At 55.8% G+C, this 57,671-nt stretch carries 47 protein-coding genes (1 of these 47 running past the window's edge); 14 read left to right on the top strand and 33 right to left on the bottom strand.

All coding sequences use genetic code 11. The features are described from left to right. The 5 genes from BM373_RS00525 to dapA all read right to left on the bottom strand — a co-directional run. A protein-coding gene (locus BM373_RS00525) for a tRNA(Met) cytidine acetyltransferase TmcA (RefSeq protein ID WP_090458222.1) crosses the window boundary here: on the bottom strand, positions 1 to 1,275 show its 5' portion. It extends 741 nt beyond the left edge of the window; the window shows 1,275 of its 2,016 coding nt (coding positions 1-1,275); its start codon is at positions 1,273 to 1,275; its stop codon lies beyond the left edge, outside the window. A 12-nt stretch (positions 1,276 to 1,287) separates the two neighbouring features. Beyond that, positions 1,288 to 2,154: a KPN_02809 family neutral zinc metallopeptidase gene (locus BM373_RS00520; RefSeq protein WP_090458220.1), complete on the bottom strand. Its 867-nt coding sequence runs from the start codon at positions 2,152 to 2,154 to the stop codon at positions 1,288 to 1,290. A gap of 125 nt (positions 2,155 to 2,279) precedes the next feature. After that, on the bottom strand, positions 2,280 to 2,993 hold the full coding sequence (gene purC / locus BM373_RS00515; RefSeq protein WP_090458218.1) for a phosphoribosylaminoimidazolesuccinocarboxamide synthase: 714 nt from the start codon (positions 2,991 to 2,993) through the stop codon (positions 2,280 to 2,282). A 117-nt stretch (positions 2,994 to 3,110) separates the two neighbouring features. Then, complete coding sequence (gene bamC / locus BM373_RS00510) at positions 3,111 to 4,145, bottom strand: outer membrane protein assembly factor BamC (protein WP_090458216.1); 1,035 nt, start codon at positions 4,143 to 4,145, stop codon at positions 3,111 to 3,113. 16 nt (positions 4,146 to 4,161) lie between these two features. Beyond that, positions 4,162 to 5,040 carry a 4-hydroxy-tetrahydrodipicolinate synthase gene (gene dapA, locus BM373_RS00505; protein ID WP_090458215.1) on the bottom strand — a complete coding sequence of 293 codons (879 nt, stop codon included), beginning with the start codon at positions 5,038 to 5,040 and terminating at the stop codon, positions 4,162 to 4,164. Between the two features lie 145 nt (positions 5,041 to 5,185). Between dapA and BM373_RS00500 the strand changes: the two genes are divergently transcribed. Further along, positions 5,186 to 5,758 (top strand): glycine cleavage system transcriptional repressor, encoded by a 573-nt coding sequence (locus tag BM373_RS00500; RefSeq protein WP_218159459.1) that lies wholly within the window; start codon positions 5,186 to 5,188, stop codon positions 5,756 to 5,758. Beyond that, the gene (gene bcp / locus BM373_RS00495; protein ID WP_090458211.1) at positions 5,758 to 6,228 is read left to right on the top strand and encodes a thioredoxin-dependent thiol peroxidase; all 471 of its coding nucleotides are present in this window, start codon (positions 5,758 to 5,760) and stop codon (positions 6,226 to 6,228) included. The genes BM373_RS00500 and bcp overlap by 1 nt, the downstream gene beginning before the upstream one ends. 70 nt (positions 6,229 to 6,298) lie before the next feature. Here bcp and BM373_RS00490 read toward each other — a convergent pair whose 3' ends face one another. Further along, entirely contained in the window at positions 6,299 to 7,360 is a 1,062-nt protein-coding gene (locus BM373_RS00490) for an AI-2E family transporter (RefSeq protein WP_090458209.1), read from the bottom strand. 198 nt (positions 7,361 to 7,558) lie between these two features. On the opposite strand from BM373_RS00490, the gene bepA reads away from it, so the two are divergent. Then, entirely contained in the window at positions 7,559 to 9,022 is a 1,464-nt protein-coding gene (bepA, locus tag BM373_RS00485; RefSeq protein WP_090458205.1) for a beta-barrel assembly-enhancing protease, read from the top strand. A 12-nt stretch (positions 9,023 to 9,034) separates the two neighbouring features. After that, positions 9,035 to 9,394, top strand: a complete 360-nt coding sequence (gene arsC / locus BM373_RS00480; protein ID WP_090458203.1) for an arsenate reductase (glutaredoxin) — start codon at positions 9,035 to 9,037, stop codon at positions 9,392 to 9,394. Between the two features lie 113 nt (positions 9,395 to 9,507). Here arsC and BM373_RS00475 read toward each other — a convergent pair whose 3' ends face one another. The 3 genes from BM373_RS00475 to upp form a co-directional block, all read right to left on the bottom strand. Continuing rightward, a complete protein-coding gene (locus BM373_RS00475; protein WP_218159462.1) occupies positions 9,508 to 10,209 on the bottom strand; it encodes a DnaA inactivator Hda in 702 nt (233 codons plus the stop codon). 95 nt (positions 10,210 to 10,304) lie between these two features. Then, positions 10,305 to 11,594, bottom strand: a complete 1,290-nt coding sequence (uraA, locus tag BM373_RS00470) for a uracil permease (protein ID WP_090458198.1) — start codon at positions 11,592 to 11,594, stop codon at positions 10,305 to 10,307. Positions 11,595 to 11,694: 100 nt separating this feature from the next. After that, complete coding sequence (gene upp / locus BM373_RS00465; protein WP_090458196.1) at positions 11,695 to 12,321, bottom strand: uracil phosphoribosyltransferase; 627 nt, start codon at positions 12,319 to 12,321, stop codon at positions 11,695 to 11,697. Between the two features lie 232 nt (positions 12,322 to 12,553). Between upp and purM the strand changes: the two genes are divergently transcribed. From purM to ppx, 4 genes are all read left to right on the top strand, one after another. Further along, positions 12,554 to 13,591 carry a phosphoribosylformylglycinamidine cyclo-ligase gene (gene purM, locus BM373_RS00460; RefSeq protein ID WP_090459933.1) on the top strand — a complete coding sequence of 346 codons (1,038 nt, stop codon included), beginning with the start codon at positions 12,554 to 12,556 and terminating at the stop codon, positions 13,589 to 13,591. Then, complete coding sequence (purN, locus tag BM373_RS00455) at positions 13,588 to 14,229, top strand: phosphoribosylglycinamide formyltransferase (protein ID WP_090458194.1); 642 nt, start codon at positions 13,588 to 13,590, stop codon at positions 14,227 to 14,229. The genes purM and purN overlap by 4 nt, the downstream gene beginning before the upstream one ends. Before the next feature lie 224 nt (positions 14,230 to 14,453). After that, positions 14,454 to 16,514: a polyphosphate kinase 1 gene (gene ppk1, locus BM373_RS00450; protein ID WP_090458192.1), complete on the top strand. Its 2,061-nt coding sequence runs from the start codon at positions 14,454 to 14,456 to the stop codon at positions 16,512 to 16,514. 3 nt (positions 16,515 to 16,517) lie between these two features. Beyond that, positions 16,518 to 18,062 carry an exopolyphosphatase gene (ppx, locus tag BM373_RS00445; RefSeq protein ID WP_090458191.1) on the top strand — a complete coding sequence of 515 codons (1,545 nt, stop codon included), beginning with the start codon at positions 16,518 to 16,520 and terminating at the stop codon, positions 18,060 to 18,062. Between the two features lie 24 nt (positions 18,063 to 18,086). On the opposite strand, the gene BM373_RS00440 is transcribed toward ppx, so the two are convergent. Continuing rightward, positions 18,087 to 20,330, bottom strand: a complete 2,244-nt coding sequence (locus tag BM373_RS00440) for a sensor domain-containing phosphodiesterase (RefSeq protein ID WP_090458189.1) — start codon at positions 20,328 to 20,330, stop codon at positions 18,087 to 18,089. 350 nt (positions 20,331 to 20,680) lie between these two features. Here BM373_RS00440 and BM373_RS00435 point away from each other — a divergent pair, with 350 nt between their 5' ends. Then, positions 20,681 to 20,872 carry a YfgG family protein gene (locus tag BM373_RS00435; RefSeq protein WP_090458186.1) on the top strand — a complete coding sequence of 64 codons (192 nt, stop codon included), beginning with the start codon at positions 20,681 to 20,683 and terminating at the stop codon, positions 20,870 to 20,872. A 181-nt stretch (positions 20,873 to 21,053) separates the two neighbouring features. On the opposite strand, the gene guaA is transcribed toward BM373_RS00435, so the two are convergent. Together guaA and guaB are read right to left on the bottom strand one after the other, a co-directional pair. Beyond that, on the bottom strand, positions 21,054 to 22,631 hold the full coding sequence (gene guaA, locus BM373_RS00430) for a glutamine-hydrolyzing GMP synthase (protein WP_090458184.1): 1,578 nt from the start codon (positions 22,629 to 22,631) through the stop codon (positions 21,054 to 21,056). A gap of 65 nt (positions 22,632 to 22,696) precedes the next feature. Further along, positions 22,697 to 24,163: an IMP dehydrogenase gene (guaB, locus tag BM373_RS00425; RefSeq protein ID WP_090458182.1), complete on the bottom strand. Its 1,467-nt coding sequence runs from the start codon at positions 24,161 to 24,163 to the stop codon at positions 22,697 to 22,699. A 158-nt stretch (positions 24,164 to 24,321) separates the two neighbouring features. Between guaB and xseA the strand changes: the two genes are divergently transcribed. After that, positions 24,322 to 25,695, top strand: coding sequence for an exodeoxyribonuclease VII large subunit (gene xseA, locus BM373_RS00420; RefSeq protein WP_090458180.1), 1,374 nt, complete (start codon positions 24,322 to 24,324; stop codon positions 25,693 to 25,695). Between the two features lie 13 nt (positions 25,696 to 25,708). Here xseA and BM373_RS00415 read toward each other — a convergent pair whose 3' ends face one another. The 15 genes from BM373_RS00415 to BM373_RS00340 all read right to left on the bottom strand — a co-directional run bounded on the left by BM373_RS00415 (position 25,709) and on the right by BM373_RS00340 (position 47,527). Further along, positions 25,709 to 25,927 carry a zinc ribbon domain-containing protein gene (locus tag BM373_RS00415; RefSeq protein ID WP_090458178.1) on the bottom strand — a complete coding sequence of 73 codons (219 nt, stop codon included), beginning with the start codon at positions 25,925 to 25,927 and terminating at the stop codon, positions 25,709 to 25,711. A 166-nt stretch (positions 25,928 to 26,093) separates the two neighbouring features. Then, entirely contained in the window at positions 26,094 to 27,581 is a 1,488-nt protein-coding gene (gene der / locus BM373_RS00410) for a ribosome biogenesis GTPase Der (RefSeq protein ID WP_090458176.1), read from the bottom strand. Between the two features lie 132 nt (positions 27,582 to 27,713). After that, the gene (bamB, locus tag BM373_RS00405; protein ID WP_090458174.1) at positions 27,714 to 28,892 is read right to left on the bottom strand and encodes an outer membrane protein assembly factor BamB; all 1,179 of its coding nucleotides are present in this window, start codon (positions 28,890 to 28,892) and stop codon (positions 27,714 to 27,716) included. Between the two features lie 10 nt (positions 28,893 to 28,902). After that, entirely contained in the window at positions 28,903 to 29,523 is a 621-nt protein-coding gene (locus BM373_RS00400) for a YfgM family protein (protein ID WP_090458171.1), read from the bottom strand. Positions 29,524 to 29,560: 37 nt separating this feature from the next. Further along, entirely contained in the window at positions 29,561 to 30,835 is a 1,275-nt protein-coding gene (gene hisS / locus BM373_RS00395; RefSeq protein ID WP_090458169.1) for a histidine--tRNA ligase, read from the bottom strand. Positions 30,836 to 30,942: 107 nt separating this feature from the next. After that, positions 30,943 to 32,061: a flavodoxin-dependent (E)-4-hydroxy-3-methylbut-2-enyl-diphosphate synthase gene (gene ispG, locus BM373_RS00390; RefSeq protein ID WP_090458167.1), complete on the bottom strand. Its 1,119-nt coding sequence runs from the start codon at positions 32,059 to 32,061 to the stop codon at positions 30,943 to 30,945. Positions 32,062 to 32,087: 26 nt separating this feature from the next. Beyond that, positions 32,088 to 33,092, bottom strand: coding sequence for a cytoskeleton protein RodZ (rodZ, locus tag BM373_RS00385; protein WP_090458165.1), 1,005 nt, complete (start codon positions 33,090 to 33,092; stop codon positions 32,088 to 32,090). 295 nt (positions 33,093 to 33,387) lie between these two features. Continuing rightward, positions 33,388 to 34,554, bottom strand: a complete 1,167-nt coding sequence (locus BM373_RS00380; protein ID WP_090458162.1) for a dual-specificity RNA methyltransferase RlmN — start codon at positions 34,552 to 34,554, stop codon at positions 33,388 to 33,390. A gap of 151 nt (positions 34,555 to 34,705) precedes the next feature. Next, positions 34,706 to 35,137, bottom strand: coding sequence for a nucleoside-diphosphate kinase (ndk, locus tag BM373_RS00375; protein WP_090458160.1), 432 nt, complete (start codon positions 35,135 to 35,137; stop codon positions 34,706 to 34,708). A gap of 259 nt (positions 35,138 to 35,396) precedes the next feature. Then, positions 35,397 to 36,257, bottom strand: a complete 861-nt coding sequence (locus tag BM373_RS00365) for a 4Fe-4S binding protein (protein WP_090458157.1) — start codon at positions 36,255 to 36,257, stop codon at positions 35,397 to 35,399. After that, positions 36,257 to 37,060, bottom strand: a complete 804-nt coding sequence (locus BM373_RS00360; RefSeq protein ID WP_090458155.1) for a dimethyl sulfoxide reductase anchor subunit family protein — start codon at positions 37,058 to 37,060, stop codon at positions 36,257 to 36,259. The genes BM373_RS00365 and BM373_RS00360 overlap by 1 nt, the downstream gene beginning before the upstream one ends. Beyond that, positions 37,053 to 37,682 (bottom strand): DMSO/selenate family reductase complex B subunit, encoded by a 630-nt coding sequence (locus BM373_RS00355; protein WP_090458154.1) that lies wholly within the window; start codon positions 37,680 to 37,682, stop codon positions 37,053 to 37,055. The genes BM373_RS00360 and BM373_RS00355 overlap by 8 nt, the downstream gene beginning before the upstream one ends. Then, positions 37,679 to 40,057: a DMSO/selenate family reductase complex A subunit gene (locus tag BM373_RS00350; protein ID WP_090458152.1), complete on the bottom strand. Its 2,379-nt coding sequence runs from the start codon at positions 40,055 to 40,057 to the stop codon at positions 37,679 to 37,681. Before BM373_RS00350 ends, BM373_RS00355 begins: the two co-directional genes overlap by 4 nt. A gap of 182 nt (positions 40,058 to 40,239) precedes the next feature. Then, positions 40,240 to 42,567, bottom strand: a complete 2,328-nt coding sequence (gene pbpC / locus BM373_RS00345; protein ID WP_090458150.1) for a peptidoglycan glycosyltransferase PbpC — start codon at positions 42,565 to 42,567, stop codon at positions 40,240 to 40,242. A gap of 1 nt (position 42,568) precedes the next feature. After that, on the bottom strand, positions 42,569 to 47,527 hold the full coding sequence (locus BM373_RS00340; RefSeq protein WP_090458148.1) for an alpha-2-macroglobulin family protein: 4,959 nt from the start codon (positions 47,525 to 47,527) through the stop codon (positions 42,569 to 42,571). 286 nt (positions 47,528 to 47,813) lie between these two features. Here BM373_RS00340 and BM373_RS00335 point away from each other — a divergent pair, with 286 nt between their 5' ends. From BM373_RS00335 to BM373_RS00320, 4 genes are all read left to right on the top strand, one after another. Then, complete coding sequence (locus BM373_RS00335) at positions 47,814 to 49,358, top strand: PTS transporter subunit EIIC (protein ID WP_090459931.1); 1,545 nt, start codon at positions 47,814 to 47,816, stop codon at positions 49,356 to 49,358. An 11-nt stretch (positions 49,359 to 49,369) separates the two neighbouring features. Further along, positions 49,370 to 50,716 carry a 6-phospho-alpha-glucosidase gene (locus BM373_RS00330; protein WP_090458146.1) on the top strand — a complete coding sequence of 449 codons (1,347 nt, stop codon included), beginning with the start codon at positions 49,370 to 49,372 and terminating at the stop codon, positions 50,714 to 50,716. Positions 50,717 to 50,827: 111 nt separating this feature from the next. Further along, the gene (gene sseA / locus BM373_RS00325; protein ID WP_090458144.1) at positions 50,828 to 51,667 is read left to right on the top strand and encodes a 3-mercaptopyruvate sulfurtransferase; all 840 of its coding nucleotides are present in this window, start codon (positions 50,828 to 50,830) and stop codon (positions 51,665 to 51,667) included. 2 nt (positions 51,668 to 51,669) lie between these two features. Continuing rightward, on the top strand, positions 51,670 to 52,440 hold the full coding sequence (locus BM373_RS00320; protein ID WP_090458142.1) for a MurR/RpiR family transcriptional regulator: 771 nt from the start codon (positions 51,670 to 51,672) through the stop codon (positions 52,438 to 52,440). 18 nt (positions 52,441 to 52,458) lie between these two features. Here the strand turns inward: BM373_RS00320 and sseB are convergent, their stop codons facing one another. From sseB to hscB, 6 genes are all read right to left on the bottom strand, one after another. Then, the gene (gene sseB / locus BM373_RS00315) at positions 52,459 to 53,235 is read right to left on the bottom strand and encodes an enhanced serine sensitivity protein SseB (protein WP_090458140.1); all 777 of its coding nucleotides are present in this window, start codon (positions 53,233 to 53,235) and stop codon (positions 52,459 to 52,461) included. A 106-nt stretch (positions 53,236 to 53,341) separates the two neighbouring features. Next, a complete protein-coding gene (pepB, locus tag BM373_RS00310; protein ID WP_090458138.1) occupies positions 53,342 to 54,631 on the bottom strand; it encodes an aminopeptidase PepB in 1,290 nt (429 codons plus the stop codon). Between the two features lie 62 nt (positions 54,632 to 54,693). Continuing rightward, entirely contained in the window at positions 54,694 to 54,894 is a 201-nt protein-coding gene (gene iscX / locus BM373_RS00305; protein WP_090458136.1) for a Fe-S cluster assembly protein IscX, read from the bottom strand. 1 nt (position 54,895) lies between these two features. Next, positions 54,896 to 55,231: an ISC system 2Fe-2S type ferredoxin gene (gene fdx / locus BM373_RS00300; protein WP_090458134.1), complete on the bottom strand. Its 336-nt coding sequence runs from the start codon at positions 55,229 to 55,231 to the stop codon at positions 54,896 to 54,898. 1 nt (position 55,232) lies between these two features. Beyond that, positions 55,233 to 57,083, bottom strand: a complete 1,851-nt coding sequence (hscA, locus tag BM373_RS00295; RefSeq protein WP_090458132.1) for a Fe-S protein assembly chaperone HscA — start codon at positions 57,081 to 57,083, stop codon at positions 55,233 to 55,235. A gap of 14 nt (positions 57,084 to 57,097) precedes the next feature. Further along, the gene (hscB, locus tag BM373_RS00290; protein ID WP_090458130.1) at positions 57,098 to 57,613 is read right to left on the bottom strand and encodes a co-chaperone HscB; all 516 of its coding nucleotides are present in this window, start codon (positions 57,611 to 57,613) and stop codon (positions 57,098 to 57,100) included. Positions 57,614 to 57,671: the final 58 nt, after the last annotated feature.

The following is a 57,671-nucleotide window of genomic DNA, read 5'->3' as shown; positions in this document are numbered from 1 at the left end:
CGCACAGCTTAACGCCGGCGATAAACCGCCCTCTTCCACCAGCCAGAGCGCGGCAACGGGTTGCTCACCGACCACCGCCTGCCAGAAACTCTGCCCCGGCGCATCCATCATCCGCCTGAGATCGAGCGGCGAGGTACGGTAATGAGCAGACGCCAGCAGGCGATAGAGCGCGGCGGGCCGTTCAGGTGATGTGAGCCAGCTATCTTGTGCCAGCGGCAGGATCTCCGCCTCGCCTTTGGGAAGAGCATGCAGCGTGTCATCCTCAAACAACAGAACATCGCTGATAAAGTTTTCCAGCGGGCAGCCGGACGCCCAGCGCAGCGGGGTGCTGAGCGTCTGATGACGAAGATGCGGAAAGCCTGCGCAAAATTTCAGTAAAAATCCCTGCCCGGTGCCTTCATAACCCTGCACGGTAGTGGTCAACAGCGTGTGGCTAAAGCCTGCCACCAGCGTTTGCAGTAACGGACCGGGAATGGCGGCCGCTTCGTCAACGATCAGCCAGCGGGCGTCGGGTGTGCGGCCTTCGCTAAGCAGGACTGCCAGCGCATCCGGCGCGATAAAGCAAAACCGCTCACCCGCATAGTGGGCCATGACGTCAGTGGCCGCCCGCGTCGGGGCGGTGACAATGACATTGCCGGGCAGCCGGGCGATGTGCATCCCGGCCAGAGCAGATTTGCCGCGTCCGCGTGGAGCGGTCACCACCATTACCCCAGGCGACATCTCTTCAAGCGTGGCGAGGATTGCCGCCTGTTCCCGCTCGGGCGCACCCGTTGCCGGGTGCCATGGTTCGCGGGAGGCAAAATGAGGGACGGTCAACGGCTGATGCTGCTGCCAGACCAGCACACCGGAGCGGGCCAGCATCCGGCAAAAGTGCGTCACCAATCGGGGAGCAGGAAGAGGAACGGCGGTGTCGCTCCAGCGGCAGGTATCAGCGTCCGGGGTGAGCGCCCACTTATCAAGCGCGGGCGTGAGCAGGATCAGCCAGCTTCCGGCGCTTAGCGTGCCGCTCAGTGCTGCAAAAGCCGCCACATCAAAGCCGCTACGGGCATCAAATACCGCGTGGGTAAATTCCCGCCCTAATAGCGTGGTCAGCGCGCGCGGGCTGCACTGCAAGGGCGCGTCGGTATCGTCACTGACCCACAATACCGGCTCGGGCTGGGCCCGGCTGAAGGCCTGCGCCTGTGCAGCACTCCAGTCAGGATCGCCCGCTAACACCAGCAGACGGCGAATACCTTCCCGCGCCATCTGGCGCGTCAGTTCAGTTAACGCTTCCATGTCATACGTTTATCAAAGACGATTTCCGAAGGTGTTGCACTGCGTCAGATCGCCGCTGTCGAAGCCTTTTTTAAACCAGGTGTAACGCTGGGCCGAGGTGCCGTGGGTAAAGCTGTCGGGCACGACGTGGCCCTGGCTTTTCTGCTGCAACCGGTCATCGCCAATCGCTTCTGCGGCGTTCAGCGCCTCCTGCAAATCCCCCGCTTCCAGCACGCCCTGCTGCTGCATGTTATGTCCCCAGATCCCGGCATAACAGTCGGCCTGAAGCTCCATCATCACAGATAACTGGCGGCCCTCGCTGGGGGTCGCATTTTGCTGAAGCTGACGTACCCGGGGTTCGGTGCCTAACAATTTCTGCACGTGATGGCCCACTTCGTGAGCAATCACGTAGCCCTGTGCGAAATCGCCCGCTGCGCCGAGTTTGTTTTTCATGTCTTCATAGAAGGAGAGGTCGATATAGACTTTGCTGTCAGCCGGGCAATAGAACGGTCCCATCACTGACTCGCCAGTGCCGCAGCCGGTGCGGGTGGCACCGGAATACATCACCAGAACGGGTTGCTGGTAGGTCTTGCCCATTTTTTCGAAGATTTGTCCCCAGGTTTCTTCCGTCGTTGCAAATATCACCGAGGTGAATTTTGCCGCTTCGTTTTCCTGCGCGCTGGAGGTGCGCGGTGTGCTGCTCATTTGCGACGACGGCTGACCCGTGAGCAAACCAGTCAAATCAACGCCATAGTACCCGGCCACCACAACGACCAGCAGTAAAATGATGCCCCCTTTGCCAGCAGGTAAGCGAATCCCCCGCCCGCCCATTGCGGGGCCGCGCGCGTCATTGCGCCTGTCTTCAACGTTGTTACTTTCCCGACGCCCTTGCCAACGCATAACCACCTCAAACATACACAGTTTATAGTGTTAGATCGTAGGCGCTCGCGAGCAGGATTACCATAAGAAATAGGGTGCAGATAGCCAGAGGAAGCGATTTTCCTCTGGCGTGCAGAAGCGGAGGATCAGTCCAGTTTTACGCCGAGACGGTGCGCAACGGCTTCATAGGCTTCAATCAGACCGCCCAGGCTCTGGCGGAAGCGGTCTTTGTCCATTTTATCCAGCGTCTCTTTGTCCCACAGGCGGCTGCCGTCCGGGGAGAATTCATCGCCCAGCACCACTTCGCCTTTGTACAGGCCAAACTCCAGTTTGAAGTCAACGAGGATCAGGCCCGCGTCATCAAACAGTTTGAACAGCACGTCGTTGGCTTTGTAGGTCAGCTCTTTCATCCGTGCCAGGTTCTCTTTGTTCACCCAGCCGAAAGTTTCGCAGTAGGATTCGTTGACCATCGGGTCGTGCATCGCGTCGTTTTTCAGGAACATGTCGAACAGCGGCGGATTCAGCTCGATCCCTTCTTCAATGCCCAGACGCTTGACCAGTGAACCAGCGGCACGGTTACGCACCACGCACTCGACCGGCACCATATCCAGTTTCTTCACCAGACATTCGGTATCGGAAAGCAGCGCTTCCATCTGAGTCGGGATGCCCGCTTCTTCCAGTTTGCTCATAATGAAATGGTTGAACTTGTTGTTCACCATGCCCTTACGATCGAACTGTTCAATGCGCGCGCCATCCCCTGCTGATGTATCATTGCGGAATTCGAGCACCAACAGGTCCGGGTTTTCCGTGCTGTAAACGGTCTTCGCTTTGCCACGATACAACTCAGCTTGCTTTTGCATCTTTGTTACTCCAGGTTCCAGGTGTGATGATTTAAAGGCTAAATTCTGCTTTTGCTGGCTACGCAAACGTGTGCGTAGCTGGCGATAAAAAAGGCCGGAAAGATCCGGCCTCTGCTTTTACTTGCTAAATGCGGCCTGGAATACGGCTACCAGGGCGTCATTTTGTGACTGAGTCAGGGTGTGGCCTTTCGGATCGATAAACTGCAGGCTGCTGCGGTTATCGAGATCGCCGACCTGCAATTTGTAATCGCCGGAGGAAAGGCCCGGATCGCGTGCACCCAGTTCCTGCCAGTCGCTGTCAGACAGCGGCTTGTAGGTAACGGCAATGCTGCCCGTTGAGCGAGTGCTGTCGGTCACTTTCATGCCCACTTTTTCCAGCACGCCCGGCAGACGCTGCCAGACCACGTTAAACGGTCCACGCACCACCAGCATTGGCAGACCGGTATCGTCTGCGGCGCTTTGCACGTCAAGCGTGGCGGCACTGCGGCTTTGCGCAGCGTTCTGCGCATCTGTCGCGGTTTTATCGAGGCCTGCGGAGATGACGTTAAGCATTTCGGTGCTGTAGCGCTGCAAAGATGCGGTATCAGCTACCGGTTTGCCTGCCTGCTCCAGATTCACCAGCTTCACAATCACCGCCTGCTGATAGCCCTGCGGTTTTACCGAGATTTGATAACGGCCACGGTACTGCTGATCTTCGTCGAGACGGTTCCAGTCAACCCAACCGGTGGTCAGCGACTGGCTGGCATCGTCACGTTTTTCAATGGCATAGTTACCGGACTGCAACACGCTAACCACCTGCGGCCAGATGTTGCTGTTACGGCCATTTTCCACCAGCAGCGTCGCGGTATCACCCGTGAACTGGGTGCGTGCGCCGGTTACCAGCGCCAGCGCCTGTGCTGGCGGACGGATATCCAGTTCCTTACCGACAGCGCCGCTGCCGTTGGTGACCGGGACATTGTAGTCGCCATTTTGAATCGGCAGGATCATCCCCGCAGGCGCATGCAATTCAGCAAGCGGTGCAGCATCCAGATAGGATTCATCACCACTGACCTGGCGCTTATAGCGCGAGTCAGAATTACAAGCAGCGAGCAACATCACAAGCGAAACACCCGCTACCTTCACCAGGCGCGACTTCTGTACTGAGTAAGCCATCAAATCTCCCTAAACTTTACAGCAAACCGGCATGCTTAAGCGCAGCAGAAACAGCGTCACGACCCTGATCGGTAATCGGCGTCATCGGCAAGCGCAGCGTGTCGGTCGCCACAAGCCCCAACGCCTTACATGCCCATTTGACCGGGATAGGGTTGGGTTCGACAAATAGTTTGTTATGTAACGGCATCAGACGCTGATTAATCACGCGAGCTTCGCTGTAATGACCGCTGGCTGCCAGTTTGCACATCTCAGCCATGTCGCGCGCCGCCACGTTGGTGGTGACTGAAATCACGCCGTGACCACCGAGCTGCATAAAGTCCAGCGCGGTCGCGTCATCGCCGCTCAGCAGAATAAAGTCGTCTGAAACCAGCTCTTTGATCTGATGAACACGGCTTAAGTTCCCGGTTGCCTCTTTAATCGCAACAATATTTTTTACTTTCGAGAGTCGACCTACGGTTTCCGGCAGCATATCGCAACCGGTACGCGAAGGCACATTATACAGGATTTGCGGCAGGTCAGTATGTTCTGCGATGGCTTTGAAGTGCTGGAACAACCCTTCCTGTGTTGGACGGTTGTAATATGGGGTTACCGTCAGGCAACCCGCGATGCCGCTGTCGTTAAAGCGCTGAGTCAGGCTTATCGCCTCTGCGGTAGCATTGGCACCGGTACCCGCGATGACAGGGATACGACCGTCGGCCAGTTCCAGCGTCATCATCACCACATCGCCATGTTCATCGTGGCTCAGGGTGGCAGACTCACCGGTAGTCCCTACCGAAACAATCGCGGAAGTTCCATTCGCGACGTGATAATCAATCAGTTTCTTCAGGCTCGACCGGCAGACATTACCTTTTTCATCCATCGGTGTAACAAGCGCGACAATACTTCCCGTGAACATGGGCCATCCTCTGTGCAAACAAGATTCTCAATGGTACGTTTGGTGCTGTAATAAAAGCAAGCGACGAGAGACGTTCAGGCGGTTGTATGCTGGTTTTTTTTATGCTTTCCTTAGGATTACTCCGGCTTGCAAAGGAAGAACAGGTTTGACGCCCTCATCACAACATTATTTGGTTATCACAGCGCTTGGTGTCGACAGGCCTGGTATTGTGAATACGATCACTCGTCACGTCAGTAGCTGCGGCTGTAACATTGAAGACAGCCGACTCGCCATGTTGGGGGAAGAGTTTACTTTTATCATGTTGCTTTCAGGTTCGTGGAATGCCATTACGCTTATCGAGTCAACGTTGCCACTAAAAGGCGCAGAACTGGATTTGCTGATCGTGATGAAACGCACCACGGCAAAACCCGGCGTGGCTATGCCCGCGACGGTATGGGTGCAGGTCGATGTACCTGATTCCCCGCATCTGATCGAACGTTTTACCGCGCTGTTTGATGCTCACAATATGAATATTGCTGAGCTTGTTTCCCGCACACAGCCCGCGCGTGGCGATGCAACTGCCCAGCTTTTTATTCAGATTACCGCACACAGTCCTGCGTCGCAGGATGCATCAATAATTGAGCAAGCGTTCAAAGCACTATGTACAGAATTGAATGCGCAAGGCAGTATTAACGTCGTCAACTATTCACAGAATGATGAACATACTGGGGTGAAGTAATGAATCCACTGAAAGCCGGTGATATTGCACCGAAATTTAGCTTGCCGGATCAAGACGGAGAACAAGTAAATTTGGCCGACTTCCAGGGTCAGCGTGTACTGGTTTATTTCTATCCGAAAGCGATGACGCCAGGCTGTACCGTTCAGGCCTGCGGTTTACGCGATAACATGGATGATTTGAAAAATACCGGCGTGGAAGTACTGGGTATCAGCACCGACAAGCCGGAAAAATTATCCCGCTTTGCGGAGAAAGAGCTGCTGAACTTTACGCTGCTGTCTGATGAAGACCATCAGGTCTGCCAGCAGTTTGGCGTATGGGGTGAGAAGTCGTTTATGGGTAAAACTTACGATGGCATTCACCGCATTAGCTTCCTGATCGATGCCAACGGCGTCGTTGAACATGTGTTCGACGATTTCAAAACCAGCAATCATCATGATGTGGTGCTGAACTGGCTTAAAGCCAACGCCTGATTCCAGCCCGGCTTCACTTGCCAGGCTGGGTTTGTCCAGGCCCGGCAAGTGAAGCCGCTATCCGGCAAAACTACTCTTCAATGACAGGAACGTCTGGCCAGGCGTGCACCACGGCTTTGATGAGCGTCGCCAGCGGGATCGCAAAGAACACGCCCCAGAATCCCCACAGCCCACCGAAAATCACCACCGACAAAATAATCACCAGCGGATGCAGGTTCACTGCTTCAGAGAACAGCACCGGCACCAGCAGATTACCGTCCAGCCCCTGAATAATGAGATACACGGCAAAGCAGCTCCAGAACTCGGTGCCGAGTCCAAACTGGAACAACGCCACGCCAATCACCGGAATGGTTACCACAAAGGCACCGATATACGGGATCAACACCGAGAAGCCCACCAGCACCGCCAGCAGCAATGAATAATTCAGCCCGAAAAGGATAAAGCCAATCCAGGTGGCGATGCCGACGACGATCATCTCCAGCACTTTGCCGCGAATATAGTTGGTGATCTGCTGATTCATCTCTTTCCAGACCTGGCCTGCCAGCCCGCGATTACGCGGTAATACCCGGCGCACCGCGTTCAGCATTTGATCTTTGTCTTTGACGAGGAAGAAGACCATCAGCGGCACCAGCACCAGATAAACAGCGAGCGTCAGCAAACCGACCAGCGAGGCGAGCGAATACTTCACCACCGAATCACCCAGCGTCAGCATGCGGGTGCGCATGTTTTCTGCCATCGCGTCAATAATCCCGGCATCCATGAGCGCGGGATAGCGCCGTGGCAGCGTGGCGGCAAAATCAGACAGTTTATTAAGCATGCCCGGCATGTCGCGGATCAGGTTGATCCCCTGCTGCCAGGCCACCGGCATCACCACAAACGCCATTAACAGAAGGATGCCGACGAACAGGATCAGCACAATGCTGGAGGCCCAGCGACGCGAGCAGCCAATGCGCTCCAGGCGCACGGTAGGCCATTCAAGAAGATAGGCGAGAACAATTGCCACCAGAAGGGGCGCTAATAAACCGCTGAAAAAGAAAAGAATAAAGAAGCTGGCAACCAGGATAACCAGCAGCGCAATCGCCTCCGGATCGCTAAAGCGACGGCGATACCACTGCATCAACATTTCGAGCATATTATCCTTCTCAGGAAAGCCTTAAGCAAAAATGACTGGGGCAAGTGTATCGAAATGTCACAAAAAAGACTTCGCTTTTTGTTGCCGTAACGAGAAACTGCGGCACTGATTGCTTAAGATAATCGTCATGGTTATCGCGTGGAACAATACGCGGCGTAACCGGTCAAATTGTCACAACCCAGACACAGGATTGAGGTTATGTTCAGGCAGTTGAAAAAGACCCTGGTTGCCACACTTATCGCTGCGCTAACGATCGGTCAGACCGCACCGGCGTTTGCAGATTCCGCTGACACACTGCCGGATATGGGCACCTCCGCAGGAAGCACGCTGTCCATCGGCCAGGAAATGCAGATGGGCGATTTTTATGTTCGCCAGCTTCGCGGCAGTGCGCCGCTGATCAACGATCCGCTGCTGGTGCAGTACGTCAACTCTCTCGGCATGCGCCTTGTGTCGCACGCTAACTCGGTAAAGACCCCGTTCCATTTTTATCTGATCAACAACGACGAAATTAACGCCTTTGCCTTTTTTGGCGGGAACGTTGTGCTGCACTCGGCGCTGTTCCGCTACGCTGATAACGAAAGCCAGCTGGCTTCAGTGATGGCGCACGAAATTTCCCACGTTACTCAGCGCCATCTGGCCCGCGCAATGGAAGATCAGAAAAACAGCGCCCCACTCACCTGGGCGGGCGCGTTAGGTTCCATTTTACTGGCAATGGCCAGCCCGCAGGCAGGTATGGCTGCACTCACCGGGACACTCGCCGGAACGCGTCAGGGGATGATCAGCTTTACGCAGCAAAACGAACAGGAAGCTGACCGGATTGGCATTCAGGTATTGCAGCGCGCCGGATTCGATCCGCAGGCGATGCCGTCATTCCTTGAAAAATTGCTCGATCAGGCGCGCTACTCTTCCCGCCCGCCAGAGATTTTACTCACTCACCCCCTGCCGGAAAGCCGCCTCTCCGACGCCCGTAACCGCGCTAATCAGATGCGTCCGGTGGTGGTGCAGTCTTCGGAAGATTTTTACCTGGCCAAAGCCCGCACCCTGGGGATGTACAATTCCGGGCGTAATCAACTGACCAGCGATCTGTTAGACGCCTGGACCAAAGGTAACGTCCGCGAACAACATGCCGCGCAGTATGGACGTGCGCTTCAGGCGATGGAGGCGAATAAATACGCCGAGGCAAGCCGGGCGCTCGCGCCGCTGCTCAGCGCCGAGCCGGGTAATGCCTGGTATCTTGACCTTGCGACCGATATCGATCTGGGACAGAAAAAAGCGGGTGAGGCGATCAACCGCCTGAAAAATGCGCGTGAGCTTAAAACCAACCCGGTGCTCCAGCTAAACCTTGCCAATGCCTATTTGCAGGCTGGTCAGCCGAACGAAGCCGCCACGCTGCTGAATCGCTATACCTTTAGCAATAAAGATGACGTCAATGGCTGGGATCTGCTGGCGCAAGCCGAAGCTGCGCTGAACCATCGCGATCAAGAACTGGCCGCTCGCGCTGAAGGTCAGGCGCTGGCGGGACGACTCGATCAGGCGATTTCTCTGCTTGGCAGCGCCAGCTCGCAGGCGAAGCTCGGTAGTCAGCAACAGGCGCGTTACGATGCCCGTATCGATCAGCTACGCCAGATGCAGGAACGCTTCAAACCTTACACTAAGATGTAAAAAGGAATACTCATGTCAGAGGCTGTCAAAATCTATCATAACCCGCGCTGCTCCAAGAGCCGCGACACGCTGAGCCTGTTGAAATCCAACGGCATTGAACCGGAAGTGGTGCTGTATCTTGAGACGCCGCCGGACGCCGCCACGCTGCGTGAGCTGATGAGCCAGTTGGGATTTACCAGTGCGCGCGAGCTGATGCGCGATAAAGAGGATCTGTATAAAACGCTGAATCTGGCAGACAGCCACCTTAGCGAAGCGGAACTGATCAAGGCGATGGTGGAAAACCCGAAACTGATTGAACGTCCGATTGTGGTGTCAGGTGGCAAGGCGCGGATAGGCCGACCGCCGGAGAGCGTGCTGGAGATTGTGGGCTGAAATACGCTTTTCCCTCACCCCGGCCCTCTCCCTGAGGGAGAGGGGAAAAGGCCAGTCCGTGCTCGATCTGTCCCCTCTCCCCTGGGGAGAGGGCCGGGGTGAGGGGGAAAAACCTACAGCTTCAAAATCTCTTTCACAAACGGGATCGTCAATTTGCGCTGTGCGGTGATTGACGCATGATCCAACTGATCAAGCGTCATAAACAGCGTGCGCATTTCCCGATCCAGCCGCTTTAACAGAAAACGCCCCACGTCTTCCGGCAACTCAAATCCGCGCAGTCTGGCACGAAGTTGTAGCGCCTGAAGTTTATCTTCATCAGACAGCGGCTGAAGTTTATAAATCTGCCCCCAGTCCAGGCGCGATGCCAGATCCGGCAGGCCGAGATTAAGCTGGCGCGGCGGTCTGTCGCCCGTGATCAACAGGCGTGTTTTACCGGATTCCAGAATGCGGTTGTAGAGATCGAACATCGCCATCTCCCACAGCTCATCCCCGGCAATACACTCAATATTATCGATACACACCAGCGAAAGGTGTTCCATGCCGTCGAGCACTTCCGGGACAAACCAGGTGCGTTTGTCGAGCGGAACGTAACCGACTGCATCCCCGCGCGCGGAAAGCTCCGCACAGGCGGCATGCAGCAAATGACTGCGCCCCGCGCCTTCGCGTGACCAGAAATAGATATATCCGCTGTGATCCTGGCGCAGCACATTTTGCATGGCGGCCAGTAAAGAAGGGTTATCACCCGGCCAGAAACTCGCAAAGGTTTCGTCGTCAGGTAAATACAATGGCAGGGAAAGCTGCGCCGGTGTGTTCAGAGGTACCTCAACAGGGCTTACAGAAAACGCAGCGAGTTTACCATAAAATGTCGCTACGTTTGAACCGGGCATCACGCCCGGTTCAATTCGCGTGATTAATGCCCTTTCACGTCGCTTTCGTCAGCGTCCAGCACCACTTCTTCCGGGCGCAGTACGCTGATTAATTTGAAGATCAGCGCAAGGCCGATGCCCACGATGGTCGCCAGCGCCATGCCTTTCAGCTCCGCTGCGCCAATGTGCACTTTCGCGCCGCTCACGCCGATGATCAGGATCACCGAGGTCAGGATCAGGTTCTGCGCTTTGCTGTAATCCACTTTCGATTCGATCAGCACGCGGATACCGGATGCGCCGATAACTCCGTACAGCAGCAGCGAAACGCCGCCCATCACCGGGACCGGGATGATCTGGATCGCCGCCGCCAGCTTGCCGACGCAGGAGAGCAGAATGGCGATGATTGCCGCCCCGCCAATCACCCAGGTGCTGTACACGCGGGTGATCGCCATAACGCCGATGTTTTCACCGTAGGTGGTGTTCGGCGTGGAACCGAATAAACCGGAGATAATGGTCGAGAAACCGTTGGCGAACATGGAACGGTGCAGGCCAGGGTCGCGGATCAGATCGCGTTTCACGATATTCGCGGTGACGACCAGGTGGCCGACGTGTTCAGCAATGACCACCAGCGCCGCAGGCAGAATGGTGAAGATCGCAAACCACTCAAAGCGCGGCGTGTAGAAGGTCGGCAGCGCGAACCAGTGCGCCTGGGCAATCGGCGTGGTATCAACAACGCCCATCGCAAAGGAGAGCGCGTAACCCGCCAGCACGCCGATCAGGATTGGAATGATCGCCATAAAGCCGCGGAACAGCACCGAGCCAAACACCGTCACGGCGAGCGTGACCAGCGAGATGATGACCGTTTTGGAATCCGCCGATTGCCCTTCAGCAGGTAACAATCCGGCCATATTCGCCGCCACGCCCGCCAGTTCAAGACCGATAACGGCAACGATTGCGCCCATGGCCGCAGGCGGGAACATCACATCCAGCCAGCCGGTACCGGCTTTTTTAACGATAAAGGCCACGATGCAGAACAGCACACCGCACATGATGAAACCGCCGAGCGCAACCTCATACCCCAGAGGCAACAGTAGAAGAACCGGTGAAATAAAGGCAAAACTTGAACCCAGATACGCCGGGATTTTACCTTTACAAATAAAGAGATAGAGCAGCGTCCCGATACCATTGAACAACAGCACGGTGGCCGGGTTAATGTGAAACAGGATTGGCACCAGCACGGTTGCGCCAAACATAGCGAACAGGTGCTGCAAACTAAGCGGGATTGTCTGTAAAAGCGGCGGTCTTTCACTCACCCCGATAGCACGGCGCGTCATAGTGTTTTCCTCTGAGTTGGTGTTGTGTTTTGTCTTCGAACAGCGTCTTTTATTCAAAAAAAAGCCGACTATCAAAGTCGGCTCTTTTTCATTTATTCACTTACTTAGTACCAAAAATCTTATCGCCGGCATCGCCGAGCCCCGGAATAATGTATCCGTGCTCGTTAAGGCCCTGGTCTACGGAAGCGGTGTAGAGCTCCACATCCGGGTGCGCTTTCTCCAGTGCAGCCAGCCCTTCCGGGGCGGCGACCAGTACCAGCACTTTGATGCTTGAACAGCCCGCTTTTTTCAGCAGGTCGATGGTGGCGATCATAGAGCCGCCGGTTGCCAGCATCGGGTCAACCACCAGCGCCATGCGCTCGTCGATGTTAGAAACCAGTTTCTGGAAGTAAGGGACCGGCTCCAGCGTTTCTTCATCGCGGTAGATACCCACGACGCTGATACGTGCGCTCGGTACGTGCTCCAGTACCCCTTCCATCATGCCCAGGCCTGCACGCAGGATAGGCACCACGGTAATTTTCTTACCTTTGATTTGCTCAACCTGAACCGGGCCGTTCCAGCCTTCGATGGTCACCGTTTCAGTTTGCAGATCGGAGGTCGCTTCATAGGTCAGCAGGCTGCCTACTTCCGAGGCGAGTTCACGAAAGCGTTTGGTGCTGATGTCGTTCTCTCGCATCAGACCCAGCTTGTGTTTGACGAGTGGGTGTTTTACTTCCACGATCTTCATACTCTTCTCCTTCCCCAGACAGTTGGCAGCCACAAAAAAATCGCCGGATTATACCGCTTTTTTTCCGTTGCGCTACAGGTACGGCGTTGATCCGGATCAATCAGACTGGAAAAGAGTATATCGCAAGAATCCTGGCGGGCCGCGAATAATGGACTCGCAAACGTTTGCCTGGGCTGTTAGAATTGCGCCGAATTTTATTTCTACCGCAAGCAAACGCGTGGGGACTCAAGCAGTGACCGATAAAACCTCTCTCAGCTACAAAGATGCCGGTGTTGATATTGACGCGGGTAATGCTCTGGTTGACCGAATCAAAGGCGTGGTGAAGAAAACCCGCCGCCCTGAAGTGATGGGTGGCCTGGGTGGCTTCGGCGCGCTGTGCGCATTGCCGCAAAAATATCGTGAGCCAGTGTTGGTTTCCGGCACTGATGGCGTGGGCACCAAACTGCGTCTGGCGATGGATCTGAAGCGTCACGACGCCATCGGCATCGATCTGGTCGCGATGTGTGTGAACGATCTGGTGGTTCAGGGCGCTGAACCGCTGTTTTTCCTCGACTATTATGCGACCGGCAAACTGGACGTGGACACTGCCGCCAGTGTGATCACCGGTATCGCTGAAGGCTGCCTGCAATCCGGCTGCGCTCTGGTCGGTGGCGAAACGGCAGAAATGCCCGGCATGTACCACGGCGAAGATTACGACGTGGCCGGTTTCTGCGTGGGCGTGGTAGAAAAGTCAGAAATCATCGATGGCTCAAAAGTCGCTGATGGCGATGTGCTGATTGCGCTGGGTTCCAGCGGCCCGCACTCTAACGGTTATTCGCTGGTACGTAAAATTGTGGAAGTGAGCGGTTGCAACCCGGAAACCACCGATCTGGACGGCAAACCGCTGGCCGATCACCTGCTTGCCCCTACCCGCATTTATGTGAAAAACATTCTGGAACTGATTGCGAATGTGGACGTGCACGCTATCGCTCACCTGACCGGCGGCGGCTTCTGGGAAAACATCCCGCGCGTACTACCGGATAACACCCAGGCGGTGATCGACGAGTCCTCCTGGCAGTGGCCGTCCGTGTTTAGCTGGCTGCAAAACGCCGGTAACGTCAGCCGCCATGAAATGTACCGCACCTTTAACTGCGGCGTGGGGATGGTCATTGCCCTGCCTGCGGCTGAAGCCGATAAAGCGGTTGAATTCATGACCGCCCGCGGAGAAAAAGCGTGGAAAATCGGTGTCATCAAAGCCTCTGATTCCGATGAGCGTGTGGTCATTCAATGAAAAATATCGTGGTGCTGATTTCCGGTAACGGAAGCAATTTGCAGGCAATTATCGACGCCTGCAAACAAAAAAAAATTAACGCCACGATCCGTGCGGTATTCAGCAATAAGGCCGACGTGTTCGGCCTTGAACGCGCCCGCGACGCCGGTATTCCCGCCCACACGCTTCTGGCTTCGCAGTTTGCCAGCCGTGAAGCGTTTGACCGCGAACTGATGCAGGAAATCGACGCCTATGCACCGGATGTGGTGGTGCTGGCGGGTTACATGCGCATTCTCAGCCCTGAATTTGTTGCGCACTATGACGGGCGACTGCTGAACATCCACCCTTCCCTGCTGCCGAAATATCCGGGTCTGAATACCCACCGTCAGGCGCTGGAAAACGGCGATACCGAACACGGTACTTCGGTGCATTTTGTCACCGATGAACTCGATGGCGGCCCGGTGATTTTACAGGCCACGGTGCCGGTATTCGAAGGTGACAGTGAAGAGGACATTACCGCCCGCGTGCAGTCGCAGGAACATGCGATTTACCCGCTGGTGGTGAGCTGGTTTGTTGAAGGGCGGCTGGCGATGCGCGATAACAGCGCGTGGCTGGACGGTGTCAAACTTCCGCCTCAGGGTCATGCCTGCGACGAATAATCGCACCTCTGTCAGGTCATTCCGGTGCTGCCGGGGTGACCTTTCTTCTTTTCACGCCCTGTAATTGTCAACAAAATCACACACCTTTGTCATTTGCGCGCCGTATGGATCGGATAACTGTCATACTTTTCTGGCACAGTTGGACAAGCTGTGGCAAAGCTCGCCATAATAAAGGCTGAGACGGATTTGCCACGTACCGTGATTGAACCGGAGTGTGAGTTGTAATGGGTCAGGAAAAGCTATACATCGAGAAAGAACTGAGCTGGTTAGCATTTAACGAACGCGTTCTTCAGGAAGCGGCGGATAAAGCCAACCCGCTGATTGAACGTATGCGTTTTTTAGGCATTTATTCGAATAACCTGGATGAGTTCTACAAGGTGCGCTTTGCGGAACTCAAACGCCGGATCATCATCAGTGAAGAACAGGGGTCGAACGCCCATTCACGTCATTTACTCGGTAAGATCCAGGCCCGCGTGCTGAAAGCCGATCAGGAATTTGACGGCCTTTATAATGAGCTGCTGCTCGAAATGGCGCGTAATCAGATCTTCCTGATCAACGAACGCCAGCTTTCCGTTAACCAGCAGGGCTGGCTGCGGAACTACTTCAAACATTACCTGCGCCAGCACATCACGCCGATCCTGATTAACCGCGAAACCGACCTGGTGCAGTTCCTGAAAGATGATTACACCTACCTGGCGGTTGAAATTATTCGTGGCGATACCATCCGCTATGCGCTGCTGGAAATCCCATCCGATAAAGTGCCGCGATTCGTCAATCTGCCGCCGGAAGCGCCGCGCCGCCGTAAGCCAATGATTCTGCTCGATAACATTCTGCGCTACTGCCTGGATGATATCTTTAAAGGCTTCTTCGACTACGACGCGCTCAACGCCTACTCGATGAAAATGACCCGTGACGCCGAGTACGATCTGGTGCATGAGATGGAATCGAGCCTGATGGAGCTGATGTCATCGAGCCTGAAACAGCGCCTGACCGCCGAGCCGGTGCGCTTTGTTTATCAGCGCGATATGCCCGATGCCATGGTCGAAATGCTGCGCGAGAAACTGACCATTTCGCGCTATGACTCCATCGTTCCCGGCGGGCGCTATCACAACTTTAAAGACTTTATTGGCTTCCCGAATGTCGGCAAAGCCAATCTGGTGAACAAGCCGCTGCCGCGTCTGCGTCATCTCTGGTTCGATAAATTCCGTAACGGCTTTGACGCCATTCGTGAACGCGACGTGCTGCTGTACTATCCGTACCATACCTTTGAGCACGTGCTGGAACTGCTGCGCCAGGCGTCGTTCGATCCGAGCGTGCTGGCCATTAAAATCAATATTTACCGCGTGGCGAAAGACTCGCGTATTATTGACGCGATGATCCACGCCGCGCACAACGCCAAAAAAGTGACCGTGGTAGTAGAGCTTCAGGCGCGCTTTGACGAAGAAGCTAACATCCACTGGGCACGGCGACTGACTGAAGCCGGCGTGCATGTGATCTTCTCCGCGCCCGGCCTTAAAATTCACGCCAAACTGTTCCTTATCTCACGCAAAGAAGGCGATGAGGTGGTGCGTTATGCCCATATCGGCACCGGTAACTTCAACGAGAAAACGGCACGGTTATATACCGACTACTCGCTGCTGACCGCTGACGCGCGCATTACCAATGAAGTGCGTCGGGTGTTTAACTTTATCGAGAACCCGTATCGTCCGGTCAGCTTCGACTATCTGCTGGTGTCGCCGCAAAACTCGCGTCGCCTGCTGTATGATATGATCGACCGCGAGATTGCCAACGCACAGAAAAAACAGCCGTCCGGGATCACGCTGAAGCTCAATAACCTGGTCGATAAAGGGCTGGTTGACCGGCTGTATGCCGCCTCAGGCTCTGGCGTACCGGTGAATTTACTGGTGCGTGGGATGTGTTCTTTAATCCCGCAACTGGAAGGGTTGAGCGACAATATCCGGGTGATCAGCATCGTAGACCGCTATCTGGAACACGATCGGGTCTATATTTTTGAGAACGGCGGTGACAAGCAGGTCTACCTTTCTTCCGCAGACTGGATGACACGTAACATCGATTATCGTATTGAAGTGGCGACTCCGCTGTTGGATCCCCGCCTGAAGCAACAAATTCTGACTATCGTTGATCTACAGCTTAACGATACGGTGAAAGCCCGGTATATCGACAAAGAACTGAGTAATCGCTATGTACCGCGAGGAAACCGCCGTAAGGTGCGCTCGCAACTGGCGATTTACGATTACATTAAATCACTCGAACAACCAGACTAATCTATGCCTATAAATGAAACCATCCCACGGCCACAGGAATTTGCGGCGGTCGACCTGGGTTCGAACAGTTTCCATATGGTCATTGCCCGTGTAGTAGATGGCGCAATGCAAATCATCGGCCGCCTGAAGCAGCGCGTTCATCTGGCCGATGGGCTGGATGAGAATAACAGACTCAGTGAAGAGGCGATGGAGCGCGGACTTAGCTGCCTCGCGCTGTTTGCTGAGCGTTTGCAGGGCTTCGCGCCGTCCAGCGTTTGCATTGTGGGGACGCACACGTTACGTCAGGCGCTTAACGCATCTGAGTTCTTAAAACGTGCCGAGCAGGTTATCCCCTACCCGATTGAAATCATCTCCGGTAATGAAGAAGCGCGTCTGATTTTTATGGGCGTTGAGCACACGCAACCGGAAAAAGGCCGCAAGCTGGTGATTGATATCGGCGGTGGCTCGACGGAACTGGTGATCGGTGAAGATTTTGAACCGAAGCTGGTGGAAAGCCGCCGTATGGGCTGCGTGAGTTTTGCCCAGCTTTATTTCCCCGGCCGCACCATCAACCGGGAAAATTTCCAGCGCGCGCGCATTGCAGCGGTGCAAAAACTGGAAAGCCTCGCCTGGCAGTACCGCATTCAGGGCTGGAACGTGGCGCTGGGCGCGTCGGGCACCATCAAAGCGGCGCATGAGGTGCTGCTGGCGATGGGCGAGAAAGACGGTTTCATCACGCCTGAACGTCTGGACCTGCTGGTGGAAGAGGTGCTGAAGTGTAAAAGCTTTGATTCGCTCAGCCTGCCGGGGCTGTCAGAGGAGCGCAAAGCGGTCTTTGTTCCAGGCCTCGCCATTCTCTGCGGCGTGTTTGATGCGCTGGCGATCCGCGAACTGCGACTTTCCGACGGGGCGCTGCGCGAAGGCGTGCTGTATGAAATGGAAGGCCGTTTCCGCCATCAGGACATTCGCAGCCGCACGGCGCAAAGTCTGGCAAATCAGTACAACATCGACCGGGAACAGGCAAAGCGCGTTCTGGAAACCACCACGCTGATGTACGAACAGTGGCTGGCGCAAAACCCGAAACTCGATAACCCGCAACTTGCCGCGTTACTGAAATGGTCAGCGATGCTGCATGAAGTCGGTCTGAACATTAATCACAGCGGGATGCATCGCCACTCGGCCTATATCCTGCAACACAGCGATCTGCCTGGTTTTAATCAGGAACAGCAGATGATGATGGCGACGCTGGTTCGCTACCACCGTAAGGGCATTAAGATTGACGATTTGCCCCGCTTCACGCTGTTCAAGAAAAAGCATTTCCTGCCGTTAATTCAGCTTTTGCGCCTCGGCGTACTGCTCAATAACCAGCGTCAGGCGACCACGACCCCACCGCTTCTGCGTCTGACAACGGACGATAATCACTGGACGCTGTGCTTCCCGCACGACTGGTTTAGCCAGAATGCGCTGGTGCTGTTCGATCTGGAAAAAGAGCAGGAATACTGGCAGGCAGTGACCGGCTGGGCGCTCAAAATCGAAGAAGATCAATCGCCGAACACGGTGGCGGCTTAAGTCACCACCCTGTTCGCTTCCTGTTCAGGCGGTTTGCGGCAGCGCCTGAACAGGGGTTACCAGATTAGCCAGCGGTTCGGGCTTACCAATTAAATAGCCCTGTAAGTAATCAATACCCAGCGCGCACGCCGCGCTGCGTATCTCTTCACTCTCCACATATTCCGCCACCACCTGCATTTTTTTCATCCGCGCCAGATGGCAAATAGAGGCCACAATCTGATAGTCCAGGCTGTTGGAGGTGATATTGCGGACGAAGCTGCCATCGATTTTTAAAATATCGGCGTTGACGTTTTTCAGCCGTGCGTAGCTGGCATAACCCGTACCAAAATCATCGATTGCCACCCGGCAGCCCATATTCTGTAACTGGCCGAGCGTCTGATTCGCCTGCTCAATGTTGGTTAACGAGTTGCTCTCGGTCACCTCAAAAATTAATTGCCAGGCTTCAATATTATAGATTTTCAGCAGGCGGCTGATTTCCATCGAAAACTGCGCGCGGCAGACCGAGGACGGAGACAGGTTGACGGAAAATCGCTGGCCTGGCAGCGCTTCCCGGTGGGCATCCATAAATTGCAGCGTGTTTTCAATGACCCAGCTGTCGATGCGTGACGATAGCCCTAAATCGTGCGCCACCGGCAGGAAGCTGTCCGGGCCAATCAGTTCGCCATTATCACCCATCATCCGCAGCAATATTTCATGGTAATGATCGCCGCGAACGCCAGCGATAGGCTGGGCCATCAGAGTGAAACGATTTTCTTCCAGCGCCTGTTGCAGCCTGTTCATCATTTCAACTTTATCTTTCAGCCCGCGCTGCAAATTAGCCGCCCCACGATGTTGCAGGATTTCCGGATGATTGGTTGCCAGCGACAGATCGGCGACGGTACTGAGCTCGCCCAGCAGCAGATAGAGATGCGCCACCGGCGATCGCACGTAGCAGTAACTGATCCCCACCTGTGGCTGCAGCGGCATCCCGTCCCAGACAAAGCGGAATTTTTTCACGTGTTTGTCCAGCTCCTGAATGCGGCTTTCGTGCGACTCCGTATTCATGCGGATCACCAGATCGTGGCCGGAAAGGTGGTAGGCGCATTCGTCTTCCTGCAGGCAACGACCCAGCCACTCGGAGAGTTTTTGTTTGTACTGGATCCGCAGCATAACGCCATAGTTGCGCCCTAACAGTTCTAACTCCGGGACACGCAAAAAGCAGATCACCGACCAGGGCGTACGGGTTAACGCCCGGCTCAGCGCCCGCAGATTGGGCATATGTAACACGGGGTCGAGACAGGCAAGCTGGCGCGCGCGCACATGGATCCGGCGCTGGCAGGTCGCCAGCATCGACATATAGGCAATAATAAAGGAGAAGACCAGATAGCTTGACGAGGTTATCGCCAGTTGAATGTCGTAACCCTGGTTAACCGGCAAATAGCAGTAATGAAAGTGAATTGCGACAATCAGCAGCGGCGTCCAGATCAGCGAAATAAAGCGATAGCCGTAACGCATCGATCCCCAGAGCATCACTGGCATTAATAACGACAACGTATAATTGGTGCTAAAAATCGTGCCGCTTTCACTGCCTGGCATCAACAGCAAACCCAGGCACAACGCAAGAATACTCAGCCAGGCAATCACTTCAGGCCGTGTGACTTTGGGATCAAATTCTGCCCGCATCTGCGAAATAAAACTCATCAAATAGCGGGGATGGCGAATCAGGCGGATGAGCAGGTAGCACAGCGGCGTACCGGTCAGGCAACCCACCAGCAGCGCCTGAAAGTTAATGAGCGTGCGAATACTTAGTGGACCCACGCCCGCCAGCGTGTAGTAATTATCGTAAAGTCCCAGGTAGGTGGCGACCTGAAAGATCATCAGAAATACGGTAGCCGGGCAAATGACCTGCCAGAAAATACGTTGCCCCATCAGACGCTCGCTGCCATAAGCGACCATATGCCGCCGCAATACAAAGACGCGATAGCCTCCCCAGCTCAGGATAGTCGGCACCAAATAGTGCGCGGTCTTTTCCAGGGTTTCAATTGCCCCTGAGGCTGCGTAGTAATGATGGAAGAGAGCGAGAACAATACCAGGCAGTGCGGCCCAGCCGAAGAAAAGCATAAGGCTGATAAAAAACGCCAGCGACAGATAATATAAAATAACCCCACCACCCGCCGCGGTCGTTGCTGTATTAGCAAGGCTAATAATTGGCAATAGCAGAACAGGCAGTATGAGGGGAAGCGCCCACCATTTATCTTTATGTTGCTGATATATATTTAGAAAATTCATAGATGCTCAACGGAAAACCCGACGTCCTGAAGGGGTGTTTCAGGCAGGTATCCAACCCGACTGTCTAAGTCACGGAAGCAGAGCACCGTGAAGTGTGGGAGGATTTTATTTATGTATAACGAGCGACGATTGATCCGAATCAAAAAGCACCAACAGTTTACGCAATAATTATCTCTTTTTTTACTTATTTCTGAATTAAATCAGCGGGGTGAATATTAAATAATATTTATATTAGCTTTATAAATGTTTACTTTGACGCAGTTTTACATTATGCAGAATTGACCCGTATTAAAGTCTGTGTCTTAATATTGTACCGCCCGTTAAACCGGGTATACCGTTAAGGACCCTTTGTGCGTCAGGCAACCACTATGCGAAAACGACATCGATTTGACAGTCGCATGACCCGTATCGTACTTCTCATCAGCTTTTTCTTTTTCTTCGGCCGCTTCGTCTATTCCTCTATTGGTGCCTGGTATCATCACCAGGATAAAGTCCAGTCTCAACAGATCAGCCAGACTATCGACCCCACCGCACAACGCTAAGACTTTACCCCGTATTAATGACGCGCATTTTTTGCGTGGGCTTTGACTCGCCTTACAGTCGCATGATGCCTGTGACCAGGATCCACACGTCAGGGCCTGGCCTAAAAAGCCAAAAGCCCGCAGTTACGCGGGCTTAGAGGTACTTACTGATTTTACATTCAGGCTGTTGCCAGACGCTAAATCATTCCCACTCGATCGTCGCAGGCGGTTTGCCGCTGATGTCATACACTACGCGGGAGATACCATTCACTTCGTTGATGATTCGGTTGGATACGCGGCCCAGGAAGTCATACGGCAGGTGCGCCCAGTGTGCGGTCATAAAGTCGATAGTTTCGACCGCACGCAGTGAGACAACCCAGTCGTATTTACGGCCATCGCCCATCACGCCAACGGAACGCACCGGTAGGAACACAGTGAAAGCCTGGCTAACTTTGTTGTAGAGATCGGCTTTATGCAGTTCTTCAATAAAGATAGCGTCAGCACGACGCAACAGGTCGCAGTACTCTTTCTTCACTTCGCCCAGTACGCGCACGCCCAGACCCGGACCCGGGAACGGATGACGGTACAGCATGTCGTACGGCAGGCCCAGTTCCAGACCAATCTTGCGCACTTCGTCTTTGAACAGCTCACGCAGCGGCTCGACCAGACCCATCTTCATCTCTTTCGGCAGGCCGCCCACGTTGTGGTGAGACTTGATGACGTGTGCTTTACCGGTAGCAGATGCCGCAGATTCGATCACATCCGGGTAAATCGTCCCCTGCGCCAGCCATTTCACATCTTCCAGTTTCAGCGCTTCTTCATCGAACACTTCAACAAAGACGCGACCGATGATTTTACGCTTCGCTTCCGGATCGTTCTCACCAGCTAATGCATCCAGGAAACGTTTTTCCCCTTCAACGTGAATGATGTTCAGACCGAAATGGTCACCGAACATATCCATTACCTGCGCCGCTTCATTCAGGCGTAGCAAGCCGTTGTCGACGAATACGCAGGTGAGGTTTTTGCCGATGGCGCGGTGCAGCAGCATCGCGGTCACGGATGAGTCAACGCCACCGGACAGGCCGAGGATCACCTTGTCATTACCCACCTGCTCACGCAGGCGCACAATCGCGTCTTCAATGATTTTTGCCGGCGTCCACAGCGCTTCACATTCGCAGATATCGCGAACAAAGCGTTCCAGCATACGCTGGCCCTGACGGGTGTGGGTCACTTCCGGGTGGAACTGCACGCCGTAGAAGCGTTTTTCTTCGTTGGCCATAATAGCAAACGGGCAGGTTTCGGTGCTGGCGACGGTGACAAAGTCAGACGGGATGGCAGTGACTTTATCGCCATGGCTCATCCAGACATCCAGCAGCGGGTTGCCTTCGGCACTCAGCGAATCTTCAATACCGCGAACCAGCGCGCTGCTGGTTTTGACTTCAACCTGAGCGTAACCGAATTCACGCTCGTTCGAGCCTTCTACGTGACCGCCAAGCTGCATTGCCATGGTCTGCATGCCGTAGCAAACGCCCAGTACCGGCACACCGGCATCAAAGACATACTGCGGCGCGCGCGGGCTGTTGTGCTCAGTGGTGCTTTCCGGGCCGCCGGACAGGATGATCCCGCTCGGGTTGAACTCACGGATTTGTGCTTCAGTCACATCCCAGGCCCACAGCTCACAGTAAACACCCAGCTCACGTACGCGGCGGGCGACAAGCTGAGTATATTGCGAACCGAAGTCCAGGATCAGGATGCGATGTTTATGAATATTGTCGGTCATTGACGGTCATTCCGAGGCAAATAGCAATTAAACTAAAACGCCCGGCCGGAGCCGGGCGATGAAAATCAGGAGCCCATACGGTAGTTCGGCGACTCTTTAGTAATGGTCACATCGTGAACGTGACTTTCCTGAATGCCAGCACCGCTGATGCGGACGAATTCTGCTTTAGTTCGCAGCGCGTCGATAGTAGCACAGCCGGTCAGACCCATACAGGAGCGCAGGCCGCCCATTTGCTGGTGGATAATCTCTTTCAGATAGCCTTTATACGCCACGCGGCCTTCGATGCCTTCTGGCACCAGTTTGTCGGCAGCGTTATCGGTCTGGAAGTAGCGATCGGAGGAGCCTTTGGACATCGCGCCCAGAGAACCCATGCCGCGATAAGATTTGTAAGAACGGCCCTGGAAGAGTTCGATTTCGCCCGGGGATTCTTCCGTCCCTGCCAGCATAGAGCCGACCATCACCACGCTTGCGCCTGCGGCGATGGCTTTGGCAATATCGCCCGAGAAGCGGATACCACCGTCTGCGATAACCGGAATACCTGTGCCTTCCAGCGCTTCAACCGCGTCAGAAACGGCGGTGATCTGCGGAACGCCCACGCCAGTCACGATACGGGTAGTACAGATTGAGCCAGGGCCGATACCGACTTTCACTGCGCTCACACCCGCTTCCATCAGGGCACGTGCACCCGCACCGGTGGCCACGTTGCCGCCGATGATTTGCAGATCCGGGTATTTAGCGCGAGTTTCACGAATGCGTTGCAGCACGCCTTCGGAGTGACCGTGGGAGGAGTCGATCAGCAGCACGTCAACGCCGGCGGCAACCAGCGCATCCACGCGCTCTTCGTTACCCGCGCCCGCGCCAACTGCGGCACCGACACGCAGACGGCCATGCTCGTCTTTACATGCCTGCGGCTTACGTTCAGCTTTCTGAAAATCTTTTACGGTGATCATGCCGAGCAGATGGAAGTTCGCGTCCACGACCAGCGCTTTTTCAACGCGTTTTTCGTGCATTTTGGCAAACACGGCGTCGCGGGCTTCGCCTTCACGCACGGTGACCAGACGCTCTTTCGGCGTCATATAGACGCTGACTGGCTGGCTCAGATCGGTCACAAAACGCACGTCACGACCGGTGATGATGCCAACCAGTTCGTTATCAGAAGTGACTACCGGGTAACCGGCAAAACCGTTGCGTTCCGTCAGTTCTTTGACTTCGCGCAGCGTCGTCGTTGGCAGCACGGTCTGCGGGTCAGTGACCACACCGGATTCGTGTTTTTTAACGCGGCGGACTTCTTCAGCCTGGCGTTCAATAGACATGTTTTTGTGAATAAAACCAATGCCACCCTCCTGTGCCAGAGCAATCGCCAGGCGCGCTTCCGTCACAGTGTCCATCGCTGCGGAGAGCATAGGAATATTCAGGCGAATGGTTTTCGTCAGTTGGGTGCTGAGATCGGCGGTATTCGGCAGAACGGTGGAGTGTGCGGGAACAAGGAGAACGTCGTCAAACGTCAGGGCTTCTTTAGCGATACGTAGCATGGGCAATATCTCTGACCGGGTGGTTAAATATTGCCGTGGCATTATACAGAGCGTAATCGGTTGCATCTACACTTTTTTCAGAAAAATAGTTGCGTTCACCTCACTTCGGGTTACTATCGATTGAATAACCCGCTGATTTAAAATTTGATCCAGCTCACATGTCACCAACACAATCCCCCGCAATTTTTACCGTTAGCCGCCTGAATCAGACGGTCAGACAACTGTTAGAACACGAGATGGGCCAGGTCTGGATCAGCGGTGAGATCTCGAACTTTACGCAGCCCGCATCCGGGCACTGGTACTTCACGCTCAAAGATGACACCGCCCAGATACGCGGTGCAATGTTCCGCAACAGTAACCGCCGCGTCACTTTCCGCCCGCAACACGGCCAGCAGGTACTGGTGCGCGCCAGCATTACGCTTTATGAACCGCGCGGTGATTACCAGATTATCGTCGAGAGCATGCAGCCTGCGGGTGAAGGGTTGCTGCAACAGAAATACGAACAGCTAAAAGCGCGGCTTCAGGCCGAGGGCCTGTTCGACAGCGAGTTTAAAAAACAACTCCCCTCCCCCGCACATACCGTGGGCGTCATTACTTCAAAAACCGGTGCGGCGCTGCACGATATTTTGCATATCCTCAATCGCCGCGATCCGTCATTGCCGGTGGTGGTTTACCCGACCGCCGTGCAGGGTGACGACGCGCCGGGGCAGATCGTGCGCGCCATTGAGCTGGCGAACCGTCGTCAGGAATGCGACGTGTTGATTGTCGGGCGCGGCGGCGGCTCGCTGGAAGATCTGTGGAGTTTTAACGACGAGCGCGTGGCGCGGGCGATCTTTGCCAGCGTGATCCCTGTTGTCAGCGCAGTCGGGCACGAAACCGATGTGACCATTGCTGATTTTGTCGCTGATTTGCGCGCGCCGACCCCTTCTGCTGCCGCAGAGATGGTTAGCCGCAATCAGCTTGAGTTACTGCGCCAGTTACAAAACGGGCAGCAGCGCCTCGAAATGGCGATGGATTATTATCTGGCGAACCGCAACCGTCGCTTCACGCAGCTTTTTCATCGTCTGCAACAGCAGCATCCGCAACTGCGGCTGGCACGCCAGCAAACTGTACTTGAGCGTCTGCGTCAGCGAATGAACCAGGCGGTTGAGTCTCATCTTAAACGCGCCGGTCAGCGCCAGATCCGCATCACGCAACGCCTGAACCAGCAAACCCCGCAGTCGCGAATCCATCGCGCGCAGTCTCATATGCAGCAACTGGAATACCGGCTGACGCAAAACATGCACGAGCGTCTTGGCAGCACGCGGGAACGCTTTGGCAACGCCATCACTCATCTGGAAGCAGTAAGTCCGCTTGCAACACTCGCGCGCGGTTACAGCGTGACGACCGCCAGCGACGGCAAAGTGCTTAAGCAGGCAAAACAGGTGAGTCCGGGGGATGTGTTAACAACGAGAGTGTCTGACGGCTGGGTGGAAAGCGAAGTTAAAGAGATTAAAGCTATCCGCAAGACGCGGGCGCGAAAGGCAAAATAACGCACCCTGATGTTTAACGGGCAATGCGGAAATCGACGCGCTTTTTGGAAATCAACCCGTGTCCGTGCTGGCAAAAATAATCCACCGCACCACAGGCTTTAAGCACGTCTAACGGTTGCTGACAGTCGGGACAGAGAGCCTCAAGCGCGTAGTCGTGCTGGCAGGTTGCGCAGTGAGCATGGGTTCCGATGAGCTCCATCGGGCTTTGGCAGGTCGGACATTGCAGATTCATAGAGACTCCTGTTTTCCCCTCACCCTGACCCTCTCCCAATGGGAGAGGGAAGAGACCGAGTGCGGATTGGTTTTTCCCCTCACCCTAACCCTCTCCCACGGGGAGAGGGAATGGATCGGTTTTCCCCCTCTCCCCGTGGGAGAAGGCCGGGGTGAGGGGTAAGGAATTACTTCCCTTTCTTAATATGGCTAATCAAACGCTTACGCTTACGCATCTGGTTTGGCGTCAGAGTGTTGCGCTTGTTGGCGAACGGGTTATCCCCTTCCTTAAACTGAATGCGGATTGGCGTACCCATCACGTCCAGCGATTTACGGAAGTAGTTCATCAGATAACGCTTGTAGGAATCCGGCAGGTCTTTCACCTGGTTGCCGTGGATGACCACAATCGGCGGGTTATAACCACCGGCATGCGCATATTTCAGCTTCACGCGACGGCCACGCACCAGCGGCGGCTGATGATCTTCTGCTGCCATTGTCATGATACGCGTCAGCATCGCCGTGCTCTGGCGACGGGTTGAACTGTCGTAGGCTTCACGCACAGACTCAAACAGGTTGCCAACGCCGCTGCCGTGTAAAGCAGAAATGAAATGCACGCGGGCAAAATCAATAAAGCCCAGGCGGAAGTCCAGCGTCTCTTTAACCTGCTCACGCACTTCGTTGCTAAGGCCGTCCCACTTGTTGACGACGATAACAAGTGAGCGCCCACTATTAAGGATAAAGCCCAGCAGCGAGAGATCCTGATCGGAAATCCCCTCGCGGGCATCAATCACCAGCAGGACGACGTTAGCATCTTCAATAGCCTGCAACGTTTTGATTACCGAGAACTTTTCAACGGTATCGGTGATTTTGCCGCGCTTACGCACGCCCGCGGTATCAATCAGAATGAACTCGCGCTCATCGCGTTGCATCGGAATGTAAATGCTGTCGCGGGTGGTCCCCGGCATGTCATACACCACCACACGGTCTTCACCGAGGATACGGTTAGTAAGTGTGGACTTACCTACGTTAGGACGACCCACAATGGCCAGCTTGATCGGCAGATCCAGCGGGTTGAAATCATCTTCCGGTTCTTCTTCAGGCTCAGTCCCGTTTTGTTCCGCTTCGAATTGCGCCCAGTAGGCCGCTTCTTCGTCCACTTCTTCAACTTCACGCGGATCGATTTCCTGCATCCACGGCACCAGCACGTGCTCCAGCAGGCTGGTGACACCGCGCCCGTGTGAAGCGGCAATCGGATGGATTTCACCCAGGCCCAGCGAATAGAAATCGGCAACAGCCTGATCCGGATCCAGACCATCCGTTTTGTTCGCCACCAGGAACGTCGGCTTCTGGCGTGAGCGCAGGTGCTGAGCAATGGCTTCATCCGCTGGCATCAGGCCTGCGCGGGCGTCCACCATAAACAGCACCACGTCTGCCTCTTCAATAGCGAGTAAAGACTGCTCCGCCATGCGGGTTTCCACGCCGTCTTCTGTTCCGTCGATACCGCCGGTATCAACACAGATAAACTCACGACCTTCCACTTCAGCACGACCGTACTTACGGTCACGCGTCAGCCCCGGGAAATCCGCCACCAGCGCATCTCGGGTGCGAGTTAAACGGTTAAAAAGTGTGGATTTTCCTACGTTAGGGCGTCCGACGAGCGCGACCACAGGTACCATGTTTAAAGCCTCTTTCAATAAATCATTTACAACGCCGCCGGAGGGCAACGTTGCTTAAAACAGTAAATGTTAAAAACAGTAAAACGGCCCCTGCAACAGGAGCCGTTTTTTCATCCTGACGACCGCCCGTTTTTAACGCGTAATCGCGTACAGCGTGCCGTCTTTGGCCTGAATCAGCAGTTTGCCATCGGCAACAACCGGTTCAGTCAGGAAGCCTGAGCTATCCACTTGTTGTTGAGCAACGAAACGACCATCGTCAACGTTAATCCAGTGCATATAGCCTTCGCTGTCACCGACCACTAATGAACCATTATACAACGCTGGCGTCGTAAGGTTGCGGTGCAGCAGATCGCTTTGCGTCCAGAGTGTGACACCACCATCGGTTGTCAGCGCCAGGACACGATCGTTCTGGTCGACCAGGTAAATGCGATCGCCTTCAATAATGAAATCGTTGACTGAGCCCAGTTCACGTTTCCACATGACCTGACCGCTACGCAGATCCAGCGCGGTTAAATTGCCATTATAGGCCAGCGCGTACACAACACCGTTGACCACCACCGGCGTGGTATCCACGTCGCTCAGGCGATCGATTTCAGTTGTACCGGTCGCCTGGGAGATACGCTGCTGCCAGATCATCTGACCCTGCTGCATCAGAATCGCGCTCACACGCCCGTTATCGCCGCCGACAATGGCTGCGCCAAAGGCAGAAGCCGGGGCTGATTCGCCGCGCAATGACAGCGAAGGCATATCCAGGTTAACGGTCCATTTAACGGCACCGTCAGCTTCGTTCAATGCCTGCAACTGCCCGTTGCTGGTGTGGATCAAAACCATGCCATCGCTGACAACCGGGCGTGACAGGGCTTCACCCGCCACTTTGGTTTGCCAGGCGGTGGTGCCGTCAGCGGCATTAAGTGCAAACACCTGCGCTTTTTCGCTGCCGACATAAACGTGACCACCAGAAACTGTCACTCCACCTGAAAGCAGCGCTGCACTGCTGGAGAAGTAACCGCTTTTTTCAGCCAGTGACACAGACCAAATTTCTTTGCCATCATCGGCATTCACTGCTTTCACCGTGCCATGACGATCGGCGGCATAGACCACGTTGTCAGCATAGGCCGGGTGCAGGTTGGAATAGAAGTCGCCAATGCCGTTACCGACAGAGGTGCTCCACGCCGTAGACGGCGTAAACTGGTTTTCAACAACCGGAAGCGGAGACATTTTGACAACGTCTTCTTCGCCGCTAAACAGAGAACAGCCACTTAACAAGGTGACAGAAAGCAGCCCTGGCAGAAGTAATTTACGCAATTGCATCGGGTCCCTCTTAGATGGACAAATTATTGATTTTCATCTGCATCATTTCGCTCAGCGCCGGTGAAGCATCGCTTTTCGCGCCACTTTCCCATGCGGTGCGAGCACCTTGTTTATCGCCTTTGCTCAGCAATGCTTCGCCACGCAGATCGGCAACAATCGCTGTCCAGCCTTCACCTTTGATGGACTCAAGGGTTTTCAGCGCGGCATCAGCCTGCTTTAGCTGTACCTGAACACGCGCCAGACGCAGATTGATCACCGCTTTCAAGTTTTCGTCATCGGCGGCGCTCAGGCCTTGCTGTAATTGCGCAGCGGCTTTATCCAGCTCATTTTTATCAACATATTGTTGAGCCAGTTCAAGAGACGCAAACACACCGTAAGTATTTTTGTTGTCAGCGGCAAATTTCTCTGCGGCCACCAACGACTCCGGTTTGTCAGCGCGCAGTATGGACACTGAGTTTTCATAAGACAGCGACGCCGCTTTAGCGTTATCAGCCTGATGTCCCGTCCAGTAACGCCAGCCAACCAGCGCGCCAACACCCAAAATAACCCCAACGGCCAGCGCTTTGCCATTTTCAGCAAAGAAGCGTTTTAACGCATCAACCTGCTCGTTTTCGTTCTCGTAGATTTCCACGCAGTCCTACTCCTTAACGATAATTCACCGGGGAAGATTAGCCCAGTAAGGTGCGCAAATGCGCCGCAACGCCATCCTGCGTCACCGTAACTTGCTCACCGGAGCGCAAATCCTTCACCACAACATTGCCGTCAGCGACTTCGGATTCACCCAGTACCAGTGCGACGCGAGCGCCCCACTTATCTGCACGGGCGAACTGCTTCTTGAAGTTACCGCCGCCATGGTTAGTCATCAACTTAACGCCAGGTAACGCATCGCGTACCTGTTCAGCCAGTTGTAATGCCGCTGACTGTGTATCGGTGCCCGACGCGACCAGGTATATATCGACAACGGATTCCGCTTTAAATTCCGGATTAACTGCCTGAACCAGCAAAACTAATCGCTCGAGGCCCATCGCAAAACCGACAGCCGGGGTAGCACGACCGCCCAGTTGCTCAACGAGGCCATCATAACGACCGCCCGCACAGACGGTTCCCTGCGATCCCAGACTGCTGGTGACCCATTCAAAGACCGTACGGTTATAGTAATCCAGACCGCGCACCAGGCGCTGATTCACAGTGTAAGCAATGCCTGCCGCTTCAAGTAATGAACACAGACCGGCAAAATGCTCGCGCGAGTCATCATCAAGATAATCACCCAGCGCAGGCGCATCGTTTAACAGGGCCTGTACATCCGGGTTTTTAGAATCAAGCACGCGCAGCGGGTTGGTATACATACGGCGTTTGCAGTCTTCGTCCAGCTTATCCTGATGCTGTTCGAGGAAAGCCACCAGCGCATCGCGGTAATTAGCGCGGGCTTCCAGTGAACCAATAGAATTGAGCTCAAGCGTAACGTGCTCAGAAATGCCCAGTGCACGCCACCAGCGCGCCGAAAGCAGGATCAGCTCGGCGTCGATATCCGGCCCTTGCAGACCAAAGACTTCACAACCCAACTGATGAAACTGACGATAACGTCCTTTTTGCGGACGTTCGTAGCGGAACATCGGCCCGACGTACCACAGGCGCTGCTCCTGATTGTAGAGGAGACCATGTTCGATGCCCGCACGCACGCAGCCCGCGGTGCCTTCAGGACGCAGCGTCAGGCTGTCGCCATTGCGGTCATCAAAGGTGTACATCTCTTTTTCAACGACGTCGGTGACTTCACCGATCGCGCGTTTGAATAACGGGGTCTGCTCTACAATCGGCAAACGGATTTCACTGTAACCGTAGCTGCCGAGCACATTCTTAAGGGTGCCTTCAATGCGCTGCCACAGGGCTGTTTCGCCAGGCAGATAGTCGTTCATGCCGCGAATGGCTTGAATATTCTTTGCCACGTTTATTCTCTTTATAAATATAAAATGAACCCTCAACGCCCTCCCGAATGTGACGGGCGCGTTGCGGGTTCAATCATACACGGGAAGACAACCGCTTCCCAGTCGCGTTATTTTTCAAGCTCCCGGACATCAATGCGGCGAGCTTCGTCCAGCATGGATGCTTTGGCGCGGATGCGGGCTTCAAGCTGCGTGATCATGTCGTCGTTATCGAGTCGGCCATGACGCACGCCATCTTCATACAGGCCGCTTTTCTTGTTACCGCCCGTCACGCCCAGCGTGGAAACCAGTGCTTCGCCAGGACCGTTCACCACGCAACCGATGATAGAGACATCCATTGGCGTGATGATATCTTCCAGGCGCTGTTCCAGCGCATTAACCGTACCAATCACGTCAAACTCCTGACGCGAGCAGGTCGGACAGGCGATGAAGTTGATCCCACGCGAGCGGATACGCAGCGATTTCAGAATATCAAAGCCCACTTTGATCTCTTCCAGCGGATCGGCAGCCAGAGAAATACGCAGCGTGTCGCCGATGCCTTCTGAAAGCAGCAGTCCTAAGCCAATAGCGGATTTTACTGCGCCTGCGCGCGCGCCACCGGCTTCGGTGATCCCCAGATGCAGAGGCTGATCGATCTGCTTTGCCAGCAGGCGATACGATTCTACGGCCAGGAAAACATCCGACGCTTTTACGCTGACTTTGAACTGATCGAAGTTAAGGCGATCGAGATGATCAACATGGCGCATTGCGGATTCCAGCAGCGCCTGTGGCGTGGGCTCGCCGTACTTTTCCTGCAGATCTTTTTCCAGCGACCCGGCATTAACACCGATACGGATAGGAATATTTTTATCGCGGGCGCAATCCACTACCGTGCGGATACGCTCTTCATTACCAATGTTGCCAGGGTTGATGCGCAGGCAATCGACGCCGTATTCCGCCACTTTCAGCGCAATGCGATAGTCGAAATGAATGTCAGCGACCAGCGGTACATTGACCTGCTGTTTGATCAGTTTGAAGGCTTCTGCCGCATCCATGGTCGGCACGGAGACGCGCACGATGTCGGCCCCCACGCGCTCCAGCGCCTTAATTTGATTCACGGTCGCTTCCACATCCGTCGTGCGGGTGTTGGTCATCGACTGTACGGCGATAGGCGCACCATCGCCAATCGGCACATTACCAACATAGATACGTGTTGATTTTCTACGTTGAATAGGGGCCTGATTATGCATGAAAAATCTCCCGCGTTGCCCGTCTGTTACTGTGCTGCTGATTGTTCGGCATTGAGGGTCAGTCGCGCAACCTGGTTAGTTCTGATAAAACGGCTCAGATCGACAGGTTTACCCTGGAACTGGATCTGAACGGCAGCCGGCGCACCAATCTTCAGTTTGTACGGTGCCTGCCCTGCCAGATTAAGGCTTGCGTCTTTACGCTGAATACCACTGAACAGCTTTTTACCGGTTGCGTCGCTCACTTCCAGCCAGCAGTCGGCGGTGAAGGTCATCGCCAGTGCGTTCGGATCGGCAGCAGGCGTAGCATTCACACCCGCCTGATCGGTTGGCAATGCGTTGGCATTGGTCGTATCGACATTAGCCTGAGAAGGAGAAACCACGGCATTTTGTGCGCTGGTATCCGCAGGCGTTGCCGGGGTAGTCGCTGCCGACGCGGGCTGCTGCGCCGGAGCGCTTTGTGCCGGTGCAGTTTGCGCTGTCACATCGGCAGGTTCAGTACCGGTGAGCGTTTGCGCATCCGTCGGTTCGTTATTTAACGGCACGCTTTGTGCGTCGGTATTGTTCGCGTTTAACTCAGCCGAGGATTGATCGGCCATCGTGGTGATTTCTTCCTGCTGGGCCTTGTGGTTCTGCCACCACCATGCCCCGGTAAGGCCAAGCACCACGAAGAAGATAAGCCAGGTAATCGTGCTCAGCCAGCCATCGCGTTTTTTACGCCGTTTTCCCAGAGAAAAAGTCTGCATCGGGGCAACTTTTGCCGCACGGATCGGGGCCTGCTTTTCCATCATTGGCAGCAGTTCTTCTTCCGGGATATGCACTAAACGAGCATAAGAACGGATGTAGCCTCGCAGGAAGGTAGAAGCTAATTCGGCAGGTGCCTTATCTTCTTCAATATCGCGAACGGTGGAAACCTTAAGACACAGGCGTTCCGCTACCGCCTGTTGACTGAGTCCGAGTTGTTCACGGGCGCTACGCAGACGAACGCCAGTGGATAGAGTTGCATTTTGGTCGTGAGTGGCTTCAGTATTCATTCGCTACAACTGCTGGTACGTGAAATGTAAAAATGAGGTGCCGGTGACTCACAATGCTCACCCGCACCGCGAAACTTCAGGGTCAGTTAACCATAGTCGGACAGTATAAAACTGTCAGCCTGACGATAACAGAACAGCTTTCACCCTTTTGGCTAAACTGTTGTTCCATCGTTACATACTGCCTCAATCACGACAGAAACGCACCGTAATTATTGACTACACAGTTAGTTTCAAGCGATGCATTCAACATAATTATGCTGCGCGGTACAGAGAACATACCGCGCAGACACGGGTGTCAGACCGCTTTAACCGCAATCGGTTCACCCTGCATGCGTTTACGCATTGTACGCTTGGTGCGGTCGATGACGTCGCCTGCCAGTTGCCCGCACGCTGCATCTATATCGTCACCGCGCGTTTTACGCACGATCGTGGTGAAGCCGTATTCCATCAGCACTTTCGAGAAACGATCAATCCGGCTGTTTGAGCTGCGACCATACGGCGCGCCCGGGAACGGGTTCCATGGGATCAGGTTGATCTTGCAAGGCGTATCTTTCAGCAATTCAGCCAGTTGATGCGCGTGTTCCGTCCCGTCATTAACGTGATCGAGCATCACGTACTCAATGGTCACGCGTCCCTGATTAGCGTTGGACTTCTCAAGGTAACGGCGTACGGCGGCAAGGAACGTCTCAATATTGTACTTTTTATTGATCGGCACGATTTCATCGCGGATCTCGTCGGTCGGCGCATGCAGAGAAATCGCCAGCGCCACGTCGATCATATCGCCGAGTTTATCCAGAGCCGGCACCACGCCAGAGGTGGAAAGCGTCACGCGACGTTTGGACAGGCCAAAGCCGAAATCATCAAGCATGATTTCCATCGCCGGTACAACGTTGTTCAGGTTGAGCAGCGGTTCCCCCATCCCCATCATCACCACGTTGGTGATAGGACGTGTGCCTGTTACTTTGGCCGCGCCGACAATTTTCGCCGCGCGCCATACCTGGCCGATGATTTCAGAGACGCGCAGGTTACGGTTAAAGCCCTGCTGGGCGGTCGAGCAGAATTTGCATTCCAGCGCGCAGCCGACCTGAGAAGAAACGCACAGCGTGGCGCGATCGTCTTCCGGGATATAAACCGTTTCAACGCGCTGATCGCCCACGGCGATAGCCCATTTGATCGTGCCGTCAGAAGAACGCTGCTCTTCAACGACTTCAGGCGCACGGATTTCCGCGACTTCTTTCAGACGATTACGCAACACCTTATTGATGTCGGTCATCTCGTCAAAATCATCGCTGCAATAGTGGTACATCCACTTCATCACCTGGTCGGCGCGGAAGGGTTTTTCACCCATATTCTTGAAAAATTCGCGCATCTGCTGACGGTTCAGATCCAGCAGGTTTACTTTGGCGTCTTTATTAGGGACCGTCGGGACGACGATTTCAGGCGTAACAGTTTGTTCAGACATAATGTATTCCGGCCTCGTTATTACACGTTATGGCCCGTGGAGGGTTAAAAAGAAACGCCCCGGAGAGCAGGTGCTCATCCTGGGGCGTTGCATTGTACAAATTCTACTGCATGGATGCCATGCCTGCGCGTGACATTTATGAAATAAATGATTAGCGCGTACGCGGGCAAACTTCGCCTTCTGCGAAGAAGTAAGCAATTTCGCGCTCGGCAGATTCAACAGAATCGGAGCCGTGGGTGCCGTTCTCGGTGAAGCTGTCAGCGTAGTCAGCGCGCAGGGTGCCTGCCAGCGCATTAGCCGGGTTCGTTGCACCCAGCAGATCGCGATGACGCTGCACAGCGTTTTCGCTTTCCAGCACGGATACCACGATAGGACCGGAAGTCATGAATTCAACCAGACCGTCGAAGAACGGTTTTCCGTCGTGCTCAGCGTAAAAACCGCGAGCCTGTTCAACGGACAGATGCAGCATTTTGGTGCCTACGATTTTGAAACCTGCCGCTTCAAAGCGCGCAAAGATGCTTCCAATAACGTTTTTTGCCACCGCGTTTGGTTTGATGATGGAAAAAGTACGTTCAATAGCCATGATTACCTCTGGATGATGTTCTGTTGTTTTTACCCGTCATACTTCACGTTGCATGTACGTTGGCTGCTTTCGTTCACCCCAGTCACTTACTTATGTAAGCTCCTGAGGATTCGCTCAATTGCCGCCTTCCTGCAACTCGAATTATTTAGGGTAGGCATACTTGTGTATGAGTTGGCGCGAATTATAGAGAGCAAGTGCGATCTTGACCATGGACGAAGGTAACATTTTTTTAAAATAAGACGAGTTTTAGCAACAGCATTCACAGACGCATGCCAAACTGATGCTTCTCACACAGTCCGCAGCGCTCTTTATGCGGATCGAGTGACCAGAACGAACGCTGGCAGTCGGTGCAGGTGCGTGCATGTGCACCAAATTTCTCAACGCGCGCCGGGGCAATACACTCCTCAAGCCGCAGCGCCTGATGCCCGCATACTGCAGTACATATGCCACAGCCAGTACAGCGGGCCGTTTCAATCACCATGTCGCTGCCCTGAAACCGGATGGCCTGTTCCGGGCAGGCGCGCCAGCAGGCCCCGCACATCTCGCAGCGTGAATCATCAAGCGTGAGTTCAACATCGCTCATCAGCGGAAAGGCCTCGCGTAAGCGTCGTTTTCCCGGCGCAACGCGGCAGGCGGCGGCATCTTCACGCGGCGCATGAAACAGCGTTCGGCGCGACGCATTGATACCGGTCTGCAACGGCGGCACGAAAGCCCATTCCGGCTCACCGTACTGCCGAAGCCGCAGGTTAAGACGGGCAATAGCGATCATCCATGTCGCCGACTGTTGCGGATCCATGGCGACAAAGCGCACCCCGAACTGGCGATGCCAGAGAAGCAGTTCTTCAGTAACGGGCGCAAGCGTGGAAAACGGGCCAGCCAGCGTATCGCCACGTCGATAACGTTTGACCGGCGCAATACCCTCGATCGCCTCAACCGGGCAGGCAAAAAGACAGTTGCCGCACTCAATGCAGCGCTGCGGATCAACCGCGATCAGCCCTGAGAAAGAAAATGCCTGCGCAGGACACGCATCCGCGCAGGCACGACAGGAAGCATAACGATAGCGGCGGCGAACGCATGACTGCTTTACGTTCACCGCCGGATCAAAGGTCAGTCTGACCATCAGCCGATACAGAAAAAGACGAAGCGCAGCATAATTTCACCTGCGATCAGCAACGCACAGCCCGTCACCATCAGCCCGTTCGCCCGCTTCAGGCCGCCTGCGGCGAAGCAAAGCATGCCGGCAACGGAGATACACTGGCTGAACAGATGCACGCCGCGCAATTGCGCCAGCATTGCCAGTGGCTGATGAGCATAGGTGACCACCGTATTGCCCACCGCCGTCACATCCGCCAGCCAGAGCGGTTGGATCAGCAGGCGAAGCAGGACGAACAGTGCGATCAGCGCTACGGCGTAGATAACCGCGCGCCGGGCCTGAAACACCAGCGAAACCACGACAGAACCCAGGATCACCACCGTACTGATAAACAGCACCAGCGTATTCACATGCTGCCAGGTGACAACCGAGGTGTGCATATAAATCTGCGCCATGCAGAACACATCCACCAGCCCCAGTACCGCCGCCAGGATCAACAGCGTTTTCCAGCCGGGTTTACCGGTGAAAAGCAGCAGCGTGGCTAATCCAAGGGCGGCCAGATAGAGGCTGGCGAAGATGATTTCGCGGCTTAACCACGAGCTTCCCACATGACGCAGCGCGTTAAACGCATTCAGCGGGTAGCCCATATGCAGCGCCGAGGCCATCAGCCCTAAACCAGCCATCACAAACGCCCCGGCCGCTACCGGCAACAGACTACGGCGAAGATCGTTGCCTGGCGTCAGCGTGGTATGTCTGAAAGCCAGCCACAGCGTGATACCGACCGAGCCTTGCAGAAACAGGGTAAAAATCAGCAACGGTAACTCATGCATGACGGCTGCCCTCCTTTTCCGCACCCTGATGCGCTTTGATCACCAGATTGGGCCTTGTCACGGACGCATCCGGCAGCCCTTTCACTTCACACACGCTGCCATATTTGGCACGCAGTTCATCAACCGGACCAAATTTGATTGCCTCAAGCGGGCAGGTTGCCACGCAAACCGGCTGCTCGCCTTTCGCCTGTAAATCGATGCAAAAATCGCATTTCGACATCTGCCCGGTCTGCTCGTTAAGCTGCGGCGCGCCGTAAGGACAGGACCAGGCGCAGTAACCGCAGCCCACGCATTTGTCGGTATCCACGCGCACAATGCCGTCGCCCGGACGTTTATGCATGGCGGTGGTCGGGCAGTTTTTGGTGCAAATCGGATCGTCGCAGTGGTTACAGGAAATCGAGAGCGTATAGGCGAACACGTTCTGGCTTACGCCGCCCTGCCCGGTGGGGATAAAACTCCCGCCGTTGACTTCATACACGCGGCGAAAACGGCGGCCAACGTCCAGATTGTTTTTATCTTTACAGGCGACCTGACAGGCTTTGCACCCTGAGCAACGCGAGGAATCGATAAAAAATCCAAGCTGTTTTTCGCTCACCGGGGCGTATTGTTTGAACTGACTCATGCTTTTTCAACCTCCACCAGCATCGTCTGATGTGAATTCCCTTTTGCCAGCGCCGTGATGCGCGCCGAGCTGAGTACGTTAGCGCAACCACCTTTATCCACGCCTTTTTCATCCGGCTGCCACCAGGCTCCGGCCTGCATTGCCACCACGCCTGGAATAATGCGCGGCGTCACTTCTGCCGGGATCTGGCAAATGCCGCGAGCGTTATGGATCTTCACGCTATCGCCCTGATTAATGCCTCTTTTTTGTGCATCCTGTGGGTTGATCCACAGCTTCTGCTGCTGCGCCTCAATCAGCCACGGGTTAGCGTACTGCGTGGAGTTGGCGCGGTTTTTCCCTTTCCAGGTAATCAATTGCAGCGGGAAGTCTTTTGCCAGCGTATCTTCCGGCCCTTCGTGGGCAGGCACGTAGTGCGACAACGCCGGGATTTCCGGGTGATGCATGTCGTACAGGCGCTTTGAGAAAATCTCGATTTTCCCGGAAGGCGTGGCGAACGGATGATTCTCCGGGTCGCGGATATTGTCTTCGAAGGCCACCCAGGGCGCGCTTTTAAACAGATGCTGACGGGTGACTTGCAGGGTGGCGAAATCCGGCAGTTTCTCATCGGGCATCGCCAGGCGGGTTTGCTCCCAGATATGCTCAATCCAGGCTTTTTCGTCGCGCCCCTGGCTGAACTCGGCTTCGACATTGAGCTTTGCCGCCACTTCCCGCAGCCACTCGTAGTCAGACCGCCGTTCAAATTCCGGCTCAATCAGTTTTTCAGAGAGGATAAGATAACTTGCCGTACCCCAGGTTTCGCCGATGTTCCAGCGCTCCATAAAGCTGGTTTCTGGCAGCAGCAGATCGGCATATTTCGCGCTGGGGGTCATAAACAGATCGCTTGCCACGATGAACTCAATTTTTGATTCATCTTCCAGCACGCGCACCGCCTGGTGCAGATCGGGGTTCTGGTTGGCGAGGTAGTTTCCGGCAAGGGAAAAGAGAATGCGGATGTTGCTGTCGAGCTGTTTCGCTTCTTTCAGACCATCATCGACGGTGACTTTGCTGGCATCATCGGCAGCCTGCACCCAGTTCATCACGGAGATTTGTGCTTTTACCAGGTTCTCAGGCATTTCCGGGCCAACGGTAAATTTACGGTTAGCGCAGCCGCCGTAGCCTGCCGCCCAGCCGCCTTTAACGCCGACATTACCGGTGATGGTCGCCAGAAGCGTTGAACCGCGCGCGGTACGCTCGCCGCAGTTATGCCGCTGCGGGCCCCAGCCCTGAATCAACGCCGCCGGTTTGGTGGTGGCGTAATCACGCGCAAGCTGGCGAATGGTTTGCGCCGGAACATGGGTGATCTTTTCCGCCCACTCCGGCGTTTTCACGATGCCGTCTTTCGCGCCTGTCAGATACGCCAGCAGCGATTCATTCGCCGGGACGCCTTCCGGCATTGAGGCTTCATCAAACCCAATAGCGTGCCGCGCAATAAACGCTTTATCGTGCAGGTTTTCAGTGACGATGACGTACATCATCGCGTCCATCAGCGCGTTATCGGTGGTAGGCAGTAACGGTATCCACTGATCCGCCAGCGAAGAAACGGTATCGGAATAGCGCGGATCGACGACGATAAAGCGCGTGCCGTTTTGCTTCATCCGCTGAAAATAATGGTTGGTATGCCCAAAAATGGTTTCCGTCGGGTTATGGCCCCACAAAATCACCAGTTTGGTATCAAGCAGCGTATCCAGTGAACTGCCGCTGGCGGCGGTACCGTAAGTATAAGGAGTGGCGGCGGCGGTGTTACCCATGCTGACGGAATGGTAACTTTGCAGGTACCCGCCCGTTAAATTCAGCAGCCGGCGTACCATCACATCGCCGGAAAAGGTGCCGCCGGAAACCGCTGTTCCCACATGAACATAACGTGAGGATGCGCCATATTTTTCGGTGATGGATTTTAATTTACCGGCAATAAGCGTGGTGGCTTCATCCCAGGAAATACGTTCGAATTTTCCTTCGCCACGCTTGCCGACGCGTTTCATTGGATATTTCAGCCGGTCAGGATGATAAACAAATTTCCGGTAGGCGCGACCACGAACACAGGCGCGCATTACCGGCATTTGCGGATCGAGTTCATTATCCGGCCGCGTTGAAATACGCGTTACCACACCATCACTCACATGAGCGCGAATATCGCATTTACCCCCGCAGTCAAACGTACTGCACGTTTGCACAATTTTTTCCGGCGGTGTTTGTTCGCCCACTACCGCGTCGGGCGTGCTGCCCTGCGCAGTAGTGGACAGGAAAGGCAAAGTAACCAGAGCGGAACTTGCCTGTAAGAAGTTTCGTCGGGAAATAGAGACGAGGCCATCATCCCGTTGGCATTGTATTTTTTTCACACTACATTCCTTCAAAAAAGAATGTATTCTCCCTTTTTAAATGAAATGTACCGTTGATATTTATCAAACTACTCCGTTAGTCGTATTATTAATTAATAATATAATTCTCATTTATATAAAAATAATAATTCAATCATTTTAAAAATATTAATTGATGTAATATAAATACTGAAAATATTTCATTACAGGCTGACCTCAAAATTCACGGTGACCAGTTGCCCCGCTTCGTCCATGACGACTAACTGATACGCACCCGACTGCGTTAGCGTCAGGGTAAGTGTGTTACGCATCGTGTCGACCGGTTCACCATTCAGAAACCACCAGCGTCGGCCTTCTCCGCCGAGGGTGCGCAGCGGTAAAGCCACGCTTTGCTGACCCGGCGGGCGCTTGATGACAGCACCTTCCTGGAGGCCGGAAAGGATCAGCGGCGGCGCATCCTGGTTGTGCATCGGCGGACACACGGAGGATGGCGCAGGCAATCTTGCAGCGCGTCGTTCAGAGGGCGGCAACCACGGCTCCAGCGGTAAAGGCCAGACATCCAGGGTTGTTTTACGCGCATCCGGGCAATCCGCCGCCACGCGTTTTCCGTCAGCATCAAGCCAGACGGGAAAACGAATCCCCTTCATCCCTTCCTGTTCCGGCAGTAACAGCGTGGGCGGTTCACTGCCGTCCAGAAGCCAGGTCGAAAGACGACGGCGGCAGTTACTGTCGCCTTCAGGCAGACTTTGCCCGCCAGGCCAGCAGATCACGCCGCGGGTAACCGACGCCGGACGCGGATCGACCGGCTGCCTTCCCTGCCCGACGACGGATTGCGCCTGCAACAGCGTATTGACCTGATTGAGCAGCGGCACGGCGCTGGCGAAACCAAACTGTCCGGCCACCGGGGTGCCATCGGGCCTGCCGACCCAAATCCCTATCACATACCGGGCGTTAAGGCCCACCGCCCACGCGTCGCGGTAGCCATAGCTGGTGCCGGTTTTCCAGGCCAGTGGCACCACCTGCGTGAGCGTGGCATCGGGCAGCGGCTGAGCTTGCGAGGCGAGGATCCGGCGGATAATCCACGCGGAACCCTCTGAAAGCAGCGGTCGCTCGGTGAGAGGATCTGACGGCTGCAGGCGTAATGCGCCTGCTTTTCCGTGGCGGGCAAAGGCGCTGTAGGCCGCGGTAATATCCGCCAGCCGCGCGCCTGCCCCGCCTAAGATCAGCGACAGATTTGGCTCAGCCCCGGCGGGTAAGATGAGCGGCAATCCGGCGTTACGCAGCCGGGCGGCAAAGCGCTTCGGTCCGTAAGCCTCCAGCACCTGCACCGCCGGGAGATTGAGCGAGCGCACCAGCGCTTCACTCATGCTGATCGGGCCATGAAAACCAGAATCAAAGTTGCCGGGCCGGTAATCTCCGGTCAGACGGGGCACGTCCTGAAGCAGCGAGGCCGGATGAATCAGCCCTTCGTCCATCGCCAGCCCGTAGATAAAGGGTTTTAACACCGATCCCGGCGATCGGATCGCATTGACCATGTCCACGTGGCTAAAGCGGGTGTCATCGTTGATATCCACCGATCCCACCCAGCCGCGCACTTTCATGCTGGTGTGATCGACGACGATCATCGCCAGCGAACTGCGCTGCGGCAGGCGGGATTTCACGTTAAGCGCCATATCTTCAAGCTGACGTTGCAGCCCCGCGTCCAGCGTGGTGACGATTTTGTCGCTTTTCGTTTTGCCTGCGACGAGGCGGGAGAACAGCGGTGCAAGCTGCGGCATCTGCCGGGGTGCCAGCCAGACCGGTTCTTCGCGGGATTCCTGTACCTGATGCGCTGACCACACGCCCTGCTGCGCCATTCTGTCGAGCACTTTATCGCGCGCGGCCTGAGCACGTTCCGGCCAGCGGTCGGGTCGCAGGCGGCTCGGTGCCTGAGGCAGCACCGCAAGCAGCGCCGCTTCAGCGTAACTTAACTGCGCCGGGGATTTCCCCAGATAGGCCCAGCTTGCTGCCCCCACGCCCTGTAATGTGCCGCCGAACGGCGCACGGTTGAGATACAGGGTGAGGATTTCACGTTTTGAAAGATGCCATTCCAGTTGCAGCGCCCGCCAGAGCTGACGGATCTTACCTGCGAGCGTGCGTGAGTGCGGATCGAGCAGCCGCGCCACCTGCATGGTCAGGGTGCTGCCACCCGACACCACTTTGCCGGACGTCAGATCCTGCCAGGCGGCGCGGGCAATAGAGAGCGGATTAACGCCAGGATGCGTCCAGAACCAGCGATCTTCATACTGGATCAGCGCCTGAAGATAGCGTGGCGAGACCTCTTCGATGGTGACCGGGTAGCGCCAGATGCCTTCGGCGTCAGCAAAGCGCCACAGCGGTGTCCCGTTTTCGGTAACCACCACGCGGGCAGGACTGACCTCATTAAGCGGCAGCGGCCACAGCCTGTCGGCGATGACCACCGCCACCCAAAGCAGCAGCAGCGCTCCCGGCAGCCAGAGCCAGCGGGAGCGCCGGAAACGGCGTTGACTCACGTTATGGCGTTACGATCAGCGGGCCGCTCGCAGCCCCCGTCGCCCGCCATTGCGGTACATACATCGATTCCACCTGCGGCATTGGCACCTGATACACGCCCGGCGTAACGGCGCGCGCCAGATAAACCAGCGTGACCGGCTGCCCTTCGTTGACCGCTACCGCCGCCACAAAGCGATCGTCGCGGAACTCCATGTGCTGAATGTCAGCCTGCTGCATCTGATTAAGCAGGTTTCTGACTTCATCGCCGCTGTCCTGCAGGCTCGCGCTGCTGCTGGCGAGGTTCTGGTTTTCCAGTTCCAGCCCGGCAGGCAGCAAGTCAACCACCAGCGCATCCGGCACATTCTCACTGGCCTGGACCGCCAGCGTCACCAGTACCAGCTCACCGCTTTTCAGCGAAGCCAGCGATTTCGCCTGCCCGTCGGTACCGAGAATTTGCCGTTCAATGTGCAGCACGTTTGACGACGGCTGCGGCGCGGCTTCCGGATAGCCTGAGGTATCCAGACGCAGCCACAGCGGCGTGTCGCCGGTATTGGTGACCTGCAACGACGCAATCTGGTCGCCCGTCAGTTTCTGCGTTTGCGGCTTGTCGCCTTTGAGCAGCGTGGCATCAAGGGAGGTTTGCGCCTGCCAGGTTCCCGGCACATTCTGTAATTGTCTGCCCGCCAGGAACAGCGCGTTGCTTTCCTGAGTGGAGAGCCAGCGCTGCCCATAGGCTTCTTCTGACAGGGTCATCAGCAGGGTGTTTTGCGCGTCGGGCAGCAGCTTGTTTTCCTGCAACAGGGAGAGCATCAGGGCATGATCGCGCAATGTACTGCCGTAATCCCCCAGCCAGCGGTGTTCCGACTGGCGTGACGTTTTCAGGGCCAGCGTCAGCGCTTCTTTGGCACGGGTATCGTCGCCCATTAATTTCAGGGCCACACCCAGTTGCATCAGAGGCAGACCGGCTGCCGCCTGATCGTGGTGTTGCCAGATCTCACGCAGCGCACCGAGCGGGGCCTTTTGCTGACGTGCCAGTACCAGTCCGGCATAAGCCTGAACAGCAAATTTGCTCGCCTGGTTATCCTCGCTGTAACGGGTTGAGATCTCGCCCGGTGCCTGTAAATAACGCAGCAAGCGGTTGTTGGCCTTGTTGAGCGCGTCGGAAGGAACGCTGTAACCCTGCTCCCCGGCACGGACCAGGAAGTCCGTCACGTATGCGGTCAGCCAGTATTCTTCTGCTCCCTCTTTATCCCACAGCGCAAAGCTGCCGTCGTCACGCTGCATTTGCAGCAGGCGGGCGATGCCAACGTCCACCGCCGCTCGGCGTTTTTCATCGCTGTCGCCCACAATGCCCAGCGCCTTCAGTTGCGCGCTATTGGTATAGAGCGACGGGAACAATCCGCTGGTGGTTTGCTCAAGGCAGCCGTACGGGTAAGCTCTCAGTTCCTGAATGTAGCGGGCAAGGTTAAGCGGCGGTTTGCCGCTCAGTAAGAGCTGCCCTTGCAGGGTCGCAGGGGAAATGCCCGTAATGTGATTTGCAGGCGCATTCCAGCTCTGTCCGGCATTTAACTGCACACCCGTATTCACCGTCTGGGCAGGCCAGACCGGACGGACGCCGATTTTCCATTGCTTTTGCTGCGGCGCGAAAGTTTCGCCCGGCAACGTCAGGCCGCTGATTTGCGCACTGATCTCGCCGTCGCCAAAACCGCTCAGGCCGCGCACCGGCACAAACAGCGTGAAACGGGCGTTAGGCGCAAGGCTCACTGGCTTCGGCTGCTCGCTGTCGAGGCTGATTAAACCGCTGGCTGCCAGCGCCACGTTCAGCGTTTGTGGCTGGTCAGTCAGGTTGGTGAGATCGAGCGCCAGGCGGGTGGTGTCACCACTGGCGAGGAAGCGCGGCGTGCTCAGTTCGGCAATCAGCGGAGCCGCCACTATAACTTTGCTTTCGTTACTGCCGAAGTCATCTTCCGTCCAGGCCTGCGCCATCAGACGCAGTTCGCCGTTAAAATCGCCAATCGGCATTGAAATGGTGCCTTCACCTTTTTCATCAAGCGTTACCGGCTGCGCCTGCTGGGCAATGATCGTCACATGATTGACTGGCGGCTTACCGCCACGGTTAAGCTCATCGCCATCGCCACCAAAACGCAGTGCGGCAAGACGCCCCTGACCTTCAATCACCTGACCGTAGATATCGTAGATATCCGCGCCGTAGCGTTTCTGCCCGAAGAACGCTTCCCACGGATCGGGGGTTACGTAATCGGTGATGTTAAGCACTCCGCTGTCCACGGCAGAAAGCAGCACGTTAACCTGCTTCGGCACGACGCCATCTTTAACGCTGGCTTTCACTTTCACCGTCAGCGTCTGATTAGGGCGCATTTTCTGCGGATTTGTCAGCGAAACGTCCAGGCGGCGGTTTTCATCGCCAAGCGGTAAATGGAGTAAGCCGACCGCGCGTTTCGGCGTGGCGGATTTGGATTTATCGCCAGGGCGTACCACCAGCGTACTCAGATAGAGATCGTGACGTTTCCAGGCTTTATCGACCGGGATGGCCAGATCGAGGCCGTCGGCAGGCACATCAATCTCCTGCCACCACAGCGGCCCTTCGCTGGATTCCACCATCGCGTAGCCTTTACCCGCAGCCGGGGCGGTAATGTGTAAGTTGATGGTTTCGCCCGGCTGATAGGCAGGTTTATCCAGCTTGAGAGTCACACGGTCAGGGCGAATTGCCCCCGCGCCGTCGCTGTTATCCTGCCAGCTATAGCCCGCCCAGAAGCGTACGCTACTGACGGTATCGTCCGGCGCTTTAACTTCCAGACGATAAGCACCCCACTCGACCGGGAAGCTCACTTTACCCGTTTCGCCCGCCGCCAAATCGAGCGGCTGCTCGCCTTCAACGAGATCTTTTTGATCAAACTGGGACTGCCAGCCTTCGCCTTCAGACCAGTTCCAGTAATAGTCACGACGCTCGCGGATCAGGCGTACCTGTAAGCCCGATACCGCCTGCTTTTCACCCTGGGCGTTGGCATAGACGATATCAAAGCCGGCGTTGCTGTTTTCATCCACCATCGGCTGATTGACCGTGGTGTCGGTGCGGTAGTCATACACCGCTTTCGCGGCAAACTGCGGGCGGATACCCGGCAGGGATTCAGCGGGCCAGATGCTCTGTTCCGCACGACGGGTGACCGGGCGACCGCCCGATTCCAGCAGGCTGGCCTGTAAAATCACCTGCAACGGCGAGTGCGCTTCCTGCCACTGGCTGTCGGTTGAGACCTGGCCGCGGCCTTCTGCATCCAGCGTTACCTGTACTTCATCCAGGCTGCGTGAGAGGTTTTCTTCCGCGATGTTGCCGAACTGGAAGCCCGGCAGCGCTTTCACCGCGTCCCGCAACGGGCGCAGGAAGAGCTGGCCCTGTAGCGCATTGCCGTTAGCGGGCGCGCCATACAGGTAATAGCCGGTAACGCCAAAGTTGACCGGATCTTTCATCGCCAGCGGTGTTTTTTGCGCGTCAAGGTTAAGCCCCATGCGCTCTGGCATGAAGTCTTCAACGTGGAAATCCCAGCTCACCGTCTGGTTATCGCCGGTATTGGCGCGGATATGCCACATGCCGGTCTGCGCGCTGGCATCAAGGGCATAATTGAACTGATAGAGTCCATCCTTCGGCTGGCTTACCAGGGTGCGCATCACCTGGCCGTCCGGTTTCACCACTTCCAGTTTCACCGGTTGCGCCGCGAGAGGTTTACCGTCGCTGTCGCGCAACAGGCCATTCAGGATGACGGTTTCGCCGGGCCGGTAGAGGTCGCGCGGGCCGAACATAAAGAATTGTTTGTTAACGCCAGGCTCACCCGCAATATCGAATTCCGCGAGATCCAGCGCCGGGAGTTTGAGATCAAGCAGCGTGGTTTCGCCGTCTTTACGCGCCAGTACCAGCGCGGCTTCTTTGTCGGTGTTCAGCGTCGCATGGCCTTTGCCATCGCTTGCCGCCTGCGCCAGGGTCTGCCCTTTCTCATTGAGCAGGACGACATCCACGCCCTGCTGAGCGCTGCCGTTCTCCAGGCTCTGGGTAAACACATCCAGACGATTGTGATAGCGGTGTACCGAGAGGCCAATGTTGCTCAGGGTGAAGAGCGTGGCGGCGTTGCTGTAGTTGTAATGCCCGGCCTGATTCATCACCGCGATATAGACGCCCGCCTGTTGCAGCGGCTTGATTTCGCTGAGCGGCAGGAGCAGTTTTTCCCGCGTGTTGCGCGCCGGGTTGAGATCAAAACGCCCGGTGTACACCAGTTCGGCCATTTTAAGCAGTTCATCCGACTCCCAGTTGGAGAGTGAATTGCGATACTCCCACTGGCTGACAAAAGACGGAAGCGACTCCGGCTTCACGCGGTAAAAGTTCACATCAACATTATTGACGTTGAGCGCCATCACCGGCAGCCCTTCGACCACTTTGCCCGGCAGCAGCGAGCCACGGCTGGCAAAGCCCACACTCGGTTGAACGTCGCGGGTGGTGAGCGTTTTTTCGATATCCTGGCCTAACGTGGCTTTATTGAGCGCCAGCAGTCCCTTATCCACCGACGCAACCAGTTCACGGTTCGGCTCCAGGTGGCGCAAACGCAGCTCTTTAAGATTGGGGCTTAACTCCCATGCACCATCGACCTTGCCGTTTTTCTTATCGACAAGATGCACGTTCTGAGCGAAATCCTTGTTGGGATCGAGCGGTATCGAGAAGGTCAGTACCAGCGTGGCGGCACCTTCAAGCTGCACTTCTGACGCATCAATCAGGGTTAATGGCTTATCTTTACTTTGGGCCGCCAGCTTTTCGAGTTGGGCGGGATCAGGCTTTGCAGGAGGCGTTGTTTTTGCCGGTGCAGGCGTGGCCGCCGCACTGGACGTCGCCGCCTGGGGCGCGTCGTCGTTATCACATCCTGAAAGAGTTATTGCAGCCAGTAATGCTGCTGACAGCACAGCGTATCGTAACGGTTTCATCCTTTATCCCTGTCCTTCACGGCCCATTAATCGACGGTATGCTCAGTATTATGCGCGAGTTTCTGAATTTAAAAAGGTGGAATCTACACTCCTGAAGACGCCTCGCAAAAATAGCGGTCCCCGAAGCGAAGGCATTGTTACCCCGATCACAAGCCTCAACGTTACATGTTACGTTGCGCGTCATTTGTTTTTAAAACAATCAGATAGCTGGATTGCTGCCGCTTGCGACTGCTACCGTTAATGGGTCTTCGCACCTGTGTGCGCGGTTCAAATAAGAGAGTTCATGATGAAACGAGCCGTTAATGCCCTACAAAATTTTGGAAAATCGCTTTACGGTCCGGTGCTTATTTTACCCATCGTGGGTCTGTTTATCGCGTTTGGTAATGTGTTAGGCAACGGTAATCTGGCTGAGTATTTACCCTTTCTTGGCTATCCCCTTATTCAAAGTATCGGTCAGTTAATTTCTAAATCTGCCGTCTCGGTGCTGGTCAACCTGGCGCTGGTATTCGCGGTCGGTATTCCCGTCGGTCTTGCCTCGCGCGATAAAGGCTACGCCGCGTTAATTGGCCTGGTCACCTTCGTGGTATTTATTAATGCCATGAATGTCACACTGCAAATGCAGGGTGAACTGGCCCCTGCCGACCAGATGAAAGCGGCAGGTCAGGGCATGGTGCTGGGCGTTCAGGTGCTGGAGATGGGCGTGTTCGCCGGGATCCTCACCGGTGCGCTATCCGGGTATCTGTACAACCGCTATTCCGGAGTGCAGTTTAACGGCGCGATGGCGATCTACTCCGGTCACTGTTTCGTGGCGATCATTATGCTGCCAGTGTCGATGGTGCTCGGCGTGATCATGAGCGAACTGTGGCCGTTCGCGCAGCAGGGCATCAGCGCCCTGGCAATGGCAATCAAAGGTGCCGGGCCGGTGGGCGTCGCTATCTATGGTTTCCTGGAGCGCATTCTGGTCCCGACCGGTCTGCATCACCTCGTTTATACCCCGTTCCTGTATACCGAGCTTGGCGGGACGGCGGACGTCTGCGGCCAGACTTACCAGGGCGCGCGCAATATCTATTTTGCCGAGATGGCCTGCCCTGACGTTAAGCAACTGAGCAGCACCGTGGTATGGGACGCGCGCGGGATCAGCAAAATGTTCGGCCTGCCCGCAGCGGCACTGGCGATGTACATGACCGCCAGACCGGAGCGTAAAGCCATTGCCAAAGCCATTTTGATTCCGGCGGCGTTAACCTCACTGCTGGTTGGGGTCACCGAACCGATTGAGTTTTCCTTCCTGTTCGTCGCACCGCTGCTGTTTGTGGTGCACGCGGTGCTGACCGGCATCGGTATGATGCTGTTTTACCTGCTCGGCGTTCACGCCATCGGCGCAAACGGCATTATTGATTTCATTCTCTACAACCTGCCGCTGGGTACTGAGAAGTCCAACTGGCCGATGTATATCGTCGTGGGCCTGATTATGTTCAGCCTCTACTTCGTTATCTTCCGCTTCCTGATCCGCCATTTCGATATGAAAACGCCGGGCCGCGAGGACGACGATCAGGAAACCCGCCTCTACAGCAAAAAAGAATACCAGGCCAAAGGCAATAACGATGGCGTGGGCGAAGCAATCATCGCCGGTCTTGGCGGGCGTGAAAATATTGATGTGGTGGATAACTGCTACACCCGTTTACGCGTCACGGTGAAAGACGTGACGGTGATTGATGAGCCGCAGCTCAAAGCGACGGGCGCAAAAGGCGTCATCAAGCAAGGTAATAACGTTCAGGTGGTCTACGGGCTGCATGTCAAAAAAATGCGAGAAGCCGTTGAGACGTTTCTCTAAAGGAGCCAAACATGTTTAAACCTCCCTTTATTCTTTCTATCGCCGGTGGCGGCAGCACCTATACGCCGGGCATTGTGAAGAGCCTGATGGTACGGCTGGAGGATTTTCCGCTGGCTGAGATCCGTCTTTACGATATTGACGAGGCCCGTCAGAGCACCATCGCGCCAGTGGTAGAAAAAGTCATCCGCGACCACAGCGACAGCATTAAATTTACCGTGACCACCGATCCCGAAGTGGCTTTCAGCGGCGCGCACTTTGTCTTTGCCCAGATGCGCGTCGGCCAGTACAAAATGCGCGAGCAGGATGAAAAGATCCCGCTGCGTCATGGCGTTGTTGGCCAGGAAACCTGCGGACCGGGCGGGCTGGCTTACGGCCTGCGTACCATCCTGCCGATGGTGGAACTGATCGACCTCGCGGAACGTTACGCTGATAAAGACGCGTGGATCGTGAACTATTCCAACCCGGCGGCGATTGTGGCGGAAGGCGTGCGTCGCCTGCGTCCTAACGCGCGGGTGCTGAATATCTGCGATATGCCGGTGGCCGCCATGCGTAATATGGGCGCGATTCTGGGCGTGGACCGGCATAAATTGCAGGTCGATTACTTTGGTCTGAACCACTTCGGCTGGTTTACCCGCGTGCTGGTGGATGGCGTTGATCGTCTGCCGGAGCTGCGCCGTCACATCGCCAAATTTGGCCTGTTGACGGAAGATGCCGCGCAAACCGATCCGCAGCACTCGGATCCGTCGTGGGTGAAAACCTGGCGCAACATCAAGCCGATTATGGACCACTTCCCGGAATACCTGCCGAACCCGTATTTGCAGTATTACCTGATGCCGAATCAGATTGTGGAACATCAGGACCCGGACGTGACCCGCGCTAATGAAGTGATGAACGGGCGCGAGAAAAAACTGTTCGCCGCCGCAGAAGAATATAAACGCAGCGGGATTTTGCCGGACGCGTTCCACGTGGGCGTGCACGGGGCGTTTATTGTGGATGTGGCCTGCTCGCTGGCCTTCGATTTGCGCCAGCGCCATCTGGTGATTGTCGAAAACAAAGGCGCGATTGCCAATCTGCCGTACGACGCGATGGTGGAAGTACCTGCGTACATCACTTCGCAAGGCCCGGAACCGGTACGCATGGGCGCAGTGCCGCTGTTCCACCAGACGCTGTTAATGCAGCAACTGGCTTCCGAGCAACTGCTGGTTGAAGCCACCATCGAAGGCAGCTACGAGAAAGCGTTGCAGGCCTTCACGCTCAACCGCACCGTGCCGACCATGCAGCATGCGAAAGCGATTCTGGACGACATGATCGAGGCCAACCGCGACTACTGGCCGCAGTTGCAAAAAGCCTGGCAGTAGGGTGAATCGGTATAATTTTCTGAAGATTGCTCGCGACTTATGCAGCGTTAACTTGTCGGTGTGAGAAAAAACACCGACAATCCGTTAATACACACGCTGACGGAGGCAACCATGACTACCTCATATTTTGTCGCAGCCGACTGGATCATCGAACACAGTGACGATCCAGACATTCAGATTATTGATGCCCGCATGGCTCCTGCGGGTCAGGAACACCGGGATCTTGCCGCCGAATACCGCGCCGGGCATCTGCCAGGGGCGGTATTTTTTGATATCGAAGCCCTTTCCGATCACACCACTCCCCTTCCCCACATGCTGCCGCGCCCGGAAACCTTTGCCGTGGCGATGCGCGAACTCGGCATCGACAGCAATAAACACCTGGTGGTGTACGATGAGGGCGATCTCTTCTCTGCCCCGCGCGCCTGGTGGATGTTAAAAGCCTTTGGCGTGGATAACGTTTCGATTCTGGCCGGTGGCCTTGCCCGCTGGCAGCGCGACGAACTGCCGCTTCAGGAGGGCGACGTAAAGCTGCCGGAAGCCGAGTTTGAGGCCAAATTCGATGAGAGTGACGTCAAACGCTTAACCGACATGCTGCTGGTCAGTCATGAAGGCACCGCCCAAATCGTCGATGCCCGCCCGGCAGCGCGCTTTAACGCCGAGGCCGATGAACCCCGTCCCGGCCTGAAACGCGGTCATATTCCTGGCGCGCTGAACGTGCCGTGGGGAAGTCTGGTGTTTGAAGGCGAGCTGAAAACCACCGATGAACTGCGGGAAATTTTCCAGCGTCAGGGCGTGGATTTGGGCAGCCCAATTATCGCCAGTTGCGGCTCCGGCGTGACGGCTGCGGTGGTGTTGCTGGCGCTGGCAACGCTGGGCGTAAAAGGCGCGCTCTATGACGGCTCATGGAGTGAATGGGGCGCGCGCGATGATTTACCGGTTGAACCCGCCTGAATATGGACAACCGACTGGCACCGCTGTTAACGCGCGGTGCATCGCTGACCCGCGCGGAATACCGTGTGCTCGCCCATCTGACAGCGCACCCGCTGCTGGTGGGCAACATCACGGTGCGCGATCTGGCACAGGCGACCTTTGTTTCCACAGCCACCATCATGCGGCTGTGCCAGAAGCTCGGCTTTAGCGGCTACAGCGAACTGATCTGGCACTGCAAACAGCTTCTGTCCGATACGCCGCACATTGCGGAACATCCGCAGGGCAGCGCCGAACTGCCCGCCCTGTTCAACCAGTTTATCGCCAACTATCAACAGACCTTTCACTGGGCGACGGAAGAGAAGCGCCGTCAGTTTGCCGCGCTGCTGCGGGAAAAGGAGAGCTTTTTTCTATATGGCGCGGGCTTCTCGTATCTGTTCGCCGAATACCTGACCAAGAAATTGCAGGTGCTGGGAAAGACGGCGTTTATCTCCGGTCCAGGTGACAGCCGCAATATTTTTCTCAGCAATGCCGCGCGCTATGAAGTGTTTATTGCGGTGTCGCGCAGCGGCGAAACCGAGCAGGTGGTGGATAAGGTCAGGATCGCCAGAAACGTCGGCATGACGGTGGTGACCTTCACCCGCGCGTCGGCCAATACGCTGGCAGGCCTCGCCGATCTGCACTTTCCGCTGTATGACGAAGCGGTGCACTTCGCCGCCGAAGCCGCAGGCGTGACCTCATTTGAGTCAAATCTGGTGTTACTGATGGATTTGCTGTTGCTGGAAGCGACGGGGTGAACGTCCACCCCGTGCGAATCAGATAATGCGGTTCTGTTTGAAGTCACGCAGGAAGCTGCCCCAGCGTTTTTCATAAAACGGCGTGATGTGCGCCATCATAAAGTGGCTGATGCCCTTCTCCCCTTCCACCACTTCGCAGATGTCGATCGGCTCATCGCCCGGCAGGGTATCGGTGGCAACGCTGCCCGCTTCGTGAATAACACGTTCGATATCGCCTTCCGCTTCGATACCAATCAGCAGGTTAGCGGGCTGATCGGCCCCTTCTTTGATTGAGCAAAGATACGCGCGTTTGACCGTTTTCAGCGTTTTAAACAGCAATGTCAGGGACTCGATCATCTGTGCGGGCGGTTCGCCCACCTCGGACAGCAGCAGCGAGGTGCCGCCCTCCAGCACTTCCTGCTGGCTTAGCGGGTTCTCTTCCCCACCGACCAGATGGCTGATCTCACGCGGGGTAAACTCTTTTCCCGTCGGCAGTTTGGCGTTGAGGAACAGGGTTTCGCCGAGCGTCATTTCAAACAGCGTGCGCACCGGCATCACAACAAATGCCTGTTCGCCTTCCACCGCCTGTTGCAGCGCTTCCAGGGAAGTGAAAAACGGGATAACGGAAGTGCCGTCGTCTTTTTCCCAGTGCTGGAGATCGAGCGCACTGTCTGCGACCACCGCTTCACCTTCCGCCGCCGTGCCTGGCACCCAGACGGTGGAATCCATCAGTGTGCGGAAAAACGCCGGGCGATGCGCGGCTTCTGTCGCCGCCTGCTCAAGGCGCGTTTCTAGTTCGTTTTTTGTTTCTGTCATGATAGTTCCAGCATTCGATATAACACCCTCACCCCGGCCCTCTCCCTGAGGGAGAGGGGGTACATTCCCTCTCCCCTGGGGAGAGGGTTAGGGTGAGGGGTAAAAATCACTCCGCAGTCAGCAGATTCGCAATCGTGCGCACACCCAGGCCCGTCGCGCCCGCAGACCACTGCTCAACTGCCGCTTTGCGGTAGGTCGCTGAACAGTCGATGTGCAGCCAGCCTTCGCGGTAATTCTCCACAAAGTGCGACAGGAAACCTGCGGCGGTGCTGGCCCCGGCCGGGAAAGCGGCGCTGGCGGTGTTATTCAGTTCTGCAAAGTTCGACGGCAACTGGCTGCGGTGGAACTCGGCCAGCGGCAGACGCCAGAACGGTTCGTTCTCGGCGGCGGCGCTTGCCAGCAGGCGGTTAGCCAGCGTGTCATCAAAACTCAGCAGCGCGTGATAATCGTTGCCCAGCGCGGTTTTTGCCGCGCCCGTCAGGGTGGCCGCGTCGATGATCATCTGCGGTTTTTGCTTGTCGGCGTTAATCAGGCCATCGGCCAGCACCAGGCGGCCCTCGGCATCAGTGTTCATCACCTCAACGGTTTTACCGTTGCGATAACGAATAATGTCGCCCAGTCTGAAGGCGTTGCCGCTGATCATGTTATCCGCGCAGCACAGGTAGAGTTTGACGCGTTTATTCAGCCCACGGGTAATGGCGAAAGCCAGCGCACCGCTGACCGTGGCCGCGCCGCCCATGTCAGACTTCATGGAGTCCATAAACGCGGTCTGTTTGATGCTGTAACCGCCGGAATCGAACGTGATGCCCTTGCCCACTAAACAGGCGTAAACCGGGGCGTCTTTATCGCCGGTCGGGTTGTAATCCAGCGCCAGCAGTACCGGGGTGCGCTCGGAACCGCGTCCGACGGTGTAAATCCCCATGTAATCCTGCTCGCGCAGATCTTCGCCTTTGGTGATGCGGTACGAGACGTTATCGCCGCCCACACCGCTCAGCAGATCCACGGCGCGCTGCGCCAGCTGCTCCGGGCCTAACTCTTCCGCCGGGGCGTTAATGGTATCGCGCACCCAGTCGATGATTTTGCGGCGGCTTTCCAGCTCTTTTTGCTGATCGTCGGGCAGGCTCGCCCACTCTACTTTGCGGCTGCCTTTCGGCCCTTTATAGCCCTGCCAGAACGCCCAGCTGCGGTCTGCATCCCAGCCTTCGCCGGCAAATGCCACATGCTTAATCCCCAGGCCGTCGATTTTACGCGCTGCGCGCTGGATCAAACCCAGATCGTCTTTTCCGGTCAAATGCAGGGTAATACCGTCGTTGTTGATGCTGTAGGTCGCTTTTTCACCCCAGCGCGCATCGGCAGGCGCGGTGGCAAGGGTAATTTTCATGGCTTCGGTTGTCATCGTTTTATCCTTTTCTCAGCCTGTGTATGTAAAAAAGGGCCGCCCGAAGGCAGCCCGTTTTACTATTCTGCTTCATCTAACCAGACTAACAGAATTGCTTCCAGAATTTTTTCGTTAGACGCGTTCGGGTCATCATCAAACTCTTCTAACTCGCAGATCCACTGATGCATATCGGTGAAACGTACGGTTTTAGGATCGAGATCCGGGCGGCTGTCGTACAGCGCTTCGCCGATTTCACGGCTGTCAGTCCACTTCAGGCCCATATTAATGCTCCCGCGCGTGGTTGATGGTGTAGCGCGGCATTTCTACCACCAGGTCTTCGTCGGCGACGCGCGCCTGACAGCTCAGACGGCTTTCCGGCTCCAGCCCCCAGGCTTTATCCAGCATGTCATCTTCGTCTTCGGTGCTTTCCGTTAACGAATCAAACCCTTCGCGCACCACGCAGTGACAGGTAGTGCAGGCACAGGATTTTTCACAGGCGTGTTCAATCTCGATCCCGTTGCGCAGGGCCACGTCGAGAATGGTTTCACCGGTACTTGCTTCCAGAACTGCGCCATCCGGACAAAGATCCTGATGAGGCAGAAAAACAATCTTAGGCATGTTAAACCTCGTCTACGGAATGGCCTTTCAGCGCGTTACGGACCGATTGATCCATACGGCGGGCGGCAAATTCCTGGGTTTGTTTATCTGTATTTTTAATGGCTTGTTCAATGGCGTCGGTGTCATCGCCTTCCGCTACCGCCCGCAGATGGGCAACAGCATCGTCGATGGCCTGACGCTCTGCGGCGCTTAACAGCGCGGCATCGGCATCGAGCGCGCTTTGCAGACTTTCAAGCACGCGCGCGGCCTCCACTTTTTGCTCAGCCAGCATACGGGCTTTTACGTCCTGTGCGGCAAAGCTCATGGAATCCTGGATCATGGTGGCGATTTCACCGTCGGTCAGCCCGTAAGAGGGTTTGACCTGAATGGAGGCTTCCACGCCGGTGGATTTCTCCATCGCCGTCACGGAGAGCAGCCCGTCGGCATCAACCTGGAAGGTGACGCGAATGTGCGCTCCGCCCGCAGGCATCGCCGGAATGCCACGCAGCGCAAAGCGCGCCAGCGAACGGCAATCCTGCACCAGTTCGCGCTCGCCCTGCATCACGTGAATCGACATGGCGGTTTGCCCGTCTTTAAAGGTGGTGAACTCCTGCGCACGCGCTACCGGAATGGTGGTATTGCGCGGGATGACTTTCTCCACCAGCCCGCCCATGGTTTCAAGGCCGAGGGAAAGCGGGATAACGTCAAGCAGCAGCATTTCGCTGTCCGGCTTGTTGCCGACCAGAATGTCCGCCTGGATCGCCGCACCAATGGCGACCACTTTGTCAGGGTCGATGGTGGTGAGCGGCGTGCGGCCAAAGAATTCACCGACCCGCTCGCGCACCAGCGGCACACGGGTGGAACCGCCGACCATCACCACTTCACGCACTTCTTCGGCCTCGACGCCAGCATCTTTCAGGGCGCGACGACATGACAGCAAGGTGCGTTTGATCAGCGAAGCGATAAGCGCGTTAAACTGCTCGCGCGTAATGACGCCCTGCCAGCCAGCGACGTTCACATCGACGCTGTCGGCATCGCTTAAGGCGATTTTAGTGGCGGTCGCCACATCAAGCAGTTCGCGCTGGAGGTGGTTGTCGCTGCGATCGGTGATGCCCGCCTGCTCGCGGATGTAATCCACCAGCAGGTGATCGAAATCATCGCCGCCCAGCGCCGAGTCGCCGCCGGTTGCCAGCACTTCAAATACCCCACGGCTTAAGCGCAGGATAGAAATATCAAAGGTGCCGCCGCCGAGGTCGTAGACCGCAATCACCCCTTCCTGGCCGGAGTCCAGGCCGTAGGCAATGGCCGCCGCGGTCGGCTCGTTGAGCAGGCGTAACACGTGCAGGCCAGCCAGACGCGCGGCATCTTTGGTGCCCTGGCGCTGCGCATCATCAAAATAGGCCGGAACGGTGATCACTACGCCGTCGAGTTCGCCTGCCAGCGCATCGGTGGCACGGGCAGCCAGCGCTTTCAGGATGTCGGCAGAAATGCGGATCGGGTTAAGCAGTCCGGCACTGGTCGCCATCATCGGCAGGCCGTTTTCGCTGGCTTCGAAGCGGTAAGGCAGGTGCGGATAGCGCGCCTGAATGTCGGCCAGCGAACGGCCCATCAGACGTTTTACCGAACTGATGGTATTGACCGGATCCTGCGCGGCGTTGCTGCGGGCGTCGAAACCGACGCTGTGGCCCTGCGACTGATAATGAACGACGGAGGGCAGTAAATGGCGGCCTTCGCTGTCGGGCAGGGTTTCGGCCTGGCCGCTGCGCACGGTGGCCACCAGAGAGTTGGTGGTCCCAAGATCAATGCCTGCCGCCAGACGACGCTGGTGCGGCGCAGCACTCATGCCAGGCTCACTAATTTGTAATAAGGCCATAATTGCTTCCAGAATTAAAAATCGAGCAGTTTTTCTTCGAGTTGTTCAGCACTGCTGCGAAGTTTATCGAGAAAACGCAGTTTACGCACGGTGTCAGCCGCCGCGTCCCACGCCTCGCTGTCTAATTGTTCAACCATTTGCGCTAAGCGCGCATCAAACTGGCTTTTGGCACGCGCGATAAAGGCTTCAAGACGCGCCTCGTCTTTTTCCTGTTCGATGTCGTCCAGCTCTTCGCGAAGCTCAAGCTGCTCCATCAAAAAGGCGGTGTCGCGCACGGTGTGCTGCTCGGAGGCGAGATCGAAACCGTGCAGGGAAAGCAGGTATTCGGCGCGCGTCAGCGGGTGACGCAGCGTATGCCAGGCCTGATTGATATTGGCGGAGTGTTGCACGGCGGCAAGCTGTTCGGCGGCCGTTCCGCTGGCAAAACGATCGGGATGATACTGACGTTGCAGATCCTGAAAACGCGCTGCCAGTGCCTGGGTATCAAGGTGATAGCTGGCTGACAGCCCAAAGAGGGTGAAGTAATCCATAGCAATCCACTGTTAAGCCATTAAAACAAACCCCACGCACAGCACGCTGCGGTGGGGT

The organism is Enterobacter sp. kpr-6, from assembly GCF_900116015.1.
In the GTDB taxonomy this organism is placed as follows: domain Bacteria; phylum Pseudomonadota; class Gammaproteobacteria; order Enterobacterales; family Enterobacteriaceae; genus Enterobacter_D.
The sequence above is the reverse complement of the archived record's forward strand: the minus strand, read 5'-3'. Positions and strand labels throughout refer to the sequence as shown.

Bases quoted from the DNA above. Each gene is read 5' to 3' on its own strand.
- bamB (WP_090458174.1), bottom strand. From the start codon at position 28,892: ATGCAATTGCGTAAATTACTTCTGCCAGGGCTGCTTTCTGTCACCTTG.
- BM373_RS00360 (WP_090458155.1), bottom strand. From the start codon at position 37,060: ATGCATGAGTTACCGTTGCTGATTTTTACCCTGTTTCTGCAAGGCTCG.
- hscB (WP_090458130.1), bottom strand. From the start codon at position 57,613: ATGGATTACTTCACCCTCTTTGGGCTGTCAGCCAGCTATCACCTTGAT.
- BM373_RS00380 (WP_090458162.1), bottom strand. From the start codon at position 34,554: ATGTCTGAACAAACTGTTACGCCTGAAATCGTCGTCCCGACGGTCCCT.
- guaB (WP_090458182.1), bottom strand. From the start codon at position 24,163: ATGCTACGTATCGCTAAAGAAGCCCTGACGTTTGACGACGTTCTCCTT.
- purC (WP_090458218.1), bottom strand. From the start codon at position 2,993: ATGCAAAAGCAAGCTGAGTTGTATCGTGGCAAAGCGAAGACCGTTTAC.
- BM373_RS00340 (WP_090458148.1), bottom strand. From the start codon at position 47,527: ATGAAACCGTTACGATACGCTGTGCTGTCAGCAGCATTACTGGCTGCA.
- BM373_RS00520 (WP_090458220.1), bottom strand. From the start codon at position 2,154: ATGCGTTGGCAAGGGCGTCGGGAAAGTAACAACGTTGAAGACAGGCGC.
- sseA (WP_090458144.1), top strand. From the start codon at position 50,828: ATGACTACCTCATATTTTGTCGCAGCCGACTGGATCATCGAACACAGT.
- BM373_RS00415 (WP_090458178.1), bottom strand. From the start codon at position 25,927: ATGAATCTGCAATGTCCGACCTGCCAAAGCCCGATGGAGCTCATCGGA.
- ispG (WP_090458167.1), bottom strand. From the start codon at position 32,061: ATGCATAATCAGGCCCCTATTCAACGTAGAAAATCAACACGTATCTAT.
- sseB (WP_090458140.1), bottom strand. From the start codon at position 53,235: ATGACAGAAACAAAAAACGAACTAGAAACGCGCCTTGAGCAGGCGGCG.
- BM373_RS00355 (WP_090458154.1), bottom strand. From the start codon at position 37,682: ATGAGTCAGTTCAAACAATACGCCCCGGTGAGCGAAAAACAGCTTGGA.
- BM373_RS00365 (WP_090458157.1), bottom strand. From the start codon at position 36,257: ATGGTCAGACTGACCTTTGATCCGGCGGTGAACGTAAAGCAGTCATGC.
- arsC (WP_090458203.1), top strand. From the start codon at position 9,035: ATGTCAGAGGCTGTCAAAATCTATCATAACCCGCGCTGCTCCAAGAGC.
- BM373_RS00335 (WP_090459931.1), top strand. From the start codon at position 47,814: ATGAAACGAGCCGTTAATGCCCTACAAAATTTTGGAAAATCGCTTTAC.
- guaA (WP_090458184.1), bottom strand. From the start codon at position 22,631: ATGACCGACAATATTCATAAACATCGCATCCTGATCCTGGACTTCGGT.
- xseA (WP_090458180.1), top strand. From the start codon at position 24,322: ATGTCACCAACACAATCCCCCGCAATTTTTACCGTTAGCCGCCTGAAT.
- bepA (WP_090458205.1), top strand. From the start codon at position 7,559: ATGTTCAGGCAGTTGAAAAAGACCCTGGTTGCCACACTTATCGCTGCG.
- upp (WP_090458196.1), bottom strand. From the start codon at position 12,321: ATGAAGATCGTGGAAGTAAAACACCCACTCGTCAAACACAAGCTGGGT.
- BM373_RS00440 (WP_090458189.1), bottom strand. From the start codon at position 20,330: ATGAATTTTCTAAATATATATCAGCAACATAAAGATAAATGGTGGGCG.
- BM373_RS00490 (WP_090458209.1), bottom strand. From the start codon at position 7,360: ATGCTCGAAATGTTGATGCAGTGGTATCGCCGTCGCTTTAGCGATCCG.
- ppk1 (WP_090458192.1), top strand. From the start codon at position 14,454: ATGGGTCAGGAAAAGCTATACATCGAGAAAGAACTGAGCTGGTTAGCA.
- dapA (WP_090458215.1), bottom strand. From the start codon at position 5,040: ATGTTCACGGGAAGTATTGTCGCGCTTGTTACACCGATGGATGAAAAA.
- fdx (WP_090458134.1), bottom strand. From the start codon at position 55,231: ATGCCTAAGATTGTTTTTCTGCCTCATCAGGATCTTTGTCCGGATGGC.
- BM373_RS00330 (WP_090458146.1), top strand. From the start codon at position 49,370: ATGTTTAAACCTCCCTTTATTCTTTCTATCGCCGGTGGCGGCAGCACC.
- rodZ (WP_090458165.1), bottom strand. From the start codon at position 33,092: ATGAATACTGAAGCCACTCACGACCAAAATGCAACTCTATCCACTGGC.
- ppx (WP_090458191.1), top strand. From the start codon at position 16,518: ATGCCTATAAATGAAACCATCCCACGGCCACAGGAATTTGCGGCGGTC.
- pepB (WP_090458138.1), bottom strand. From the start codon at position 54,631: ATGACAACCGAAGCCATGAAAATTACCCTTGCCACCGCGCCTGCCGAT.
- der (WP_090458176.1), bottom strand. From the start codon at position 27,581: ATGGTACCTGTGGTCGCGCTCGTCGGACGCCCTAACGTAGGAAAATCC.
- bamC (WP_090458216.1), bottom strand. From the start codon at position 4,145: ATGGCTTACTCAGTACAGAAGTCGCGCCTGGTGAAGGTAGCGGGTGTT.
- ndk (WP_090458160.1), bottom strand. From the start codon at position 35,137: ATGGCTATTGAACGTACTTTTTCCATCATCAAACCAAACGCGGTGGCA.
- bcp (WP_090458211.1), top strand. From the start codon at position 5,758: ATGAATCCACTGAAAGCCGGTGATATTGCACCGAAATTTAGCTTGCCG.
- BM373_RS00320 (WP_090458142.1), top strand. From the start codon at position 51,670: ATGGACAACCGACTGGCACCGCTGTTAACGCGCGGTGCATCGCTGACC.
- hscA (WP_090458132.1), bottom strand. From the start codon at position 57,083: ATGGCCTTATTACAAATTAGTGAGCCTGGCATGAGTGCTGCGCCGCAC.
- purN (WP_090458194.1), top strand. From the start codon at position 13,588: ATGAAAAATATCGTGGTGCTGATTTCCGGTAACGGAAGCAATTTGCAG.
- uraA (WP_090458198.1), bottom strand. From the start codon at position 11,594: ATGACGCGCCGTGCTATCGGGGTGAGTGAAAGACCGCCGCTTTTACAG.
- iscX (WP_090458136.1), bottom strand. From the start codon at position 54,894: ATGGGCCTGAAGTGGACTGACAGCCGTGAAATCGGCGAAGCGCTGTAC.